49 protein-coding genes (1 of these 49 running past the window's edge) are annotated in these 57,671 nt (G+C 70.8%); 22 read left to right on the plus strand and 27 right to left on the minus strand.

Annotated elements, in window-relative coordinates; translation table 11 throughout:
• The first annotated feature begins 161 nt into the window (after positions 1-161).
• Positions 162-692 carry an SRPBCC family protein gene (locus AC067Z_RS15160; RefSeq protein ID WP_478789955.1) on the plus strand — a complete coding sequence of 177 codons (531 nt, stop codon included), beginning with the start codon at positions 162-164 and terminating at the stop codon, positions 690-692.
• A gap of 243 nt (positions 693-935) precedes the next feature.
• Positions 936-1,286, plus strand: coding sequence for a hypothetical protein (locus tag AC067Z_RS15165; RefSeq protein ID WP_478789956.1), 351 nt, complete (start codon positions 936-938; stop codon positions 1,284-1,286).
• 1,582 nt (positions 1,287-2,868) lie between these two features.
• Here AC067Z_RS15165 and AC067Z_RS15170 read toward each other — a convergent pair.
• The gene (locus AC067Z_RS15170; RefSeq protein WP_478789957.1) at positions 2,869-3,273 is read right to left on the minus strand and encodes an FKBP-type peptidyl-prolyl cis-trans isomerase; all 405 of its coding nucleotides are present in this window, start codon (positions 3,271-3,273) and stop codon (positions 2,869-2,871) included.
• 237 nt (positions 3,274-3,510) lie between these two features.
• Positions 3,511-4,860 carry a M64 family metallopeptidase gene (locus AC067Z_RS15175; protein ID WP_478789958.1) on the minus strand — a complete coding sequence of 450 codons (1,350 nt, stop codon included), beginning with the start codon at positions 4,858-4,860 and terminating at the stop codon, positions 3,511-3,513.
• Between the two features lie 137 nt (positions 4,861-4,997).
• Between AC067Z_RS15175 and AC067Z_RS15180 the strand changes: the two genes are divergently transcribed.
• A complete protein-coding gene (locus AC067Z_RS15180) occupies positions 4,998-6,338 on the plus strand; it encodes a helix-turn-helix domain-containing protein (RefSeq protein ID WP_478789959.1) in 1,341 nt (446 codons plus the stop codon).
• A 563-nt stretch (positions 6,339-6,901) separates the two neighbouring features.
• Here AC067Z_RS15180 and exaC read toward each other — a convergent pair.
• The 9 genes from exaC to AC067Z_RS15225 all read right to left on the minus strand — a co-directional run bounded on the left by exaC (position 6,902) and on the right by AC067Z_RS15225 (position 20,924).
• Complete coding sequence (exaC, locus tag AC067Z_RS15185; RefSeq protein ID WP_478789960.1) at positions 6,902-8,425, minus strand: acetaldehyde dehydrogenase ExaC; 1,524 nt, start codon at positions 8,423-8,425, stop codon at positions 6,902-6,904.
• 199 nt (positions 8,426-8,624) lie between these two features.
• Positions 8,625-9,758, minus strand: a complete 1,134-nt coding sequence (locus AC067Z_RS15190; RefSeq protein WP_478789961.1) for an RNA-guided endonuclease InsQ/TnpB family protein — start codon at positions 9,756-9,758, stop codon at positions 8,625-8,627.
• Between the two features lie 91 nt (positions 9,759-9,849).
• Positions 9,850-11,412 carry a GMC family oxidoreductase gene (locus AC067Z_RS15195; protein ID WP_478789962.1) on the minus strand — a complete coding sequence of 521 codons (1,563 nt, stop codon included), beginning with the start codon at positions 11,410-11,412 and terminating at the stop codon, positions 9,850-9,852.
• A gap of 46 nt (positions 11,413-11,458) precedes the next feature.
• Positions 11,459-13,006, minus strand: a complete 1,548-nt coding sequence (locus tag AC067Z_RS15200; protein WP_478789963.1) for an APC family permease — start codon at positions 13,004-13,006, stop codon at positions 11,459-11,461.
• A complete protein-coding gene (locus AC067Z_RS15205) occupies positions 13,003-14,472 on the minus strand; it encodes an aldehyde dehydrogenase family protein (protein WP_478789964.1) in 1,470 nt (489 codons plus the stop codon). The genes AC067Z_RS15200 and AC067Z_RS15205 overlap by 4 nt, the downstream gene beginning before the upstream one ends.
• Before the next feature lie 127 nt (positions 14,473-14,599).
• The gene (locus tag AC067Z_RS15210) at positions 14,600-15,853 is read right to left on the minus strand and encodes a GAF domain-containing protein (protein WP_478789965.1); all 1,254 of its coding nucleotides are present in this window, start codon (positions 15,851-15,853) and stop codon (positions 14,600-14,602) included.
• Between the two features lie 57 nt (positions 15,854-15,910).
• Positions 15,911-16,492: an N-acetylmuramoyl-L-alanine amidase gene (locus tag AC067Z_RS15215; protein WP_478789966.1), complete on the minus strand. Its 582-nt coding sequence runs from the start codon at positions 16,490-16,492 to the stop codon at positions 15,911-15,913.
• Positions 16,493-16,734: 242 nt separating this feature from the next.
• The gene (locus tag AC067Z_RS15220; RefSeq protein ID WP_478789967.1) at positions 16,735-18,033 is read right to left on the minus strand and encodes an SWIM zinc finger family protein; all 1,299 of its coding nucleotides are present in this window, start codon (positions 18,031-18,033) and stop codon (positions 16,735-16,737) included.
• Entirely contained in the window at positions 18,030-20,924 is a 2,895-nt protein-coding gene (locus AC067Z_RS15225; RefSeq protein WP_478789968.1) for a DEAD/DEAH box helicase, read from the minus strand. The genes AC067Z_RS15220 and AC067Z_RS15225 overlap by 4 nt, the downstream gene beginning before the upstream one ends.
• A 295-nt stretch (positions 20,925-21,219) precedes the next feature.
• Between AC067Z_RS15225 and AC067Z_RS15230 the strand changes: the two genes are divergently transcribed.
• Both AC067Z_RS15230 and AC067Z_RS15235 read left to right on the plus strand, forming a co-directional pair.
• Positions 21,220-22,344, plus strand: coding sequence for a fatty acid desaturase family protein (locus AC067Z_RS15230; protein ID WP_478789969.1), 1,125 nt, complete (start codon positions 21,220-21,222; stop codon positions 22,342-22,344).
• Positions 22,345-22,413: 69 nt separating this feature from the next.
• Complete coding sequence (locus AC067Z_RS15235) at positions 22,414-22,596, plus strand: hypothetical protein (protein WP_478789970.1); 183 nt, start codon at positions 22,414-22,416, stop codon at positions 22,594-22,596.
• A gap of 71 nt (positions 22,597-22,667) precedes the next feature.
• Here the strand turns inward: AC067Z_RS15235 and AC067Z_RS15240 are convergent, their stop codons facing one another.
• The 3 genes from AC067Z_RS15240 to AC067Z_RS15250 all read right to left on the minus strand — a co-directional run bounded on the left by AC067Z_RS15240 (position 22,668) and on the right by AC067Z_RS15250 (position 24,693).
• Complete coding sequence (locus tag AC067Z_RS15240) at positions 22,668-23,528, minus strand: hypothetical protein (RefSeq protein WP_478789971.1); 861 nt, start codon at positions 23,526-23,528, stop codon at positions 22,668-22,670.
• An 85-nt stretch (positions 23,529-23,613) separates the two neighbouring features.
• Positions 23,614-23,934, minus strand: a complete 321-nt coding sequence (locus AC067Z_RS15245) for a hypothetical protein (RefSeq protein WP_478789972.1) — start codon at positions 23,932-23,934, stop codon at positions 23,614-23,616.
• Between the two features lie 150 nt (positions 23,935-24,084).
• A complete protein-coding gene (locus tag AC067Z_RS15250; protein WP_478789973.1) occupies positions 24,085-24,693 on the minus strand; it encodes a class I SAM-dependent methyltransferase in 609 nt (202 codons plus the stop codon).
• A 159-nt stretch (positions 24,694-24,852) separates the two neighbouring features.
• Between AC067Z_RS15250 and AC067Z_RS15255 the strand changes: the two genes are divergently transcribed.
• From AC067Z_RS15255 to AC067Z_RS15270, 4 genes are read left to right on the plus strand one after another with little or no spacing between them, the layout of a single operon-like run.
• Positions 24,853-25,695 carry an MHYT domain-containing protein gene (locus AC067Z_RS15255; RefSeq protein ID WP_478789974.1) on the plus strand — a complete coding sequence of 281 codons (843 nt, stop codon included), beginning with the start codon at positions 24,853-24,855 and terminating at the stop codon, positions 25,693-25,695.
• Positions 25,696-25,745: 50 nt separating this feature from the next.
• Positions 25,746-28,433: a sensor histidine kinase gene (locus tag AC067Z_RS15260; protein WP_478789975.1), complete on the plus strand. Its 2,688-nt coding sequence runs from the start codon at positions 25,746-25,748 to the stop codon at positions 28,431-28,433.
• Positions 28,430-28,852 carry a roadblock/LC7 domain-containing protein gene (locus AC067Z_RS15265; RefSeq protein ID WP_478789976.1) on the plus strand — a complete coding sequence of 141 codons (423 nt, stop codon included), beginning with the start codon at positions 28,430-28,432 and terminating at the stop codon, positions 28,850-28,852. Before AC067Z_RS15260 ends, AC067Z_RS15265 begins: the two co-directional genes overlap by 4 nt.
• Positions 28,849-29,253, plus strand: coding sequence for a DUF742 domain-containing protein (locus AC067Z_RS15270; RefSeq protein WP_478789977.1), 405 nt, complete (start codon positions 28,849-28,851; stop codon positions 29,251-29,253). Before AC067Z_RS15265 ends, AC067Z_RS15270 begins: the two co-directional genes overlap by 4 nt.
• Before the next feature lie 46 nt (positions 29,254-29,299).
• Here the strand turns inward: AC067Z_RS15270 and AC067Z_RS15275 are convergent, their stop codons facing one another.
• Positions 29,300-29,893: a GNAT family N-acetyltransferase gene (locus AC067Z_RS15275; RefSeq protein ID WP_478789978.1), complete on the minus strand. Its 594-nt coding sequence runs from the start codon at positions 29,891-29,893 to the stop codon at positions 29,300-29,302.
• Between the two features lie 130 nt (positions 29,894-30,023).
• Between AC067Z_RS15275 and AC067Z_RS15280 the strand changes: the two genes are divergently transcribed.
• The 6 genes from AC067Z_RS15280 to AC067Z_RS15305 all read left to right on the plus strand — a co-directional run bounded on the left by AC067Z_RS15280 (position 30,024) and on the right by AC067Z_RS15305 (position 35,562).
• A complete protein-coding gene (locus tag AC067Z_RS15280) occupies positions 30,024-30,629 on the plus strand; it encodes a GTP-binding protein (protein WP_478789979.1) in 606 nt (201 codons plus the stop codon).
• Between the two features lie 118 nt (positions 30,630-30,747).
• Positions 30,748-31,152 carry a roadblock/LC7 domain-containing protein gene (locus AC067Z_RS15285; protein ID WP_478789980.1) on the plus strand — a complete coding sequence of 135 codons (405 nt, stop codon included), beginning with the start codon at positions 30,748-30,750 and terminating at the stop codon, positions 31,150-31,152.
• Positions 31,153-31,250: 98 nt separating this feature from the next.
• Complete coding sequence (locus AC067Z_RS15290; RefSeq protein ID WP_478789981.1) at positions 31,251-32,234, plus strand: DUF6397 family protein; 984 nt, start codon at positions 31,251-31,253, stop codon at positions 32,232-32,234.
• A gap of 113 nt (positions 32,235-32,347) precedes the next feature.
• Positions 32,348-33,376, plus strand: coding sequence for an L-threonine 3-dehydrogenase (gene tdh, locus AC067Z_RS15295; RefSeq protein WP_478789982.1), 1,029 nt, complete (start codon positions 32,348-32,350; stop codon positions 33,374-33,376).
• A 40-nt stretch (positions 33,377-33,416) separates the two neighbouring features.
• Complete coding sequence (locus AC067Z_RS15300) at positions 33,417-34,610, plus strand: glycine C-acetyltransferase (protein WP_478789983.1); 1,194 nt, start codon at positions 33,417-33,419, stop codon at positions 34,608-34,610.
• A gap of 37 nt (positions 34,611-34,647) precedes the next feature.
• Positions 34,648-35,562, plus strand: coding sequence for a LysR family transcriptional regulator (locus tag AC067Z_RS15305; RefSeq protein ID WP_478789984.1), 915 nt, complete (start codon positions 34,648-34,650; stop codon positions 35,560-35,562).
• Between the two features lie 9 nt (positions 35,563-35,571).
• On the opposite strand, the gene AC067Z_RS15310 is transcribed toward AC067Z_RS15305, so the two are convergent.
• Positions 35,572-36,060, minus strand: coding sequence for an SRPBCC family protein (locus AC067Z_RS15310; protein WP_478789985.1), 489 nt, complete (start codon positions 36,058-36,060; stop codon positions 35,572-35,574).
• The gene (locus tag AC067Z_RS15315; protein ID WP_478789986.1) at positions 35,963-37,045 is read right to left on the minus strand and encodes a DMT family transporter; all 1,083 of its coding nucleotides are present in this window, start codon (positions 37,043-37,045) and stop codon (positions 35,963-35,965) included. The genes AC067Z_RS15310 and AC067Z_RS15315 overlap by 98 nt, the downstream gene beginning before the upstream one ends.
• Before the next feature lie 104 nt (positions 37,046-37,149).
• On the opposite strand from AC067Z_RS15315, the gene AC067Z_RS15320 reads away from it, so the two are divergent.
• Positions 37,150-38,043 carry a LysR family transcriptional regulator gene (locus AC067Z_RS15320; RefSeq protein WP_478789987.1) on the plus strand — a complete coding sequence of 298 codons (894 nt, stop codon included), beginning with the start codon at positions 37,150-37,152 and terminating at the stop codon, positions 38,041-38,043.
• Positions 38,044-38,085: 42 nt separating this feature from the next.
• Here AC067Z_RS15320 and AC067Z_RS15325 read toward each other — a convergent pair whose 3' ends face one another.
• Positions 38,086-40,281: an RICIN domain-containing protein gene (locus AC067Z_RS15325; RefSeq protein WP_478790180.1), complete on the minus strand. Its 2,196-nt coding sequence runs from the start codon at positions 40,279-40,281 to the stop codon at positions 38,086-38,088.
• Between the two features lie 105 nt (positions 40,282-40,386).
• Entirely contained in the window at positions 40,387-41,658 is a 1,272-nt protein-coding gene (locus AC067Z_RS15330) for a ricin-type beta-trefoil lectin domain protein (RefSeq protein ID WP_478789988.1), read from the minus strand.
• Positions 41,659-41,965: 307 nt separating this feature from the next.
• Between AC067Z_RS15330 and AC067Z_RS15335 the strand changes: the two genes are divergently transcribed.
• Together AC067Z_RS15335 and AC067Z_RS15340 are read left to right on the plus strand one after the other, a co-directional pair.
• A complete protein-coding gene (locus AC067Z_RS15335) occupies positions 41,966-43,192 on the plus strand; it encodes an MFS transporter (RefSeq protein WP_478789989.1) in 1,227 nt (408 codons plus the stop codon).
• A 48-nt stretch (positions 43,193-43,240) separates the two neighbouring features.
• Positions 43,241-43,681, plus strand: coding sequence for a GlcG/HbpS family heme-binding protein (locus AC067Z_RS15340; RefSeq protein ID WP_478789990.1), 441 nt, complete (start codon positions 43,241-43,243; stop codon positions 43,679-43,681).
• 94 nt (positions 43,682-43,775) lie between these two features.
• Here the strand turns inward: AC067Z_RS15340 and secD are convergent, their stop codons facing one another.
• Both secD and AC067Z_RS15350 read right to left on the minus strand, forming a co-directional pair.
• Entirely contained in the window at positions 43,776-46,112 is a 2,337-nt protein-coding gene (secD, locus tag AC067Z_RS15345; RefSeq protein ID WP_478789991.1) for a protein translocase subunit SecD, read from the minus strand.
• Positions 46,113-46,361: 249 nt separating this feature from the next.
• A complete protein-coding gene (locus AC067Z_RS15350) occupies positions 46,362-46,772 on the minus strand; it encodes a hypothetical protein (RefSeq protein ID WP_478789992.1) in 411 nt (136 codons plus the stop codon).
• A gap of 333 nt (positions 46,773-47,105) precedes the next feature.
• On the opposite strand from AC067Z_RS15350, the gene AC067Z_RS15355 reads away from it, so the two are divergent.
• The 3 genes from AC067Z_RS15355 to AC067Z_RS15365 are packed head-to-tail and all read left to right on the plus strand — an operon-like array spanning position 47,106 to position 49,541.
• The gene (locus AC067Z_RS15355; RefSeq protein WP_478790181.1) at positions 47,106-47,873 is read left to right on the plus strand and encodes an ABC transporter substrate-binding protein; all 768 of its coding nucleotides are present in this window, start codon (positions 47,106-47,108) and stop codon (positions 47,871-47,873) included.
• A complete protein-coding gene (locus AC067Z_RS15360) occupies positions 47,840-48,670 on the plus strand; it encodes an amino acid ABC transporter permease (RefSeq protein WP_478789993.1) in 831 nt (276 codons plus the stop codon). The genes AC067Z_RS15355 and AC067Z_RS15360 overlap by 34 nt, the downstream gene beginning before the upstream one ends.
• Before the next feature lie 43 nt (positions 48,671-48,713).
• Positions 48,714-49,541, plus strand: coding sequence for an amino acid ABC transporter ATP-binding protein (locus AC067Z_RS15365; RefSeq protein ID WP_478789994.1), 828 nt, complete (start codon positions 48,714-48,716; stop codon positions 49,539-49,541).
• A gap of 139 nt (positions 49,542-49,680) precedes the next feature.
• Here AC067Z_RS15365 and AC067Z_RS15370 read toward each other — a convergent pair whose 3' ends face one another.
• From AC067Z_RS15370 to AC067Z_RS15380, 3 genes are all read right to left on the minus strand, one after another.
• The gene (locus AC067Z_RS15370; RefSeq protein WP_478789995.1) at positions 49,681-50,331 is read right to left on the minus strand and encodes a DUF4360 domain-containing protein; all 651 of its coding nucleotides are present in this window, start codon (positions 50,329-50,331) and stop codon (positions 49,681-49,683) included.
• 303 nt (positions 50,332-50,634) lie between these two features.
• On the minus strand, positions 50,635-51,588 hold the full coding sequence (locus AC067Z_RS15375) for a hypothetical protein (RefSeq protein WP_478789996.1): 954 nt from the start codon (positions 51,586-51,588) through the stop codon (positions 50,635-50,637).
• Positions 51,585-52,607 carry an SPFH domain-containing protein gene (locus AC067Z_RS15380; protein ID WP_478789997.1) on the minus strand — a complete coding sequence of 341 codons (1,023 nt, stop codon included), beginning with the start codon at positions 52,605-52,607 and terminating at the stop codon, positions 51,585-51,587. Before AC067Z_RS15380 ends, AC067Z_RS15375 begins: the two co-directional genes overlap by 4 nt.
• 107 nt (positions 52,608-52,714) lie before the next feature.
• Between AC067Z_RS15380 and AC067Z_RS15385 the strand changes: the two genes are divergently transcribed.
• A complete protein-coding gene (locus AC067Z_RS15385) occupies positions 52,715-53,443 on the plus strand; it encodes a class I SAM-dependent methyltransferase (RefSeq protein WP_478789998.1) in 729 nt (242 codons plus the stop codon).
• A 60-nt stretch (positions 53,444-53,503) separates the two neighbouring features.
• Here the strand turns inward: AC067Z_RS15385 and AC067Z_RS15390 are convergent, their stop codons facing one another.
• The 3 genes from AC067Z_RS15390 to AC067Z_RS15400 form a co-directional block, all read right to left on the minus strand.
• Positions 53,504-54,226, minus strand: a complete 723-nt coding sequence (locus AC067Z_RS15390) for a carbonic anhydrase (RefSeq protein ID WP_478790182.1) — start codon at positions 54,224-54,226, stop codon at positions 53,504-53,506.
• Between the two features lie 221 nt (positions 54,227-54,447).
• A complete protein-coding gene (locus tag AC067Z_RS15395; protein WP_478789999.1) occupies positions 54,448-56,337 on the minus strand; it encodes a transglycosylase domain-containing protein in 1,890 nt (629 codons plus the stop codon).
• A 92-nt stretch (positions 56,338-56,429) separates the two neighbouring features.
• On the minus strand, positions 56,430-57,671 hold the 3' portion of the coding sequence (locus AC067Z_RS15400) for a sensor histidine kinase (RefSeq protein ID WP_478790000.1). 42 nt of this gene lie beyond the right edge of the window; 1,242 of the gene's 1,284 nt are visible here — the last part of the coding sequence; its start codon lies beyond the right edge, outside the window; the stop codon is at positions 56,430-56,432.

Below are 57,671 nucleotides of genomic sequence, written 5' to 3' on the forward strand. Positions count from 1 at the left end.
ACAAGAACCAATCAGTCCAACAGCCCCTTCAGCACCACACCACGGCACATCAGAAAACAAGCGATAGATGGGCATTAGAGATGAAAACGACCTCTTAGAGCCTGTTGGCAAAGTGGATCAAGGTCGTGGGTGATCAAGGAATCCGACATTGAAGGGGCGACGTGCGATTTACCGATGGTCCGAGCGTGCGCTGTGATGTTCATGTCGAGGCAGCTGTGCCGCGGGTCTGGGACCTGGTGACCGACATTCGTCTGCCCGCCCGGCTCAGCCCGGAGCTGCAGCGTGTCGAATGGCTCGATGGCGCGGACCGGCCCCTGGTAGGCGCGTGCTTCGAGGGCTACAACCATCACCAGCAGATCGGCGAGTGGCGGACCGTATCCCATGTGGTCGAATTGGACGAGCAACAAGTGTTCGCCTGGGCCGTCACGGATGCGGATGGTCGGTATGGAGAACCGACGCTGGATCCGGCTAGATCCATGGCGTCCTGGCGCTACGAACTCGAGGCCGAGGGCGGGGGCACCCGGCTGCGGCAGTCGGCACTCATCGGGCCGGGCCGCAGCGGAGTCACACTGGCCCTCGAGCGCTGGCCGGACCGGGAGGAGGAGATCATTGCCTTCCGGCTGAAGGAGCTGCGCGCCGGGATGGAAGCCACCCTTCGCGGCATCAAGGCGCTGGCCGAGGAAGGCGCCTAGGATCCCCATTCGGCAACAGCGGCTCCGGCACCGGCCATTGATCGCTCGTCAGGTCTCTGTGCGCCATGAGCCAAGATCATCACACGCTCGAGATCCACTTTCGACACACACCCAGTCGTGGCCTTACTGGTGGGGGTCCCGGGCCGTAGTTGGTAGGGGAAGGCGCGGACTACTGGATGCGTGACGGACTCGATCTCGGGGCCTGCTGGCTCCGGCCGAACTGTCACCTGCAACGATTCGCCTGTGAGCTATGACCTTGCTGTGTGGGACGGTGAACGTCCACTCGACAACCATCAAGCGGGCTTGGTCTACGACGAGCTCTATGCGCGCTACCTCGAGGCGGATGATGTCGTCGTGCCACCGGCGCCACGCATCGTGGGCTACGTCGAAGCGCTCGTCGAGAGATACCCGGACGACGTCGACGGCAGTGTCGTATGGGCGTCGCCGCCGGTCATCAACGAAGCCTCGGGGCCGATCGTGTACCTGCTCATGTCCTACAGCAAGGCTGAGGAAGTCTCTGAGTACGCCGCTTCGCTGGCTCGTGAGCACGGACTCGTCTGTTTTGATCCGCAGGGGGAATGCCTGCGGCCGTGACCTGTCTGCCCTTTCAGCAGGCGTACCTTCCGGTACCCGTGCCAGATCCGTGGATCGCCCCCCAGGAGGCACGCGGCGCACGGGGGCACGACAGATAGCAGGGAGCCGGCGACACGCGAGCGGCCCATCCAGAATGACTCCAGAGCGCACGCACTTGGACGCATCCCGCGAAGACTGGCTCGGCACGGCCTGTCGAATGCGCATCGAAGACCGCTTCCCTGCCGCGCTCGCTGAGTCGTACGCGCAGGTCACCAAGCCGTTAGCCGAGCGTGCCAGCGCCTTCCAAACGCCTGCCCCGGTGGACGGACGCGTTCGGGTGGGCGGCTCCATGAACAAGCCCATCCGAGCCTCATTGGACGAGACATGGTGGTGTGCGTCGCTCCGCCCCCTCCCCGTGCCTCGGAGGCAGTGGCTCGTATCGTGAGCGAGTGCGCAACGAGAGACATGATGAGCCGCTGTCGGGGGAGGAGTTGGAGCTCTTGCTCCAGTACCTCCATCGGTTCGCGAGGCGTGAACCCCGATCTGATCGCCCTGGAGGTGGGTGATCCCGAGTACCCGGCCCAACTGACGTTCAGGAGGATCCGGAGCCAGGGGTCGACCCGTCTGCCTACCGGCGGCCGTAGCGGAGTCGGTCGAAGGAACTGGCATCTACGGCTGACATCAACGACAGTGGGCAGCGGCAGACCTGAGCGGCCCAACACGACTTCGCCGTCTCCAATTGCGAGTGCCGCGACACGTCGCTGATCGAACTTGCAAAGCACGTGTCGACGGTGCGGCCCGTCTCAGTCCCCCGTGCCACAACCCGCGCCGGACAGGGCGGGGACTCACGAGGTACTCCGGGTGCCGGCAGGCGCCAGGGTCGGCTTCCCGCTGGTCAGGCATCCAGTCGCCGCACCTCGCTGTGCTGTACAGCAGCGAAGTACAGCAATCACGTCGACCCCGGCCGACTGTCACCGGCCGCAGGACCACCGATGAACAGCCGGACAGACCTCAGCGACCGCGCCGCCGACAGTTCGCATCGAGAGGGTCAGCCGGCCCGCGCCACAGGCGTGCCAGAACTGCGCCGCCACAGGCGAACCGGTCCAGCCATGGCCGCGGCTCTGGTGTGGACAATGGCCCTGACGATCCTCGGATCTCTGGGCTTGCTCGTGCTGTGGGAAAGCCGACACAGGGCTGACCGAAGGGATCCCGCTCAGCCGGCTGCCGACCGGTCGCGCCATCACGGCCGTACCGGCGCCCGCTCTGCACCCCCGAATGGGCTATGCGGGGTCGCGGCCGCGAGGCGGCGTCCGTGACCGTGACTCCACGCCCGCCCTCTTTGAGAAGGTTGGACCTGCGCTGTGGCCGGCAGTGCGACGAGCTGGATTCCGCCGAGGATCTCCCCCGTCCGCCGAGCGCGGCCGCTGGGTTCAGTCGTCCGGGCGGCGGCGCTGGGCCGGCCATTGAGGAAGGCGGTCGCCTCGTAGCCTTTGGGGGGCAACGAGTCGCAGCGGAACTGTTCGAACGCTGCGGAAGCGGAAGCAGTAGCGGCAGCGAGGAGCGGGAGACGACGCAGCACTTCGCAGGGGAGCGGCCAGGGTCTCTAGGCGTTGCTCCACCCGGCTGTGCTGGAAAACGAGTCAAGCAGGTCCACCACGAAAACCAGGGTCGAGCCCGCTGGGATCAACGGCGAGGGTGACTGATTGCCGTAGCCGAGACGCGGGGGAACGATGATCTCGCGCCGACCGCCGACCTTCATCCCCCTCACCCCCCGGTCCCAGCCCTTGATGACCTTGCCACTGCCCAGGGCGAACTTGAACGGCTGGCCCCGGTCCCAGGAGGCATCGAACTGCTTCCCGGACTCGAAGGTCACCCCGACATAGTGGACCCTGACCACCATGCCCGGCTTCACCTCAGCCCCGTCCCCGACGACCAGGTCCCGGATGGTCAGCTCGGTAGGAGCGTCACCCTCCGGAACGTCGACCTCGGGCTTCGTCAGTTCAGTCATTGCCGCCTCATCACTCTCCGTCGGAAGCCCTCGCACGGACCAGCCGGACGCATGGACACTCCATTCAGCAGATGGTCACGCTACCGAGAATGCCGATCCCCGGAGCACACCCCGCCACACGTGATGATCTTTCGCATAGCCGATGAACGCGACCCCGCACGCCGACCGCCACTGCGTCACATCCTCGACGACGTCCTCGAGCTGGCCACGAACCGCGACGCATGCCCGCCGGAGCCGTCAGAGCCGGACTGTCCAGCTGACCGTGGATCTCATCGTCCGGGCGATGGCGCGGTCCCGCACCGAGGGCGCACGGTCCTCGGCGGTGAGGGACAGTGTGTGCGTCCGAAGGTCGAGCAGCCGCAGGGCCAGGTCGGTCACTCGTACGTCGGTGCGGCCCGCGAGAGACTTCATCTCCCACCCGTCCAGATACCAGCGGGTCGTGAGTTGACGCCCGTCCGCCCCCGTAAGCCGGGGTACGAGGGCTTTGGCGGTGTCGCCCCTGCGGAGGGTGCGATCGGTGGCCGTGACGGGGGAGGTGATGCGCGCCTCGCGGTAGAAGCCGGCGATCATTGCCTCCACTCCGGGCAGATTGAAGGGCTTGCCGAGGGAGCGCATCAGGGAGTTCTCGGTGGGACGCTGCAGCCCGGTGACGTAGTAGCCGCCGCCCTCGTACGCGCCGACGGTGCCGCCGTCGGGAGACTGCTCACCGAGCCAGCGGTGCCACTTGGCCCCCCGGTCGGCCAGCTCGTCGGCGGTGAAGGTGGTGATGTTGGAGTCGGCGGGCTCGGGGCCCATGTACCGCTCGTAGCCGGGGTAGTCGGGGTAGAAGTACTCGTCGGCGAGCTTGCCCAGGGAGTGGCCGGTCTCGTGGATCGCGACCTGGCCTGACTTCTCGTTGCCCGCCGAGGCCGTTGATATGCCCTCGTAGCCGAGGGTCTTGCTGGGCTCGTTGTAGCCCGCGCCGCCGTACTTGGTGCTGTTGGCGAGGACGAGCACCAGGTCGGCCTCGGGGGCCTTCGCCACGTATCCGTCGACCTTGTCCTGGTCGACGCAGAGCAGCCGCTCGATGCCGTCGCACCAGAAGTACGAGCCGAGGGCCGTGTCCCGGAGGGTGCCGGGAGAGGGGTCGCCGGAGACGCCGGACTGGTTCGAGACGGCGTCGACGGTCCAGACGTTGAAGAGGTTGCGGTAGGTGGTGTACGGCTCGACGGCCGTCAGCTCGGCCCATTTCTGCTGGGCGTCGGCGTGGAAGCGGGGCAGTTCGGCGACGGTATAGCCGTCTCCGACGACGACGATGTCGAGCCGGTCGGCGGTGGGGCCGTTGTCGACCATCTTGGCCACCTCGCCGTCGGCGACCGCCTCGGTCGCCGTCAGGCGGGAGGCCGGCTGGTTCCGGCCCTCCGGCGGCACATGCGTGTGGCCGGATCCGGCGAGCGTCGCGTGTTCCGGCCCGGGTATCTCGACCTCGACTCCGGCCGTGGGGGGTGCCGTCGGGTCCGCGGCGGCGCTGCCGGGTGCGGCGGCGAGTACGGCCGCGAGGGCGACGGCCACTCCGGCCGCCACGGCTCCGCGTCGTGCTGAACGCATGAAATCAGCCCCTTGTCAGGCGAGTTAAGCGCGTCAGTAAATGTGTTGAACGAGTCGCTTAACCTAGGGGGAAGGCGAGGGGTGCGCAATGCCTACCGCTTCTGGATACTGAGGAGTTCACGAACCAGGGGGTCCGCATGGACGATCCGGCCACGATCGGCCACCGAGTACAGCGGCTGCGCACTCAACGCGGGCTGACGCAGCGACAGTTGGCCGAGCCTTCGTACACCCCCGCGTACGTCTCGACGCTGGAGTCGGGCAAGGTCAGGCCCTCGGAGACCGCACTGCGCTTCCTTGCGGAGCGGCTCGGTACGTCGTACGAGGAACTGGCCACCGGCCGCCCCGCGCACCTCGCCACCGAGCTGCGGCTCGCTCTCACCGACGCCCACCAGCAGCTGGCCACCGGGACGGCGGACGAGGCCGCCGTGCGCTACCGCCGGCTCCTCGCCGACGCGGAGCACCTCGGACTCGTTCCCGAGCAGGCCGAGGCGCTGCTCGGGCTCGGCGACAGTGCCCTGGAGACCGGTGAACTGGTCGACGCGGGCCACCACTTCCAGGCCGCCGAGCGGCTCCTCGCCGAGGAGCCGCTGCCCCGCCGCGCACGCGCGATCCGGGGCCGTGCCGTCGCACACCTCCTGGCCGGGGAGCTGCGCTACGCCTGCTACCTCCTCGAATCCACCATCGACGAGCTCGGTGCGAGCGGCCTGGCCGACCCCGAGGCGCTGGTCATCCTGTACGCCGCTGTGATCGGCCCGTACATCGACATGGGTGCACACGCCCGTGCTGCGCACGCCGCCGAGCTCGCCCTGGCGCTGGCTCCGCAGGTCGACGATCCGGCGCTGGTGGCGGGCATGCACCGGCAGGTGGCTCGCACCTTCCTCGCCGAGGGGCGCACGGCCGACGCCGACGCCTCACTGGCCAAGGCGCAGGCGATCTACCAGCAGCTGAGCCTGTGTACCGATCTCGCGCACTGCCACTGGATGCGCGGCTACGTCCAGGCTCAGAACGGCGAACTGGCGGCAGCCGAACAGGAGTTGCGCGCTGCCCGGGACATGCTGAACGCCAAACGCGCGGCGCTGTTCACCGCGCAGGTGGAGGTGGAGTTGGCCGATGTCCTCCGGCGGCTCGGACGGCACGGCGAGGCGTCGGATCTGCTCTCTGCATTTCTTCAGCTGGGTGACCGGCACGGCGCGGTGCACGCAGGGGGTGCGCACAGGCTGCTCGGGCTGATCGCCGAGGAGCGGGGGGACAGCGAGACCGCCGAGGAGCACTACGTCATGGCGCTGGGGCTGCTGGAGCGCAGCGGCGCGAGCGGCGACCTCGCCGATCTGTGCCGTCTGCTGGGCGACCTTCTGCGCCGCGGCGGCCGCACCGAGGCCGCGCTGGACGCGTACCGCACGGGGCTGGGCCATCGGTCGCCCCCTGGCACGACGACGCTGGGGCCGGCTCCGACGGCACTGGCGTTCCCGCGGCACTGAACGAGCAGCCGACAGTGCACTTCCAGCATGGTCCGGATCTTGGTTTCGCGACGCCGCCAATTGCGCTGGCGGAGGACCCGGTACTGCTCGTGGCGTCCCGGCAGGAGCATGCACGCCTGCAGGACGACCTTGCGGCTGCCGCGTCAGCTCACGACCCTGCGGCACGGTCTCCCCCACGGCGAACGGGAGGGGTCGTCGGGTCTGTCGCTGTTCAGGCATCATCCAGAGAATCCCCGGTTGGGCTGACCGGGGATTCTCGGCTACCCTCCGCCGCCCAGCCGATGGTGATCTCGACTACCACCCGGTTCGGATTGAGCCGCGGGGTGCTGTCCGCCGGGCGAGGGAGCCGGTCGCCCCGGACGACGACAGCAAGAGGCTCGGCGCCTACTTCGCGGCGTCCCGCAGATGATCGCCGAAGCGTGCAGTCTGGACCGAGACTGGTCCCGGAGGGACGCTGGAACCAGCGATGCGCTACAAACGGTTGCCGCGCCCTGTCGAAACCTATCCGGACGGCGGGGGTGCATGGTGGGGCAATCTCTTCTCCGGGAATGCGACTTCGTCCGCTAGAAGAACCCGAGTTTCTTGGGGGAGTAGCTAGTCAGTATGTTCTTCGTCTGCTGGTAGTGGTCCAGCATCATCTTGTGCGTCTCGCGGCCGATCCCCGACTGCTTGTAGCCGCCGAACGCCGCATGAGCCGGGTACGCGTGGTAGCAGTTCGTCCACACGCGGCCCGCCTGGATCGCGCGGCCGGCGCGGTACGCCGTGCTGCCGTCCCTGGTCCACACGCCCGCACCCAGCCCGTACAGGGTGTCGTTCGCCGTCGTGATCGCGTCGTCGAAGTCCGAGAACGACGCGACCGCGACCACCGGGCCGAATATCTCCTCCTGGAACACCCGCATCCGGTTGTCGCCCTCGAAGATCGTGGGCTGCACGTAGTAGCCGCCCGCCAGCTCACCGCCGTGCTGGATGCGCTGACCGCCCGTCAGAATCTTGGCGCCCTCCTGCTGGCCGATGTCCAGGTACGAAAGGATCTTCTGCAGCTGGTCGTTGGAGGCCTGCGCACCGATCATCGTGTCCGTGTCCAGCGGGTGGCCCGGCACGATCGCCTCGGTGCGGGCGATCGCGGCCACCAGGAACTCGCTGTAGTGCCCGCGCTGGATCAGGGCTCGCGACGGACAGGTGCACACCTCGCCCTGGTTGAGGGCGAACATCGTGAACCCCTCCAGCGCCTTGTCGCGCAGCTCGTCGTCGGCGCTCCAGACGTCGTCGAAGAAGATGTTCGGGGACTTGCCGCCCAGTTCGAGGGTGACCGGTTTGATGTTCTCCGAGGCGTACTGCATGATCAGCCGCCCCGTCGTCGTCTCGCCCGTGAACGCGATCTTCGCGACACGCGGGCTGGACGCCAGCGGCTTCCCCGCCTCGACGCCGAAGCCGTTGACGACATTGAGCACCCCGGGCGGCAACAGGTCGGCGACCAGGTCGAGCCACACATGGATGGACGCGGGCGTCTGTTCCGCCGGCTTCAGCACGACCGCGTTGCCCGCGGCCAGCGCGGGGGCCAGCTTCCATGTCGCCATCAGGATCGGGAAGTTCCACGGAATGATCTGTGCGACCACGCCCAAGGGCTCATGGAAGTGGTACGCCACCGTGTCGTCGTCGATCTCGCTGAGCGAGCCCTCCTGAGCGCGGACCGCGCCCGCGAAGTAGCGGAAGTGGTCGATCGCCAGCGGAATGTCGGCGGCCAGCGTCTCGCGCACCGGCTTGCCGTTGTCCCAGCTCTCGGCGACCGCGAGCATCTCGAGGTTCGCCTCCATCCGGTCCGCGATCCGCAGCAGGATGCCCGCACGCTCCGCGGGAGCGGTTCGGCCCCAGGCGGGCGCCGCGGCGTGAGCGGCGTCGAGCGCCTTCTCGACGTCCTCGGCGGTGCCGCGGGCGATCTCCGTGAAGGGGCGCCCGTCGACCGGACTCGGGTTCTCGAAGTACTGTCCGCGGGCCGGCGGCACGTACGCACCGCCGATCCAGTGGTCGTAGCGCGACGCGTACGAGACGACGGCGCCGTCGGTGTCGGGGCTGGCGTAGAGGGTCATGTCTGGCCTCCCGGTGGGTGCGCCGCCCGCCGTTGGACGGCGCCGCTCCCGAGGAGGCTAGGAGCGGCTACGTTGCAACCGCGTTGCGTTGACGTCCTCCCCGGCGTGAACGCTGGGGATTCCTTTCGCCCGCGTGGTGCGGGCCTGGGTGGGTTCCTGTTTCATCGGGTTGTGCCCTCCGCTAGGCGGAGGGTCTTACCTACCCTCGGCAGGCGTTTATTCTGTCCGCCCGTCCGGCGGCCAGGACCACGTTCGCGGCGTTGATGTCGCGGTCGTGTGTGCTGTTGCACGCGGTGCAGGTCCACGTGCGGATACTCAAGGGCTTGGGCCCGTCGATGACCATGCAGGTGTGGCAGGTCTGGGAGGACGGCACAGTGCGGCCGATCTTCCCGAAATATCGGCAATGACGTGCGGCCTTGTAGTCCAGCATGTTCACGAACTGGGCCCAGCCCGCGTCGTGGATGGACTTGGCCAGGCGGGTGCGAGCCAGGCCCCGCACGTTCAGCGTCTCGACATAGACCGCTTGGTTCTCGCGGACTATGCGGGTGCTGAGCTTGTGCGCGAAGTCCCTCCGTGCGTCGGCCACACGGGCGTGTTGACGGGCCGCCTTGACACGGGCCTTGGCCCGGTTGTTCGACCCCTTCGCCTTCCGGCTCAGGGCCTGTTGCGCCTTGCGGAGCTTCTTCTCCGCGCGGCGCAGGAACCGCGGGCTGTCCACCTTCGTGCCGTCTGCGAGGACGGCGAAGTGACACAGGCCCAGGTCGACGCCGGTCTCCGCATCGACGGGCGGGAGCGGGGCCGGCTTGGTTGCCACAACGAACGACACCCAGTACCGGTCCGCTGCGTCCTTGATCACGGTCGCGCTGGTGGGCTGCGCCGGCAGACACCGGGACCACTTCACTTTGAGGTCGCCGATCTTCGCTACATACAGGCGGCCGTTCGGCCGGAGTGTGAAGCCGTTCGCGGTGAGCCGGATCGAATGCCGGTTGTCTCGCCGCGACTTGAATTGAGGCGGTGCGACCTTCGGTCCCTTCCGTTTCCCTGTCGCCGACGCGAAGAAGTTTCGGTACGCGGTGTGCAGATCCCGCAAGGACTGCACCAGCACCACTGAGGACACCTCGGCCAACCACGCCCGCTCGTGCGTGCGCTTCGCCGCGGTGATGACCTGCTTCTGCACGTCGGTGTCCTTGATGTACGGCAGACCCGCCGCATGTGCTTCCTGCCGTAGGCGCAGCCCGTCGTTCAACACCACCCGCGCACACCCGAACGCCCGTCCCAGCGACGAGCGCTGAGATGGTGTCGGATAGACACGGAAGGAATACCGGAGCTGCATCACGTCAACATATCGGCCGCCACCGACACCGCACAAAGCGAGCTGCGCCGCTCCGCCCCAGGGGCCGACTAACCCGCGCCGGAGAAAGTGGTCACTGCCCGGCCCGGATCATGTCCGAACACTTCTCACCGATCATCATCGTGGTGATGCACGGATTGACCGCGGGCAGGAACGGCATGACCGAGGCGTCCGCCACCCGTAGCCCCTGCACTCCCTTGACCCGCAGTTGGGGGTCGAGAGGGGAGGCCGAATCGCGGTCGGCACCCATCCGTACGGTGCCCGCCGGGTGGTAGACCGTGTTGTGCGTCTGGCGGATGTAGGAGAACAACTCCTCGTCGGTCGTGAGGTCCGGCCCGGGCGCCAGCTCCGCGCCCTTCCAGTCGGCGAGCGGCGCCTGTGCCGCGATCTCCCGCGCCAGCCGCAGCCCGTGGATCATCACCCGGATGTCGTGCTCGTGCGTGAAGTAGCGGGGGTCGACCTTCGGCTTGTCCCGGAAGTCGCGGCTGCGCAGCCGCACCGTGCCCTCCGAGCGGGCGCGGGTGACGTTCGGTGTGAGGCAGAAGGCGTTGTCGGTTGTGGGGTAGCCGCGCCGGTAGGTGTTCATGTCGAACGGGACCGAACCGTAGTGGAACATCAGATCCGGCCGGTTCAGCCCCGGTTCGGTGTCGGCGAAGATCCCGATCTCCCACCACTGCGTGGAGGAGGTCACCATGGGCTGTTTGGCCTCCCACATGATGACGCCCTCGGGGTGGTCCTGCAGATGGGAGCCGACACCGGGGGAGTCCACCCGTACGTCCACCCCGTTGTCGCGCAGATGGGCGGCGGGCCCGATACCCGACAGCAGCAGCAGCTTCGGCGAGTCGATCGCGCCGCAGGAGACGATCACCTCGCGCCGCGCCCGTACGGAGCCGAGATGCACGGCGTCCGGCTGCAGGTACTCCACACCCGAGCAGCGTGCGTCCTCGAACAGCAGCCGCCTGGCCTGCACCCCGGTGCGCACCTCGAGATTGGGACGCTTGCCCATCACGGGATGCAGATACGACACCGACGCGGAGGAACGGGTGCCGTCCTCACGGCAGTTGATCTGGAACCAGTTCGCGCCGCGCACCACCGTGCGGCCCGAGTTGAACGGCACCGTCGGGATGCCGCCCGCCGCACAGGCGGCCAGCAGCGCACGGCCGCACGGGTCCCGGGGCGGCACCGAGCGGATCGTGACGGGACCGGAGCGGCCGTGGTGGTCCCCGGGGCCGTCGTTGGTCTCCAGCCGCTGGTACAACGGGAAGCAGTCGGCCGCGCTCCAGCCCGAGCACCCCATCGCGCCCCACTCGTCGAGGTCCTCGGCCGGCGCCCAGAAGGCGATGCACGAGTTGTGCGACGAGCATCCGCCGAGCACCTTGGCACGGGCGTGGCGCATGAAGCTGTTGCCGTTCTCCTGCGGCTCCACCGGATAGTCCCAGTCGTAACCGGACTCCAGCAGCGCCATCCACCGGTCCAGCCGCAGGATGCTCTCGTCGCCCTCGTCGGAGGGGCCCGCCTCGAGAACGCAGACGCTGACACCGGGATCCTCCGACAGCCGAGCCGCGACGACGGCCCCGGCGGTACCGCCGCCGACCACGACAAAGTCGAATTCGGGCTCAGAGGTCTGTGCGGGCATGGTCTCTCCAGTGCGGGATGTCCCCGTGGCGGGGGAGGGGCGTGGATCAGGGGGCGTCGGCGCGGTGTTCGGCCAGCACGCCCGTACGGTGCCGCTGCACGAACCAGTAGTAGGCGAAGCCGCCGAGCCCCACGATGCCGATGAACAGGAACGCCCCCCAGCGCAGGTACCAGTGCTGGGGACCGGTCGCGTTGTAGACCGCCGCGCGCGGCCAGGCGAGGTTGAGGGACATCGCCGCCCCCCACAGAACAGCCAGGATGTTGATCGGCAGTCCGAAGCGGCCGAGCGAGAACGCTCCCTCGCGGGGGTGCCACTGCCCGCGCAGCCGCTGGATCAGCATTGGGAGGGTCACCAGCAGATACGCCAGATAGATCATGATGATGGCGATGCTGGTGATCACCGAGAAGATCTGCGGCTGGTTGATGTTGATCACCAGGATGACGACGCCCACGACACCGATCACCACGGCGGGGATCACCGGGGTCTGGAAGCGGGGACTGACGCGGGCGAGCAGCGAGCCCGCCGGCAGGTTGTTGTCGCGCGCCATCGCGAACATCAGCCGGATGCCCGCTGCCTGAACGGCCAGCACACACACCGTGATCGCGATGACCACGCACCACAGGAAGATCTCGCCGATGGTCGAGCCCAGCGTCTCCAGCACCACGTACTGCAGGCCGCCCGTGCCCAGCTCCTTCGCGTGCAGGTCCGGCACCGCCATCAGCGCGAACAGCAGAATCAACCCGCCGATGATGAAGGAGGCGACGAGCGCCCGCAGAATCGCGCGGGGCGCGTTGTGGGACGGGTTGTGGGACTCCTCGCCCAGGGACGACGCCGTGTCGAAGCCGTACATCACATACAACGAGGCGAGGGAGGCGCCGAGGAACGCCCCGAAGTAGCCGAGCGTCTGCCCGCTGCCCAGCCCGTAGGTCTCGGTCAGCACGCTGCTCGGACCGCGGGTGATGTGCGCCGCGAGGAAGATGATCAGGCCGACTGCCGCGATCAGCTCGATGAACACTCCCGCAGAGTTGATCCGGGCCATCAACTGCACGCCGAACGCGTTGACCAGGGTCGAGAAGAGGATCAGCACCGTTCCCAGCAGGACGGCGTTGGCCGCGGCGTCGTTCTTGCCGCTGCCGTCGCCGATGAACTGGAACCACTCGTCGATCTGCGGCAGCGTGATCTGGTATGCCAGCGCCACGGCCGAAAGGGTGACCATGGTGGCCGTCATCATCATCCAGCCGCCGAGCCAGCCCACATGCGGGCCGCCCATCTTCTTCGACCAGTTGTAGACCGAGCCCGCGACCGGATACCGCGCCGCCAGCTCGCAGAAGCACAAGGCCACCATGAGCTGGCCCGCGAACACCATCGGCCACGACCACCAGTACGCCGGGCCGCCGAACGCGACGCCGAAGTAGAACAGCTGGAACGTGCCGGTCAGGATCGAGATGTAGCTGATCCCTGCGGCGAACGTGTGGAAGTTGCCCAGCGTGCGCTTCAGTTCGGGCCGGTAGCCGAGCTCGGCGATCGAATCGTCGTCGTGCGCGGCGCCCTTGCCGGCGCCGGGCTGGTCCTGGCCTGTCGGCGGCGCGGTCACTCGAACCACCTCTGCGGCTTGGGGGCGAGATTCCGCCAGATGTGCTTCGCCTCCTGGTACTCGGCGAGTCCTGCCGGTCCCAGTTCACGGCCGAAACCGGACTGCTTCATGCCGCCCCATTCCGCCTGCGGTACGTAGGGGTGGAAGTCGTTGATCCACACGGTGCCTGCCCGGAGCCGGGACGCGACCCGGTGCGCACGGCCGGCGTCCTGCGACCAGACCGCACCCGCGAGTCCGTACATGGTGTCGTTGGCGACCGCGACGGCCTCGGCCTCGCTGTGGAACCGCTCGACCGTGAGCACCGGGCCGAAGGACTCGTCACGCACCACCGACATCCCGGGGGTGCAGTCGTCCAGCACGGTCGGCGGATAGTAGTAGCCGTCGGCGAGTTCCGGGTCCAACGGCCGGGCGCCGCCGCAGCGCAGAACCGCGCCCTCGGCCAGGCCCGCGGCCACATAGGCCTCCACCTTCTCCCGGTGCGCGGCCGAGATCAGCGGCCCGGTCCGCGCGTTCTCGTCGAACGGACCGCCCATCCGGATCGCCCGGGCGCGGGTCACGATCTCGTCGACGAATGCTTCGTGCAGGGAGTTCTCCACGAGCAGCCGGGCACCTGCCGAGCAGACCTGCCCGGAGTGCAGGAACACCGCCATCAACGCGTAGTCGACGGCTGCTTCGAAGTCCGCGTCGGCGAAGACGATGTTCGGGTTCTTGCCGCCGAGCTCCAGCGCGACCTTCTTCACGGTGGGCGCCGCGGCCGCCATGATCCGCCGCCCGGTGGCCAGTCCACCGGTGAACGACACCAGATCCACCCGAGGGTCCTCGGTGAGCGGCGCACCGGCCTCGGCGCCTGTCCCCAGGATCAGATTCGCGGCCCCGGGCGGCAGTCCCGCCTCGGTCAGCAGCCGCATCAGCAGGATCGCGGTGTGCGGGGTCAGTTCGCTCGGCTTCAGGACGAACGTGTTGCCCGCCCCGAGCGCCGGGGCGACCTTCCACGCGGTCTGCAGCAGCGGATAGTTCCACGGGGTGATCAGCGCGCACACCCCGACCGGTTCGTGCACCACCCGGCTGTCCGCGTCCGGGTTGCCGGTGGCGATGATCCGGTCGGTGCCGCCCGACGCGGTCAGATTGCCGAAGTAGCGGAAGCAGGCCGCGATGTCGTCCATGTCGTACTCGGACTCGACGAGCCGCTTGCCGGTGTCCAGGGACTCGGCCCGCGCGAAGGCTGCCTTGTCACGTTCCAGCAGATCGGCGACGCGCACCAGCAGCCGTCCCCGCTCCGCGGGGGGCGTGCCGGGCCAGGGGCCGCTGTCGAACGCGTCGCGGGCAGCGGCAACCGCCGCCGCCGCGTCCTGGGGGCCCGCCTCGTCGACGGTCGCGACCAGGGTGCCGTCCGCAGGGCAGCGGATCTCACGTGTACGACCGTCGGCGGCGGCGGCCCAGTTGCCTCCGATGAACAGCTCCGGCATCGCGCACCTCCGGGTCGATGGGCCGGGCACTGTTTGTGTGCTCCACCCCATGACATTAGGCAGCCGGGGCCGACCCCGCAGAACGAAGGCCGCGGGCGCGGCCCGTTCCAGGCACCCGGCCGACCCGTCATGCGCGCTGCCACGCGTCCAGCTCGGCAATCCGCGCGAGTGCTGCCGGGCGCTGCGCGGTGGGGAGCACGGACGCGAGCGCGCGCCAGGCCGGCAGGTCCTCCTCGCCCCAGGGGCTGTACACCCAGTCCGCCAGCAGCACCGGGTCGCCGCGGGCGATGAGCGCGGCTCGCAGCTGGTTCTCCAGCCGACGGCGCAGTCGGGCCACCGCGGGCGCCTGGGACACCGGCAGCATCGGACCTCCGTAGATGTCCATGGCACGCGTGAGCGCACCGCACGCCAGGTGGCGGGCCACCGTGTCGAAGTCCGCGTCGACGGGCGCGGCGAGACGGTAGGGACGCGAGCGGAGCAGGTCGGGGCCGAGCAGGTGACGCAGCCGCGACATCTCCGCCCGAAGGGTGACGGGCGTGACCGTCTCGTCCTCGTACAGCTCCATGAGCAGCACGTCCCCGCCGATGCCCTCCGGGCGGCCTGCCAGCACGACGATGATCTCGCTGTGCCGCCGGCTCAGCCGCAGCCTGCGGTCCCCGACCGCGAGCAGTGCCTCGTCGCGTCCGAGCGCGGTCAGCCGCAGGCATTCCGCCTCGGGCGGCGGGGCGAGGAGCGCGAGATGGGATTCGGCCGCACGGGCGACGGCGCCGACGAACGCCAGGCTGTGCGGGTGCGCCAGCCGGTCGCCGCCGGTGATGTCCACGGCACCGAGGACGCGGCCCGTCGCCGGGTCATGGATCGGGGCGGCGGCACACGTCCAGGGGTGCACGGGCCGGCGGAAGTGCTCGGCGGCGAACACCTGCACGGGCCGCCCCACCGCGATGGCGGTGCCGGGGGCGTTGGTCCCGGCGGTCGTCTCGGCCCAGCGGGCTCCCGGTACGAAGTTCATTCCGCTCGCCCTGCTGCGTGTCGCGGGCGGACCTTCCACCCACAGCAGGCGGCCGTGCGCGTCGCAGACGGCCACCAGATGCTCGCCGTCCCTCGCGTACGCGTCCGTCAGCTCACGGATCACCGGCATCGCGCGTGCCAGCGCATGCCCGTCGCGGTAGGCGCCGAGGTCCTCGCCGTCCAGCTCCACACCCGCCATGCCTTCCGGGCTGACGTGCGCGCGTGCCGAGCGGCGCCAGGAGTCGGCGACCAGGGGGCGGACCGGCGTCTCGACACGGCCCGCCGTCACATACGCGTCGTAGGCCCGGCGCAGCACCGCGCCGCGCTCCGCGGGATCGGCGCCGGACTCCAGGGCCACCCATGTGTCGCTCAACTCGGCCTCCCGCGCCCATCGTGGACCGGCTGACGGCCGCCGACAAGGACGCGCGCGTCAGGCGAAGTTGACCAGCCGGATGTAGCGCGTCCAGTCCCAGTGCGGACCGGGGTCGGTGTGGGTGGCGCCGGGCACCTCGTGATGACCGATGATGTGCGCCCGGTCCTTGGGGATGCCGTAGCGGTCGCAGACCCAGGCGGTGAGCGCCGCGGACCGTTCGTAGAGCGCATCGGTGAACCAGGCGGGCCGGTCCACCCAGCCCTCGTGCTCGATGCCGATACTGCGGGTGTTGTAGTCCCAGTTCCCCGCGTGCCAGGCGATGTCGCGTTCCTGTACGCATTGGGCGACATGCCCGTCCGACGAGCGCACGACATAGTGCGCCGATACCTTCGTGGCCGGATTACGGAAGATCGCCAGGGTGTCCGCGTACGTCTCCTGGGTGACATGGACGACGACGTAGCGGACCGGGTACGCGGAAGGTCTGCTGGAGGCGGTGAAGTTGGTCGCCGTTGCGGGTGACCACTCGGCGCCCGGGAAGTCGGCGGCTGCGCGGGTGGCGGCGCGGGCGGGCGCGGCGGGTACCAGGATGCCGGCGGCGGCCGTGGCGGCCGCGCCCCGGAGCACGCTTCTGCGGTCCATTGGACCTCTCCTGTAGGTGTCCTGAAGGGGGGTCGGTGACCACGAGCATCCCGTGCGGGAGGGCGCTCATGACGGACCTCCGCGACACCGGTGGGGTTGGTGTCGCGGGCTCGGCCGTCGGGGTGCAGGTGCCGTGAGCCCCAAGGCAGTGGGACGGTGAAGTCCCGCGAAAGCAAGCGCCGGACGCCAACATCCCCAAGCTGCGGGCGAGTTGGCCCAGGGCATCCGGCGCCGCCCTGCGTTCAGTACGCCGTCGGCGGCTCCCCGAGGACGCCCGCCAGGGCCGAGTCGGGGTCCGGCGCCGCGGGTCCCGCCGGTGCCCACGCGGACCGTTCCTTGCGGAACGGCCACCAGCGGCCGTCGGCGTCCACGCGCAGCTGCACCTGGGTGCCGACAACCGTCCAGCGCCCCGGGCCGGCCGCTCTCACCCGGGGGCGCTCGGGATCGCCGGACTCCTGCCACGCCGCGTCGAGCGCGGTGGTCACCCGTGCGAGCAGCGCCGCGTCGAGTGCGACGTCCTCCTCCAGGACGGCGAGTGCCGTGGCCCCGCCGAAACGCCACGCCCGCACCGCGAGGTCCAGTTCCGCCCGGGTGCGCCCGGTGCCCTCGGCGAGCCGTGCCGCGATCACCGGTCCCGGCACCGACGCGGCCATCCGGACCGCGTCCTGACCGCGGGTCGGCACCGGCTGTGGCGGCAGGTCCTCGTGACCGGGCGTCAGCGCCAGCGCCAGCAGCAGGTGCGCCCGCGCCGCCGCGTCCGCGGCCAGGAACTCCAGTGCGTCCGCGTCCACTCCCGCGGCCGGGGGCGTCTGCGTGTCCAGCGCGGGCGCCGGGCCCGGCTCCTCGGGCAGCGGAGGGGGAGCGGGCAACGGCGGCAGGATGCTCCGCGCCGCGAACGCCTCGTCGGCCCGCACCCCGGCGGGCACCGGGACGTCCTCGCCGTCCTGCGGTGACGGCGCGCCCGCCCGTGCGACGCTGCGCAACTGCAGCTCGTCCAGCAGCTGCCGCTCCCCGCGCCCCCGCATCAGCAGCAGCACGAAGGGGTCCTCGTCCAGCAGCCGCGCGACCTGGTAGCAGAGCGCCGCCGTGTGCGGGCAGTGGTCCCAGGCCTCGCACGTGCACTCGGGCTCCAGGTCCCCGATGCCGGGCAGGAGCTCCACGCCCGCGGCTGCCGCGTCCTCCACCAGATGGGGTGGCATCTCGCGGTCGAGCAGGGCGGCGATGTGCCCCGCCCTGTCGACCGCCATGTCCAGGAACCGGTCCCACTCCTCGTCGCCGAGCTCCTGCAGCAGCACGTCGCTGCGGTGGGGCGTGCCGTCCCGGTCGCGGACGACCGCGGTGATCCGGCCCGGACGCACCGACACCGCTCCCACCGCTCCGTCCCGGGCGTGCTTGCGGCCCTTCTTCAACTGCTGGCCGTCCAGGGCCGTGTCCTCGAGCGCCTTCAGCCAGGCCCGGCCCCACCACGACTGCGCGAAGCCCCGCCCGTGCGTCGGCGGCAGCGCCGCGAACGTCCGCTCCACTTCACCGGATCCGCTCATCGCCCGCCCCCTCGAAGTTCCACCAGGTCCGCCAGTTCGGCGTCCGTCAGCTCGGTCAGCCCCGCCTCGCCGGATCCCAGCACCGCGTCCGCCAGTTCCCGCTTGCGCTCCAGCATCTGCGCGATGCGATCCTCGATCGTCCCCTCGGCGATCAACCGGTGCACCTGCACCGGCCGGTCCTGGCCGATGCGGTAGGCGCGGTCGGTCGCCTGTGCCTCGACGGCGGGGTTCCACCAGCGGTCGTAGTGCACGACATGCTCGGCCCGGGTCAGGTTCAGACCCGTGCCGGCGGCCTTCAACGACAGCAGGAACACCGGCACTTCGCCGTTCTGGAACCGCCGCACCATCTCCTCGCGTGCGGTGACCGGAGTGCCTCCGTGCAGGAACTGCGTCCGGACGCCGCGCTGCTCCAGATGCTGCTCCAGGAGTCGCGCCATCTGGACGTACTGCGTGAACACGAGGACGCTCGCGTCCTCGGCGAGGATGGTGTCCAGCAACTCGTCCAGCAGCTCCAGCTTTCCCGAACGGTCCGCGATCAGCGGCTGTTCCTCCTTCAGATACTGCGCGGGGTGGTTGCAGATCTGTTTGAGCGCGGTGAGCAGCTTGACCACGAGCCCGCGCCGTTCCATGCCGTCCGCCTCGGAGATCGCGGCGAGGGTCTCGCGGACCACTGCCTCGTACAGCCCCGTCTGCTCCCGCGTCAGGGACACCGCCCGGTCCGTCTCCGTCTTCGGCGGCAGCTCGGGTGCGATGCCCGGATCCGACTTGCGCCTGCGCAGCAGGAACGGGCGCACAAGGGCGGAGAGCCGTGCGGCGGCCGCCGGGTCGCTGCCGCCCTCCACCGCCTGGGCGAAGCGGGAACGGAAGGTGCCGAGCCGCCCGAGGAGGCCCGGAGTGGTCCAGTCGAGAATCGCCCAGAGTTCGGAGAGGTTGTTCTCCACCGGTGTGCCGCTGAGCGCGACACGTGCCTTCGTGCCGATGGTGCGCAGTTGCCTGGCCGTCGCCGAGTACGGGTTCTTCACGTGCTGCGCCTCGTCGGCGACGACCATGCCCCAGCCGGTCCCGGCGAGCCGCTCGGCGTCGAGGCGCATCGTGCCGTACGTCGTGAGCACGAACTCGTCCTCGGACAGCTCCGCGAGGGAGCGGGATGCGCCGTGGAACCTGCGCACCGGGGTGCCGGGGGCGAAACGCTCGATCTCGCGCTGCCAGTTGCCCATCAGCGAGGTGGGGCACACGACCAGCGTGGGTCCGGCGGCAGCGGGGTCCGTCCGGCGGTGCAGATGGAGTGCGATGAGCGTGATGGTCTTGCCGAGGCCCATGTCGTCGGCGAGGCAGCCGCCGAGGCCCAGGGACGTCATCCGGTGGAGCCAGTTCAGTCCCCGCAGCTGGTAGTCGCGCAGCGTCGCCGCCAGTGCTTCGGGCTGGGCGATCTCCTGCGGACCGCCCTCCGGATCCGCGAGGCGTTCGCGCAGACGCTCCAGCGGGCCGGTGGCCTCGACGTCGACGCGCCGGCCGTCCACCTCGGCGGAGCCGGTGAGGACCAGGCCGAGTGCGTCGACGGGGGAGAGCCTGCGGTCCTGGCTCTCGCCGGCCCGTCGCACCTCCTCGGGGTCGATGAGCACCCATTCGTCGCGCAGCCTCACCAAGGGACGGCCCGACTCCGCGAGCCGGTCGAGCTCCGCTTTGCCGAGCTGCTGATCGCCCAGTGCGTAACGCCAGTTGAAGGCGAGCACCGCGTCGGCCGACAGGAACGACGGCAGCCCGGACGACTTGTGGCCGCCGCTCCCCGGCGACTCGTCGTCGGCCGGACCGATGACGGCGCGCGCGGTGAGTCTGCGGGCGAGCTGCCGGGGCCAGTGCACCTGGAGACCGGTGGCAGCCAGGGCCCGCGCCGCGTCGCCCAGCAGCTCCGTGACCTCCTCGTCGGCGAGTTCGATCGCGTCGGGCACGGCGGCGCTCAGCAAGGGGGAGAGCGGTGGCCAGGCCCGTGCCGCGCGCCGCAGGGCCAGCAGCGCGTCCAGCCGCGCGCGGGGGCCGAAGGCCGTGCCCACCGCACCGGAGCCGCCCCACACGTCCGCCGCGTCCGCGACGAGCGTGGGATCGCTGACGCCGTGCATTTGGACGACGGCCCGGAACGCCGGGGCAGTGCCGCCGTCCTGGACCGTGTCGAGACCGGTGACCTCGATGCGCAGCGACAGCCGTACACCCGCGTCGTGCCCGGCGGCGATGTCCGCCGCCCAGGCGCGCTGGTCGGGCAGTTGCAGCGGTTCCGCGGCGGCGAAGGCGTGCCCGCCGGCGGCAACGGGAGCCGCCGGGCCGCGCGGCAGTTCGTCGGCGACGGCATCGGTGAACTCCCGCAGCAGCGCCTGCGGTTCGGGAAGCATCAGCGTCACGGCCGACGGGTCCAGCGGGACGGCGTGGGCGGAGGGAGGCATGGACGCGGCGAGCGTACGCAGCCGGTCGAGGTCCTGGGCGGAGAGCGGGCCCATCCGCCATGAGTCCGTGTCGGTGGCGCTCAGACCGGGCAACAGCAGTCCACGTGCGGCCAGTTGAAGGGCGAACACCGCGGCGGCGCCCCAGAAGCGGGCGGCGTCGGAGGCGTTGTCGGCGGTCCGTGCCCGGGTCAGGACGGGCAGGGCGTCGGCGACGCTCAGAAGCAGGACGGGGACGGTTGCCGTCCGGAGCTCCGGTGTGACGACGGTGAGTGGTTCGGGCTCGCCCCGGGCGGAGGGGAGCACGCCGTCGTGCGGCTGCAGAAACGCGACACGCCCGGCGCGGGCCGGATCACCCGGCAGGAAGACCACGGGGCAGCGGACGAGGGTGGCGACGACGGGCAGGGAGAGGGCGGGTCCGGTGGGCGGAGACGGTATTGCCGCGGGAAGCCTGTGCACAGCGAAGACACATTCCTCAAATTTGACTACTCAGGGCCGGAGCGGCCGAGGGTACCTCAGCGGCGGCCCCTCCCGGGCGCGATGGGTGTGTGACACGGGCCACTCGATGTGAGGGCCTGTCGTGGGGTGGCGTCAGCACCACCCCTGGCGGCGGGCCTGCCCCCGAACGGCCCGGGTGGTGGCGCCATGGTCCCGGATACGCGGCGATTCATACGTTTGCTCAGGTCGGAGCGGTCGTGTGCCGCCGGCACGGACGACGCAGCAGCCCACCCGGGCCAACAGACCGGAGACCACCATGCCCCAGGCCACCGCCACCCTCGCGGCCCCTGCCGCCGACCCCTCCGCCGACCCCGACGGCGATCCGTCCGCGGGCGGTCCGGCGACACGGATCCGGCCGCGCGCGGGCAGCGAATTCGCACCACTGCTGCGGCAGGTCAGGGAACAGGGGCTGCTCGAGCACCGGACGGCCTGGTACGCCCGCGGCATCACCGTCAACATCCTTGCCCTCGCCGCAGTGATCACCGGCATGGCACTCGTCGGCCGCTCCTGGTGGGTGCTGACCCTCGCTCCGCTGCTCGCGGTCCTCTCCGCCCGCGCGGCCTTCTTCGGTCACGACGCCGGGCACGCACAGATCACCGCCGACCGCCGTGCGAGCCGGACGATCCAGCTGATCCACGCCGACCTGCTGCTCGGCATGAGTCAGGAATGGTGGAACGACAAGCACAACCGGCACCACGCCAACCCGAACCACGTGGACAAGGACCCCGATGTCGCCGCCGACATACTGGTCTTCACGCAACGGCAGGCCGAGGGGCGGGACGGTCTGTACGGGTGGCTGACCCGGCACCAGGCCTGGCTCTTCTTCCCGCTCACCACCCTCGAGGGCATCGCACTGAAGGTCTACGGATTCCGGGCCGTCTTCTCGCGCACCCGCCCCGCCCGCCTCCGGGGCCGCGCACGAACCCTGGAAGCGGCCCTGCTGACCGCCCACGTCGCCGGGTACGCCGCCCTGCTGCTGCTCACGATGCCGCCGGCACAGGCGCTGCTCTTCGCGCTGCTGCACCAGATGCTCCTCGGCCTCCACCTCGGCATGGCCTTCGCGCCCAACCACAAGGGCATGGAGATGCCCGACGAGGAACACGGCAGGGACTGGGGTCATCTGCGCCGGCAGGTCCTGACCTCGCGCAACATCCGTGGCGGGCACGTCACCGACTGGTTCCTCGGCGGTCTCAACTACCAGATCGAGCACCACCTCTTCCCGAGCATGCCGCGGCCGCATCTGCGGCTCGCCCGGCCCCTGGTGCGCGCCCACTGCCGCGCGCTGGGCATCCCCTATACCGAGACGGGACTCGTCGACTCCTACCGCCAGGCCCTGGCGCATCTGCACGAGGTCGGCGAACCGCTGCGCGAGACCGCATAGTGGAACCGTGGGACGAGCCCGCGCGTTCTCCCATCAGGAGCGGCCCAGGCCGCGAAGGAGGCGACGGAAATGTCGACACGCACGAAGATCGTGATTGGGGGAGTGGCCGTCGGCCTGCTCCTGATGCCACTGCTCGGTTTCTGGCTGTCCCTGCTGGTGATGGTCGGTGTCCCGACAGCGGCGTACTTCATGCTCGACCCGAGCCAGCGCCGCAGACTGCGCCGGGCCTCCCGCCGTGAGATCGGCCGCTGACACCGGCCGCACGGACCCCCGAGGGGCGGTGGCGGCCCGCATGCTCGACGCGGGCCGCAGCCGTGCGCCCGTCAGGCCGGGTGTACGGCCACCTGCTCCAGCGCATCGAGCAGCGACTGCAGTTGCGGACCCCGTTCCACCGGGATCACCTCGCACGGTTCGTCGTCCAGCAGGACGAACGCGATGTCGTCGGTCCGCGCGACCATCGACCAGCCCGGCCCGTCGGCACGGATGGTGCGCGCCCCGCCCGGTGCGAACGACGACCTGACCCGGCCGGCCGGGGGCGGCGTGTCGGCGTAGGCGCGAGCCTCCTTCAGCGCTCGGCGTACCCCCTCGGACAGCCGGGCGTCGTCCGCCTGCTCGGCAGCGGCGGCATCGTCGTCGCCGTCCGCGGAGCCGTCGTCCGGGGCGCGGTCGGAAAGATCCGCAGCGTCCCGCTCGGTCTCGTTCCCCGTCTGCTCCCGCCACTGCGCCCACTGCAGCGCCACCTCGTCCGCCCCGAGCCTGCGCTGGGCGGCCCCCCACGCATCCGTGTCGGGCGGGCTGAGCGGAGTCCGGTCGCCCTCCTCAGGGGCCGGGTCGTGCGGCGCCGGCAGGCCCGGCGCGGCCACCGCGAGCGCCAGGGGCCAGCCCGGCAGGGCCGCGACGACCGAGCGCTCGTCGGGGGAGAGGTCGTAGTCCATCCCGCAGTCCCACGACGCGATCGCGACCGCGACGAGAGACACGTCGTCGACCACGACCGTCCAGCGAGCGCCCCCCGAGTCCTGCCCGAGGACCAGGCCGTACCCCTCGGCGTACGGCTCGAGCGCCAGCGCCCCGCAGGCCGCCGGGTAGTCGTCTCCGAGCACACTGGGGAACTGGGCGGGCGTCATCAGCACCGCGGTCAGCACATACAGCGCGTCGTCGTCGACGGCCTCTTCCGCCCCGGCCACGGCAACCTCCCCATCCCGATCGTGTCGGCGCACCATAACCAGTGGGTAACCCGCACGTCGAGGGTTCGGCCCCGCCGGAGGGACCCTAAACCGGCCGGGACGGTTCCGCTCCGGGCAGTCCGAGGAGGCCGCGGGCGACCGTTTCCACCGGCTCGTCCCGCTCGCGGGCGAGGGCTATCACCGCGCGGCAGGCGAGCTCGTTGATCCCGAAGACGAGCGCGTCGGGAGCCACCCAGCTCGACGCCTCGTCTATCCGGTCCTCGTCGTCCTCGACGCTCGCCGTCACGTACGTCGCCGCGGCCTCGAAGACGTTGTGCTGCGGCGGACGCTCCCAGCCGGGTGGCTGCGCGGGCCGGACGGGACGCTGGGCGAAGAGCTTGCGGATCCGGGCGAACACGCGGACCACCTTCCCCGGAAGAGTGAGCGGCGCATGCCGCCGGACCTCTCAAGTCTTCCACCCCCGGGAGGAGTTCGAACGGCGGCGGGCGTATGTACGAACGGGCCGTGGACAAACGCCGTTGGCGCAGATGGTGAGTTCGGCCGTCGGCAGCGGGCTTCAGACCCCGGCCTCCTCCCGCACGGCGAGAGCGAGGAAGCGGTCGTCGCGGTCCGCGTAGGAGGTCATTCGCCATCCCGAACCGGCAAGCAGCGGCCGCAGGTTGGGCTCCGCACGCAGATCGTCGTCGGTGAGCGCGCGCCCGTGACGGGCGGCGAGCGCTGCCCGGCCGATGGGATGGAACAGGGCGAGGGCGCCGCCGGGGCGGACGACACGAGCCAGCTCGCGCAGATCGCCGGCCGGCTGCGGAAGGTGGGCGATCAGGCCGGCGGCGAACACCGCGTCCAAGGAGGCGGAACGCAGCGGCAGCCTGGCCACGTCGCCCAGCAGCAGGCGGCCGATGCCGTCCCGTCCGGCACGCCGGGCCTCGATCAGCATCTCGGGGGTGAGGTCGATGCCCAGTACTGTGCCCCGCGGGCCGACGGCGTCACGCAACGCCCCGAGCGCGCGGCCGGTGCCGCAGCCCGCGTCGAGCACCGCGTCGCCGGGGTGCAACCCGAGGTCGGCGACGGCGGCGGCATACGCCGGGCCGTCGTCGGGGAAGCGGCTGTCCCAGCCCGCGGCACGGGTTCTGAAGAACTCCTGGACGCGTGTGTGGTCGTCGGCCATGCGTACATGATCCGCCACGAACCAGGCGTGCGTCACGTGACCGTTCTGTGCACACGTTCGAGCCGTGCGCGATCGTTCAGAAACATCTCTCTGTCATATTCCATCAGCTTTCGAACTGCGCCCGGCGTGCGCTCCCCGGCGGACTAGCGTCCCTGGGCCATGGGACACCTGGACCACGCCGCATTCGGCATGCTGACCCCTGCGCTGTCGTACCTGATGGCAGTCATCGGCGCCGCCCTCGGGCTGCGCTGCACCGTGCGCGCCCTCGGCACCACCGGCCGCTCCCGGCGGAACTGGCTGCTCACCGCGGCATCCGCCATCGGCACCGGCATCTGGACGATGCACTTCGTCGCCATGCTCGGCTTCGCCGTGCGCGGCACCGACATCCGCTACAACGTGCCACTGACCATCCTGAGCCTGCTGGTCGCCATGGTCGTCGTCGGCGCGGGCGTCTTCTGCGTCGGCTACGGCAGCGACCGGGTGCGGGCCCTGCTCATCGGCGGCCTGTCCACCGGACTCGGCGTCGCGAGCATGCACTACCTGGGCATGGCCGCACTGCGCCTGCACGGCACCGTCCACTACGACCCGCTGCTCGTCGCCCTGTCGGTCGTCATCGCCGTGGTCGCCGCCACCGCCGCCCTGTGGGCGGCCCTCAACATCAAGTCGCCGATCGCGGTCGCGGTCGCCTCGCTCGTCATGGGCGCGGCGGTCAGCAGCATGCACTACACCGGAATGCTCGCCGTCGGCGTGGACGTGGCGCCTGCCGACCACGGGCTGCCCGGCGCCACCGCGATGCAGTTCATCTTCCCCCTCGCCGTCGGCCTGGGCTCCTACCTCTTCGTCACCGCGGCGTTCGTGGCCCTCACCCCGACGGCGGCCGAACGGTCCGCCTACGCCGCGGCCGGGGAGTACGACGACACCGCCGACGGCCCGGACGACACCGAACCCGCCGCGAAGAACGGCCCGCCCGCCCCCGCGCCCACCACCTCGGCGAACGCCTGACGAGCCGACGGCGCAGCCGTCAACAGACCCGTAACCGGAACGAGGAGGCCATGCGCACACCCCGCAGGACCCCCGGCGGCAAGACCCCGCCCCCACCCCCGCCGCACGGCGGCACCACTTCCCGCGGGCGACGCGCACACGCGGGGGCACCCGCGGTCGAACACACCGGCCAAGCCGCCCCGCGTTCGGAGCCCGCCCCGGGGCCGGTCCCCGCGAGCCGGCAGTCCGGCATGGGGCGCCTCGTCCCACGCCCCCGAACCGTGCGCGCGAAGATCATCTCTCTGCTGATGGTCCCCGTCCTGTCCCTGCTCGCCCTCTGGGGCTTCGCCACGGTGACGACCGCTCAGGACGTGGCGCGGTTGCGGCAGTTGCGCATCATCGACGAGCAGGTGAGCGATCCGGTGGCCGCGGCCGTCCTTGCGGTGCAGGCCGAACGGCGCGCGGCACTGCGCCAGATCGCCGCCCCTTCCCCCGAACGTGCCGCCGCCCTCGACACCGAGGTCCGGCGGACCGGCGACGCGATGCGCAGGCTCCGGTTCGACGACGGCCTGACCGTCGCCGCCGGCGGCGACGTGCCGCGCGAAGTGGCAGCACGGCTCGATGAGTTCGTCACCCTCGCCGACAAGCTGGCCCCGACCCGTACCTCCGCCGCAGCCGGCGAGGCCGACTGGAACGCCGCGTACGACACCTACAACGACGTCGTCGGTGCCGCGTTCGCCGTTGGCGGCTCCGTCGCGGGGATACAGGACAGCGGGCGGGCCTCCGACGCACGCGTGCTGCTCGAACTCGACCGGGCACAGGAGATGCTTGCGAGACAGGACGCGCTGCTGACCTCCGCCCAGGTCACCAAGTCCTTCGACGCCTCGCGGCTGAGGCTGTTCACCGGCGCCGCCGCCACCCGCACGGCGCTCGCCGACGCAGCGGCGGCGGATCTGCACGGTCCCGAACGCGCCGCCTGGCGCGAACTCACCGAGCAGAACGCCTACCGCGCGCTGCGCACGGCCGAGGACCGGGTGGCCGAAGCACCCGCCGGACGGCGTGCCGCCACGGCGGTGAACGCGGACACCTGGGAGCGGGCGCACGCCACCGTCAGCGCCGCGCTGCGCGACATCGGCGCCGATGCCCGCCGCAGTGCCGCCGACCGTGCCGACCCCGTGGCCGGCGGACTGCTGACCCCGGGCGGAGCGGCCGTGCTCCTCGGACTGGTGGCCGTTGCGGCGGCCCTGGTCATCTCCGTACGCATCGGCCGCGCCCTCGTCGTCGAACTCGTCACCCTGCGCAACAGCGCACTGGAGATCGCCCGGCGCAAACTCCCGCAGGCAATGCGGCGGCTGCGCACCGGCGAACAGATCGACATCCGGGCCGAGGCGCCCCCCGGAGCGCCGTCCGACGACGAGATCGGCCAGGTCGGCGAAGCGCTCGGCACCGTGCACCGCGCCGCACTGAGCGCCGCCGTCGAGCGCGCGGAACTCGCGGGCGGCATCTCCGGCGTGTTCGTCAACCTCGCCCGTCGCAGCCAGACCCTCGTCCACCGCCAGCTCACCCTGCTCGACGCCATGGAGCGCCGGGCCGACGACCCGGGCGAACTGGGCGACCTGTTCCGGCTCGACCATCTCACCACCCGGATGAGGCGCCACGCCGAGAGCCTCATCATCCTGTCCGGCGCAGCACCCGGCCGCGCATGGAGCACGCCCGTTCCACTGACCAGCGTCGTGCGCGCGGCCGTCTCCGAGATCGAGGACTACGCACGCGTGGAAGTCCGGCAGCTCCCCGAGACGGCCGTGCTCGGCGCCGCCGTGGCCGACATCACCCATCTGCTGGCCGAACTCGTGGAGAACGCCGCCCAGTTCTCGCCGCCCCACACCAAGGTGCGTATCAACGGCGAACCCGTCGGCAACGGCTACGCGCTGGAGGTCGAGGACCGCGGGCTCGGCATGGGCAAGGAGGCCCTGGCCGAGGCCAACCGCAAACTGGCGGAGTCGGAGGCGCTCGATCTCTTCGACAGCGACCGGCTCGGACTCTTCGTCGTCAGCCGCCTCGCCGCACGCCACGGCATCAAGGTGCAGCTGCGCACCTCCCCGTACGGAGGCAGCACCGCGGTGGTGCTGCTCCCCACGGCCTTGCTGCAGGGCCAACTGCCCGCGGGCAGTGGAGCGCGGGCGCCGCTTCCGGAGGACCGGGACGCCCGCCCGCTGCCGCGCACCGGAACGCCGGCTACCGGCCGGCCGCCGGAGCGCACCACTGCGCCCCGGTCCCAGGATCCGCGCCGGCCCGCACCCCGGCAGATCGGGGCCGAGGCGGACGAGGAACGGTCCCGCCCCCGTCCGGCGCCCCGCGCCGTCCGCTCCGCGCCGAGGCTCCAGTCCGGGATCCCGGCCGGACCGCAGCCCCAGGCGGCCGCTCCCGGCCGACCGCCCGCCGATGCCCGGCAGCAGGCTCCCGAGCCGCCCGCCGTACGCGCCCTTCGGCTGCGTGACGTTCCCCAGCCGGCAGCCGACGGCGAACTTCCCCGCCGCGTACGTCAGTCCCACCTCGTCCCGCAGTTGCGCGAGAAGCCGCCGGCCGACCGGGCGCGCCCCGGCCAGCACCAGGACGGCGCCGACGACCGCACACCCGAACTCGTCCGCGACCGGATGACCGCCTACCGCAACGGCTGGGCGAGGGGCGGCGGCGCCGCGCCCGGATCGCCCGTCCCGGGCAGTGAACCCGTACCTGGCAGTGAAGGAGACCGAGCATGACCGAGCACGAGTCAGCCGTGGCCCACTACCGATTCGGCGACCTCGACTGGCTGCTGGACGACCTCGTCCTGCGCGTGGGCGAGGTCCGGCACGCGGTCGTGCTGTCCAACGACGGACTGCCTGTGGGCGCCTCCAACGGGCTCACCCGGGAGGACGCGGAGCACCTCGCCGCTGTCGCGTCGGGCTTCCACAGTCTCGCGAAGGGCGCGGGACGCCACTTCGGCGCCGGCGGCGTTCGGCAGACGATGGTGGAGATGGACGACGGCTTCCTGTTCGTGGCCGCTGCCGGCGACGGCTCCTGCCTCGCCCTGCTCACCGCGGTCAGCGCAGACATCGGGCTGATCGCCTACGAGATGGCCCGCCTCGTCAGCCGTGTCGGCGAGCATCTGCGCACGCCGGCGCGTACCGGCGCGCAATGAACGGCTCCGCACCCGAGCCCGTCGGCAGCCAGTGGTACGACGCCGACGCGGGACCGCTGGTGCGCCCTTACGCCATGACCGGCGGGCGGACCAAACCCGGGCCCAGCAACGTGCGGTTCGACCTGATCGCGCTGGTCGTGGTGGACGACGACGCACCAGGTTCCGCCGAGGACTCCCTCCTCGGCCCCGAGCACCGCACCCTCCTGGCGCTCTGCCGCTGCGAGACACAGTCGGTCGCCGAGCTCGCGGCCGACGCCGACCTGCCCGTCGGCGTCGTGCGCGTACTCCTCGGAGATCTGCTCGAAGCCGGATATGTGAAGGTCAGCCGCCCTGTGCCGCCCGCACAGCTGCCGGACGAAAGGATCCTGCGTGAAGTCATCGAGGGCCTGCGTGCCTTGTGACGGAGGGCGCCCCGAGGACGCCGGGGCAGCGGCCGGACGGGACCGCTCAGCCCTGGGGCCCGTCGGCGCGCAGCCACTCGTCCCTGGTCACGGCGTACTCGACGTCACCGAACTCGGAGCCTTCGATCTCCTCCGGCCACTCCTCGAAGAAGGTGCGGACGTAGCGGAGTCCCGACTTCTCCATCACATGCCGCGAACGCACGTTGACCGTCATCGTGTTGGCGGTCACGCGCAGCACGCCCAGCTCCGTGAATCCGACGCGGATCAGCGCGCGCGAACCCTCCGTCGCCAGCCCGCGGCCCCAGGCGTCGCGGGACAGCCGGTAGCCCAGCTCGACCTCCTCGCAGCTGTCGTCGGCGAGCGGACGGAAGACGAACCACCCGAGGAACGTCTCCCGCGCGCCGCGCTCGTACGCGGCCCAGTGGCCCCGTCCGTCCGCCGCGCCCAGGCCCTCCAGGCACGGGTAGCGGTGCAGAAGGCGCGGCATCGCCGTGCGCAGCACCTCCTCGCGGGTCGTCCCTGCACCACCGTTGATGTAGCGCATGACCTCCGGGTCGTTGTTGACGGCGAGCACACGGTCCGTGTCGGACTCGTCGAAGGGCCGCAGCGTCATTCGGCCGGTCTCCAGGAAGGCACGCATGCCGCGATCCTGTCCCTCCGCCGTACCGCCCGCCAGCGAATATCCGTGGCCCCGCGCCGCCCGGCGCACTCGCCCGAACCGGCGGAGATCCGCCCCCAACCCGCCCGAGCACCCCTGGGAGAAGCGACCGATGGCCTCCGACAGCATTGACACCAACGCCGGGGACACCACTGCCCTCGCGCTGAAGATCCTGGTCGCGGGCGGCTTCGGCGTCGGCAAGACCACGCTCGTCGGCGCCGTGAGCGAGATCCGGCCCCTGCGCACCGAGGAACGGCTCAGCGAAGCCGGCGCGAGCGTCGACGACACCGAGGGCGTCGCCCGGAAGACCACCACGACCGTCGCCATGGACTTCGGCCGCATCACCATCCGCTCGGGGCTGTCCCTCTATCTGTTCGGCACCCCCGGCCAGGACCGGTTCTGGTTTCTGTGGGACGAGCTGTCGCAGGGGGCGCTCGGGGCCGTCGTCCTCGCCGACACCCGGCGCCTCAGCGACTGTTTTCCCGCCGTGGACTACTTCGAGCACCGCCGCATCCCGTTCGTCGTCGCGGTGAACTGCTTCCCGGGTGCGCGGTCGTTCGGCGCGCACGAGGTCGCCCGCGCGCTCGACATCGACCAGGGAACGCCCGTCGTGCTGTGCGACGCGCGCGACCGCGACTCGGGCAAGGAGGTCCTCGTCCGCCTCGTCGAGTACGCGGGCCGGATGCACACCGCCCGGATGCTGGACACCGTCGGATAGGGCCGTCAGGGCGGTGCGCTGTGGCTTGCGGCCGCACCTTGCCCTGCGACGCCGCGTGCGAAAGGCTTACGGGCGAACGCGAGGCCACGGGGAACGTACGAGTGGGGAGGGACAGGCAATGGCGTTGGACAAGGGACTCGACTGGCTGCTGGACGACCTGACCGAGCGGGTCGACCACATAAAGCACGCACTCGTGCTCTCCAACGACGGCCTGGTCACGGGAGCGAGCACCGGCCTCGCGCGCGAGGACGCGGAGCATCTGGCGGCCGTGTCCTCCGGGCTGCACTCCCTCGCACGCGGGTCCGGGCGGCACTTCAGGGCCGGACGGGCACGCCAGACGATGGTCGAGTTCGACGAGGCGCTGCTGTTCGTGACGGCGGCCGGCGAAGGCAGCTGCCTGTGCGTGCTCAGCGCTGCCGAGGCCGATGTCGGCCAGGTCGCCTACGAGATGACGCTGATGGTCAACCGGGTCGGCGAACACCTCGGGGTGGAAGCACGCCAGCCCGGCAGCACCACCATCTGACCTGCGGAAACAGGGTTATCCACAGGCTCTGCGGAGTGTCGCCGCCGCGAGCTAAGGTCGTCACCGAGAGTTGTTCACCGCTCACGGGGGAGACCATCATGACGAGGCAGTACACCGCATCGGCGGCCACGGACGCGCGCACGTTCACACTGGACGGGGCCGCACGGAAACTGGAGCTGAGGCGCGGCGAAATGGACCTCGCCGTTCGGCTGGGCCATGTGCGCGCCGCTCCGGGGGCGAGCGGCGGTCCGCCGCGGATCGCCGGCGTGGAGATCGACCGGCTGCGTGGCGCCCCGGGGTTCCCCGACGCGCTGCGGCAGCGGGTGAGGACGGTCGGCACCCGGGAGGGGGCCGAGTGCGTCGCCGTCAGCCCGCACCGCTTCACGGGCCTCGCCCGCACAGGCCACTTCACCCCGGCTCGCTTCTATCTGAACCGCTATCGCGCCGTCGTATGGCTGTATCTCGCCGATGAGCTGCGTGAGTTCGCCCGGGACCATGCGGAGTTGCTGACCGGGCGCACACCGCCGGCGGTGCGTGCCGCCCTGGACGCCGGGGAGGACCGCCGGCCGAGGAACTGGCGGGGACGGCGGCTCGGGCTCCTGCTGCGGGCCACCACCGATCCCTGGGCGAGGGCCGCTGCCATCGCCTCGGTGCTCGACCCGGTGGCGGTGGCCGACGTGGTCCCGGACCCTTACGAGCGCTCGCACCTGCGGGTACTGCAGCCCGACATGCTGTCCGGCAGACCGGAATCGCCGGCCGCCCGGGAGCTGGTCGACCGACTGCTGGTGGCGGACCACCCCGACGAGATCCTGTGGCACCGGGTGAGCCTGGCACAGGCGCTGCGCGAGGCCAGGGCACTGATGCCCGCGCCCAGACCCGCGCCGGTGAGCGGGCAGCGCCCACGGGCAGGGGCCTGGCACCGCCCGCTCCCCGCGGCCGGGGGGCCCGGGCGGGGACCGCGGAGCCCGGCCGCGCCGTCGGTGCTGCGCCGCACGCCCCGCGCGCTGCTGGACCGCCTCCGCGGCCGCGCCCCGCTGCGGCCGGCTGACACGGGTGTGAAGCAGGACTGTTGGCCCGCTTAAGAAATCCTCGATGGACGCGACGCTCCGAGCTGGGCAGATTGGAGCCCGTCCACTGGCCGGAGCCGTATTTTCGTTAATCGGTCAGTCCCGTCACCCCGCCTGGAGCCGCACCGATGAAGGCACTTGTCAAGCAGCACGCCGAGCCCGGCCTGTGGCTCATGGACGTGCCGGAGCCCGAGACCGGCCCCGGCGACGTGCTGATCAAGGTGCTGCGCACCGGGATCTGCGGCACCGACCTGCACATCAGGTCGTGGGACGGCTGGGCGCAGCAGGCCGTCACCACGCCCCGCATCCTCGGTCACGAGTTCGTCGGCAAGGTTGCGGCCGTGGGCGCGGACGTGACCGACATCGCCGTCGGTGACGTCGTCAGCGGCGAAGGCCACCTGGTCTGCGGGAAGTGCCGCAACTGCCTGGCGGGTCGCCGTCATCTGTGCCGCAGCACCGTCGGTCTCGGCGTCGGCCGTGACGGCGCGTTCGCCGAATACGTCGCCCTGCCCGCGTCCAACGTCTGGGTGCACCGGACCGAGGTCGACCTCGATGTCGCCGCGATCTTCGATCCGTTCGGCAACGCGGTGCACACCGCACTGTCCTTCCCGCTCGTCGGCGAGGACGTGCTGATCACCGGCGCGGGACCCATCGGCATCATGGCCGCGGCCGTCGCCCGCCACGCCGGAGCGCGCAATGTGGTGATCACCGACGTGAGCGAGTCCCGGCTCGAGCTGGCCCGCAAGGCCGGCGCGACCCTCGCGGTGAACGTGGCGGAGACCGACATCGCCGCGGCCCAGCGGCAGCTCGGCCTCAAGGAAGGGTTCGACATCGGCCTCGAGATGTCGGGCCGCCCCGAGGCCATGCGGGACATGGTCGACAACATGACGCACGGCGGTCGGATCGCGATGCTCGGTCTGCCCGCGCAGGAGTTCGCCGTCGACTGGTCGAAGATCGTCACCTCGATGATCACCATCAAGGGCATCTACGGCCGCGAGATGTTCGAGACCTGGTACGCCATGACCGTCCTTCTGGAAGGCGGGCTCGACCTCAGCCCGGTCATCACCGGCAGCTACGGCTACCAGGACTTCGACGCGGCGTTCGACGAGGCGGCCACCGCCCGCAGCGGCAAGATCATCCTCGACTGGACCGTCTGACTCCGCGTCTCACCGAGCAACAGCCCCAAGGAGAATCCTCATGTACGCGTCCGTCCGCGACGACCTCCGCGCCACCCTCGACGAGATCCGCGAGGCCGGTCTCCACAAGCCCGAGCGCGTGATCGGCACCCCGCAGAGCGCATCCGTCGCCGTGACGTCCGGCGGTGCACCCGGCACCGTGCTCAACTTCTGCGCCAACAACTACCTCGGCCTCGCCGACCACCCCGACGTCGTCGCCGCCGCCAAGGACGCGCTCGACCGCTGGGGCTACGGCATGGCGTCCGTCCGCTTCATCTGCGGCACCCAGGAGATCCACAAGGAGCTCGAGCAGCGCCTGTCCGCGTTCCTCGGACAGGAGGACACGATCCTCTACTCCTCCTGCTTCGACGCCAACGGCGGCGTGTTCGAGACCATCCTCGGCCCCGAGGACGCGGTCATCTCCGACGCCCTCAACCACGCGTCCATCATCGACGGCATCCGCCTCTCGAAGGCCCGCCGCCACCGCTACGCCAACCGCGACCTGGCCGACCTGGAGCAACAGCTCAAGGAGACCCAGGACGCCCGCCGCCGCCTCATCGTCACCGACGGCGTCTTCTCCATGGACGGCTATGTCGCCCCCCTCGCCGAGATCTGCGATCTCGCCGACCGCTACGACGCGATGGTCATGGTCGACGACTCGCACGCCGTCGGCTTCGTCGGCCCCGGCGGCCGCGGCACCCCCGAACTGCACGGTGTGATGGACCGCGTCGACATCATCACCGGCACCCTCGGCAAGGCCCTCGGCGGCGCCTCCGGCGGTTATGTCGCCGCCCGCACCGAGATCGTCGAGCTGCTGCGCCAGCGCTCCCGCCCCTACCTCTTCTCCAACTCCCTCGCCCCCGTGATCGCCGCTGCCTCCCTCAAGGTCCTCGACCTGCTGGAGTCCGCCGGTGACCTGCGCGAGAAGCTCGCCGCCAACACGGCACTGTTCCGCACGAAGATGACCGAGGCCGGTTTCGAGATCCTGCCCGGCGACCACGCCATCGCCCCCGTGATGATCGGCGACGCCGCCGAGGCAGGCCGAATGGCCGAGCTGCTGCTGGAGCGCGGCGTCTACGTCATCGGCTTCTCGTACCCGGTCGTCCCCATGGGCCAGGCACGTATCCGTGTCCAGCTGTCCGCCGCCCACTCCACCGAGGACGTCGAGCGGGCCGTCGCGGCCTTCATCGACGCGCGTGAGGTGCTCAAGGGCTGACGCGAAGAGGGTCGGCCCCGGCTGGCAAAATGGCTGGGTGATCGACCCTCGCCGGCTGCGCATTCTGCGGGCCGTGGCTGACCACCGTACGGTGACCGCCGCGGCCTCCGCGCTGTACCTCACCCCGTCCGCCGTCTCCCAGCAGCTCAACGCCCTGGAACAGGAGACAGGCCACACCCTGCTCATTCGCAGCGGCAAGGGCGTCACCCTGACGGCCGCCGGGGAGATCCTTCTCGCCCACACCCACACCGTGCTCGCCCAGCTCGAGCGCGCCGAGGCCGAACTCGCGGCGTATGCGGGCGGTGCTGCGGGCGAGGTGAGCGTCGCCGCGTTCGCGACCGGCATCGCCGAGGTGGTCGCCCCTGCCATAGGGCGTCTCGCCGGCGACCACCCCGGAATCCGTGTTCGCGTTCGGGACGCCGAGGGCGACGAGAGTCTGCCGCTCGTCCTCGACGGCGAGGCCGATCTTGCTGTCGCCGTCGAATACCGGGGTGCGCCCGGCGCCGACGACCGGCGGCTCGCGCGTGTGGCGTTGTACGCGGAGCCGTTCGACGCCGTCCTGCGCCGCGACCATCCGCTGGCGGTCGGCACCCGGGTGGAGCTCGCAGCATTCGCCGACAGCGACTGGATCGGCCCCTACCCCGGCAACCCGTGCCACGACATGGTGCTGCTCGCCTGCGAACTGGCCGGTTTCCAGCCCCGCGTCGTGCACTCCTCCGACGACTTCCGTGCCGTCGTCGCGCTTGCCGGGGCGGGCGCGGGCGTGGCCCTCGTCCCGCGCTCGGCGCTGCGCGGCATGGAGCTGAGGGACGCCGTCGTCCGGCCGGTGTCGGGGCCGGCGGCGACCCGTCGCGTCTTCGCGGCCGTGCGCAGGGGTGCGGAGACCCATCCGCTGATCCGCCCGGTCCTCGATGCCCTCGCCCATACGGCGGCCACCCAGTCCACCGGCTGACGTCCGCCGCTACCGCGCGGCCGGGTCGCCCTCGGTCTCCATCGCCTTCTTCAGGTTGTCCAGCGTCGTACGGATGTTGCGGCGCTGGAAGTCGGCGAAGGTGTGCCCGCGGGTCGCGGCCCTGTCGAAGGCGTTCGCCAGAGAGTCGGGCCAGGCACGCCGGTCGTCGGTCCATGTCTCCGTGACCAGCGTCCCGCCGCCGTCGGCCGGTGCGAAGCGGTACTCCCAGGTCGCGATGGAGCCGGGCAGCAGCGGCCGCCGCCGCCCGATGGCCCGTACCCGGAACGCGAACCGCTCGCCCGGATCGGCGGCGGTGACCGTGCATCGTGTTGTCCAGTGCAGCCGTCCGCGGGTGTTCCGGCCGTCGAAGACCATGCCCACGTGGGCCTGCTCGGAGCCGTCACGCACGGTTGCACCGCGGTTCTCGGGGCTCCAGCGCCCCATCAGGGTGGGGTTGCTGACCTGGGCGTAGATCGTCGATGGGCTCGCGTCGATCACGACGCTGTCCGAGACGGTGAATATCCGTGCCATCCGTGCGACTCCGATCATCGAGGCCGCCCGACGCTATCGCGTTCCCGTCGACCGCCTCGCCGCGGGGGGCCTGCGTGCGCGTCAGCGCGACGCCCACCAGCACCACGACCATCCCCGCCACCACCCGCGCGCCGATCTCCTCGTCCAGCACGATGGCGCCCAGTGCGACAGAGACGACAGGCAGCAGATAGCCGACGCTGGCGGCCGTCGTCGGTCCCTCGTCGGCGATGAGCCGGTTGGTGAGGGCGAACGTGAAGCCGGTGGCGAGGATCCCGAGAGCGACGACGGCGATCACACCGGTCATGGAGACGGAGCCCTCGCCAGGGCCCGACAACGGAACGGCCACCGCGCCGAACCCGCTCGCCGTCAGGAGTTGCGCCGCCGACAGTGCCAGTGGGCCGCCACGGTGGCCCGTGAGCTTGCGTGCCATGTAGGCGAAGGCCACCGCGTAGCTGAGTGCCGCCCCGAGAATCGCCAGGGCTCCCCAGCCGACCTGCCCGCCCCCCTGCCACGGCGCGAAGATCAGCAAGGTCCCTCCGAACCCCAGCAGCAGTCCGGCGAGCCGCACTGGGCGGATTCCTCGCTCCGAGCCGATGAGCAGGCCGATCAGCAGGGACCACAGGGGAGTTGTGGCGTTGAGGACGCCGGCCACGCCCGAGTCGACCGTCTGCTGGCCGATGCTGAACAGGGCGAACGGCAGCGCGTTGCAGAAGAACGCCGCGATCAGCAGCCGGCCCCACGTCGTCCGGTCCCGCGGCAGTCGATGCCCCGCGAAACGGCTGAGCAGGACCAGCGTGAGCGCGCCGAGCGCGCAGCGCACGAAAGTGATGACGCCCGGGGACAGGCCTCCCGAGAGCGCGAGTTCGATCCACAGGAATGCCGATCCCCACAACAGGGCGAGCACCCCCATCCGCAGTGCCGTGCCACGGCCGCCCCTGAGCATCCCGGTCATCTCCCTCGTCGGCGTTTCTCGTCCCTCGTCCGGAAGTCCACGGTGCCCTGCCCGATTCGGTATGACCAGTGAAAAGTTGTGCATCCACCGTTAACCTGTACTACATGCTCGATGTGCGACGTATGCAGGTGCTGAGGGCCGTGGTGACCAGCGGATCGGTGACGGCGGCGGCTTCCCATCTCGGCTACACCCCGTCCGCGGTGAGCCAGCAGGTGGCCGCGCTGGAGAAACAGGTGGGCCTCGATCTGCTCGAACGGGTGGGCCGAGGGGTGCGCCCCACCGCGGCCGGGCGGCTGCTGACCGAGCACGCCGCGCTCATCGGCAAGAACATCGCCGAGGCCGAGACGGCGATCGCCGACCTCAAGGCCGGCCGCACCGGGCGCCTGTCGGTCCGCTACTTCGCGACCGCCGGGGCCACGGTGGTCGCCCCCGCCCTGGCACGGTTCCGGCGGGACCACCCCGGTGTCCGGGTCGACCTGGCACTCGGGAACCCCGACGACCCGCTCGGCGACGTCCGCCGGGGCGGCGCCGACGTCGCGCTCGTGGTGCGCCAGGACGGGGAGCCCGGCGGCGACCTGCACTTCGAGCACCTGGTCGACGACCCCTACCGCGCGGTGCTTCCCAAGGGCCATGCGCTGGCGGCCAAACGGGTGCTCGACCTGGCCGATCTCGCCGACGAACCCTGGGTCGGCAACGAATGGCCGACCGGGCCATGCCTTCAACTCGTCCTCGATGCCTGCGGCGCGGCCGGCTTCAGCCCGGACTTCGTCGTGGAGAGCGAGGACTACACCACCGCCCAGGGGTTCGTGGCCGCCGGACTCGGCATCAGTCTGATGCCGGTCATGGGCATCGGGAACCGGCACCCGGGCGTGGTCGTGCGCCGGGTCCGGGGCCCCGAACCGGTCCGCGCCATCCACGCCGTCGTACGACGGTCCCACACCGCGGGACCCGCGCTGCGCGGCCTCCTCGACGCCCTGCGGGAGGCCGCACAGCCGTAGCGGGTGTCCGGCGGGTCGGAGCCGGACACCCCCTGGTCCGCACTACGGGTAGCTCACCAGGTTGGCCACATTGGTCGACGAGTTGGACGGTCCGCCCCGGTCGTTGATCACATGCCGGATGGTTCCGGTGCCTCCGAGGGAGACCGTCACCATGTTGCGGAAGCGCACGTTCGGATTGTTCGGGACCTCGAAGGCACGCTCGGCCGTCACGCTGTTGTTGACGTTGAAGAAGCAGTAGCTGCCGAGTCCGTAGGCCTCGTGGCTCGTCACCGAGTCCGCGACCTTGTACGCGGCGTAGCCCTGCGTCGAACCGTTCATCCACGCCGCCTGATTGGGCGGGTCGTAGGGCATCTCGTTCTGGTAGAAGTACGTGCGCCCGCGGTTGCCGTTCCAGATCGTCTGGTGCTTCTGGTAGTGCTCCACGAACAGGCCGTACATCGTCACGTCGTCGCCGTTGACGATCAGTCCGGTGTCCGCCGTGTTGGTGTTCCAGCCGATGCCGGAGCCGTGGTCGCCGCGCCAGATCCACATGTGGTCACCGATGACATGGTCACTGTTGACCACCAGGCTGGTCGTGGCCTTGCCCACTGCCGCGCCGCCGACGCGGAAGTACACGTCGTGCAGCGAGGTCGGGTTGGCCGCGTGGGATGCGGAGGAGCCGGAAGGGCCGATCTCCATCAGTGTCCGCGAGTTGGCCGTGCCCGCGTCGAAGAGGACACCTGCGATCTTCACGCCGTCCACGTCCGCGACCGTCATGGCCGTGATGCCGTTGTCAGGGATGAACGTGGCCAGCCCCAGGCCGAGCACGACGGTGTCGGGCCGGGTCACTTCGAGTGTCTGGTTCAGGTGATAGACACCGGGAGTGATTAGGAGGTTCTTGCCCTCCGCCAGGGCTGCGTTGATCTGTGCGGCGCTCATGCCCGGCTTGACGACGAAGAACTGGTCGATGCCGAGCGAGGTGCCCGGCGCATTGCCGCTCGCCCACGTGGTGGCCGACGAGTCGGACCGCAGGGACGGCACGAACACCTTGTAGGCGCCGGCGTTGTCCACGTAGAGGAAGGGCTTCTCGCGGACCGTCGGGGTCCGGTCGACCGTGGTGTACGGGGGGTTCGGGAAGGTGTTGCCGGGCACGCCCTGACTGCCGACGAACACCATGTTCCAGTTGGACCCCGTCCAGCTGCCCAGCTGGGAGTTGCGGGTCAGCCACTGCTGCTGGGTGCCGGAGCGCACCTGTCCGTCGATCTTGGAGTCGGCCATGAAGCCGCCGCTGGACCAGCCTCCGTCGCTCAGCTCCAGGTTGCCCCGCACATGCATGCGCCGGTAGCCGGACGCCTGTGAGACCGCCCAGCGGTCCGTGCCGCCGCTCGGGTTCACCGACAGGTTCTCCGCGCCGCGCCAGAAGTTCTGGGTGGCGTTCTGCGGCGGGAACCAGTCGGCCTCGACATGCACCGCACCGTTGATCGTGACCGAATCGGGCGACGGGCCGAGGCCGAGGACCTGGGTGTAGAAGCCGACGTTGACGTCGTTGTTGTACGTGCCGGGCTTGAACATCACCGCGTAGCGCTGCGAGCCGAACTGGTTCGTCTCCTGCTGCTGGAAGATCGAGTTCAGTCGGCTCTGGATGGTCGAGGACGGCATCGACGGATCGAAGACGGCCACGTTCGGACCGAGGTCCACATCACCGGGCGATGTGCTCACGGGCGCCACCTGGAATCGCTGGGCCGCCGATCCGTTGCAGGTGTACTGCACCAGCTGGACACTGTCGGCCGTCGACGCGGACGGTACGTCGAGGCATTTGCCGCTGTGCCGGTTGACGAAGTGGTACGCGCCGCCGCCTTCGTCCACGGCCTGCCACTGCTGATTGTTGCCGCCGCCGTACGCCCACAGATGCACGGCAGCGTTGTCGGCGGTGGACACGTCGCTCACGTCCACGACCTGACCCGCGTCGTTGCGGTTCTCGATCCGCACATGGCCGTCGCTCGTGGCGGTGAAACGCCACTGCTGGGCTGTGGAGTTGTTGCATGCGTACTGTTGCACCGCCGTGCCGTTGGCCGTGGCAGCGGAACGTGCGTCCAGGCACTTTCCGCTGCCGTTGTTGACCACGGTGGTCCAGCCGGTCGGCGGTGCAGCGGCGGTACCCGCGGCACCCGACGGCGGCGCGGCCTGCGACGACGGCAGGGCGACGACGGCGGAACAGACGGCGGCCGCCGCGGCCAGCGTCGCGGTGAGGGGCCGTATCCGGCGGGCACGCGCGAAGGCGTGCCTGCCGACAGTGGTCGTGCGCTTCGTTCTGAGCACATCTACTCCTGTGCGGGTGACGGCTGTGTGGGGGGTTGGGCGGGGTCAGGCGGTGCTCGGTGCCGTCCACTTCTGGTTGGCCGCTCCGGTGCAGGTCCACAGCTGGAGGCGGGTTCCGTTGGCCGAACTGTTGCCGGTGGCGTCGAGACACTTGTTCGCTTGAGAGTTGACGATGTCCCGTGCGGCATTGGCGTCCCAGCGCTGTGCGGCGGAGCCGTTGCACTCCCACAGCTGCACGACCGTTCCGTCGGCGGTGCCGCCGGAGGCAGCGTCGAGGCACTTGCCCAGGGCCCTGACGGTGCCGTCGCTGCCGACGTTCCACTGCTGCGCAGCGGTGCCGTTGCAGTCGTAGAGCTGTACGGGAGTCCCGTTGGCGGTGTTGGCGCCTGCGACGTCCACGCACTTGCCGCCGATTCCGGTGATCGGACCGGTGCCCGCGGGACTGTCGCCCGTGGTGACGCGCACGTAGTCGACGAGGAGTTGCTGCGGGAAGACGGTGCCGCCGTCGGGGTCGCCGGGCCAGTAGCCGCCGACCGCGAGGTTCAGGATCAGGAAGAACGGCTTGTCGAACACCCATTGGCGGCCGCCGAGATCGGCCGGGGTGCGGGTCTGGTAGACGTTTCCGTCCACGGACCAGGTCACTTTGTTCGGCGACCAGTCGACGGCGAACGTGTGGAACGCGTCGGCGAACGCCTGCCCGCCGGGCAGCGTGTAACCGGCGCCGATGCCTCCGGAGCCCGAGTAACCCGGGCCGTGGAGCGTGCCATGGACGGTCGACGGCTCGAAGCCGACGTTCTCCATGATGTCGATCTCACCGGAGGCGGGCCATCCGACCTGGCCTATGTCGTTGCCGAGCATCCAGAACGCCGGCCACATGCCCTGGCCGCGCGGCACCTTCATCCGCGTCTCGACATGCCCGTACGTGGTGGTGAACCGGCCCGCGGTGTTGAGCCGGGCCGAGGTGTACTCGCAACGCCCGTACCAGCACTGGTAGTCGGCCGGGTTCTCCCGTCGGGCGGTGACGACCAGATGACCCTGGCCGTCGAGCGCCGCGTTGCGGTTGCCCGCCGTGTAGTACTGCCGCTCGTGGTTGTTCACGTTGTCGCCGGTCTCGATCTGCCACTTGCCGGTGTCGACCGCCGATCCGGCGGGTCCGTCGAACTCGTCGGAGAACGTCACGGCGGCGGCCGCCGCCGGCGCGGCGGACGAGGTGTCGCGGGCGGGTGTGCCGCCCAGGAGGCCGGTGCCGAGCGCGGCGATCGTCGCTAAGGACACGAGGGGGGCGAGGAGGCGCCGGGGGAAGCGCGGGGAGTCCATGACTCTCCCTTCCGGGATGTGAGGGAGGAAGGGGGTCTGTCATGAATATGACAGACAGGACGCAGGGGTGTGCGAGGGCCTGCGTCGACAGGGTGGGGGATTAGTTCAGTACGTGATTTAAGAAGTGAACTAAGTCGCTGTCAAGGGCTTGGTCTGGACCGCCGTCCCGTCGGCTCCTGATGCCGCACCCGGCCTGGGCGTTCCCGATAGAACCCTTCTGCAATAGCGCGCGCTTGCAAGTAAATGCGGATGCAATTATTGTGGACGCTCGTAAGGCGCTCTCGCATTCCTTTGGAAGGGTTCTCCCATGCCTCTCGCGCTTCTGGCTCTGGCAGTCGGGGCCTTCGGTATCGGCACCACAGAGTTCGTGATCATGGGGCTGCTGCCCGACGTCGCGGCCGATTTCGGAGTCTCGATCCCCACCTCCGGGCTGCTGGTGACCGGCTATGCCCTGGGCGTGGTGGCCGGCGCCCCCCTGATGACCGCACTGGGCACCAAGGTGTCCCGCAAGCGGATGCTGATGGTGCTGATGGGCCTGTTCGTCCTCGGCAACCTCGTCTCCGCCCTCGCGCCCACCTTCGGGATGATGCTCACCGGCCGGATCGTGGCCTCCCTCGCACACGGCGCGTTCTTCGGCATCGGCGCCGTCGTCGCCGCGGAACTGGTCGCCCCGGACAAGAAGGCCGGAGCGATCGCGATGATGTTCACCGGCCTGACCGTCGCCAACGTCGTCGGTGTTCCCGGTGGCACCCTGATCGGCCAGTCCCTCGGCTGGCGCGTCACCTTCGCGCTCGTCGCCGCCCTCGGCGTCATCGGCCTGGCCGGCATCGCGAAGCTCGTTCCCGACCTGCCCACGCCCCAGGGGGTGCGGCTGCGCCACGAGCTGGCCGCGTTCAAGAACGCCCAGGTCCTGCTCGCCATGGCGATGACCGTTCTCGGCTTCGGCGGTGTGTTCGCCGCCATCACCTACATCGCCCCGATGATGACCGAGGTCGCCGGCTTCGCCGACTCCTCCGTCACCTGGCTGCTGGTCCTGTTCGGCGCCGGCATGGTCGGCGGCAACCTGCTCGGCGGACGCTACGCAGACCGGCACCTGATGCCCCTGCTCTACGTCACGCTGACCGCGCTCTCCGTCGTGCTGGCCCTGTTCACTCTCACCGCACACCACAAGGTGCTCGCCGCGATCTCCATCGTGCTCATCGGCGCACTCGGCTTCGCGACCGTCCCGCCGCTCCAGAAGCGGGTCCTCGACCAGGCCCACGGCGCACCCACCCTCGCCTCCGCCGTCAACATCGGCGCCTTCAACCTCGGCAACGCCCTCGCCGCGTGGCTCGGCGGCATGGTCATCGCCGCCGGCATGGGCCTCACCGCCCCCAACTGGGTCGGCGCCGCCCTCGCCGCCGCAGCCCTCCTCCTGGCCGTCCTCTCCGCCGCCCTCGAACGCCGCAGCCTCACGAGCAGCAGCGGCACGGGCCGCGTCGTCACCGGCTCCGTCACCGAGGCGGCCCGGCCGGCCCCCGCCGCCCACCACTGATCCACCAACCGCTCCACCACTTCACCGACAGGAACAGGAACCCCCCTCATGAGCACCACTGTCACTGACGTCGCCCCGCTCACCACCCAGGACGCGGAGACCCTTCTCGACGCGGCCCGCACCGCCGCCGACGCGGCCCAGGTCACCGTGGCCGTCAGCGTCCTCGACGCCGGCGGAAACCTGCTGGCCTTCCGGCGTGACGACCGGGCCGTCCTGATCGCGGGGGAGACCAGCACCCGCAAGGCGTACACCGCCCTCCAGCTCGACAGCGCGACCGCCGATCTCGTCGACGCCGTCCAGCCCGGCGGACCGTTCCACACCCTGCCCACCGCCCTCGACCGTCCCCTGCTGTTCATCGCCGGCGGCGTCCCCGTCCACCGCGACGGCCGGCTGATCGGCGCGATAGGCATCGGCGGCGGCGCCCCGGAGCAGGACCACGCCTTCGCCACGGCGGCTGTGGACGCTCTCGCGGCCGACACCCTCGGCTGACCCGCGGGCCCTCGCTGGGTGGAGGGCGGGCGCGTGACATCGGTGGGCGGGCAGCCGCACGGCTGCCCGCCCACCGACGTCAGCTACGCAGTGGTCAGACCACCGCGCCACTGCGGTCGCGTTGCCGCGCCGCACGCCCGCTCCGGGAGGAACCGCGGGACGAGCCGCCGTTCCCCGGCCGGTCCGGACAGCGGTTCTGCAGGATCACGGTCACCGGCATGGCGGTGAACACCGTCGACGCCATGCCCACCACCACACCCGCCAGCAGCGCCACGGAGAAGTCGGCGAGCGAGTCGCCGCCGAGGAACGCAAGCGCCAGCAGCACGAACAGCGCGCCCATACCCGTGTTCACCGTGCGCGGCAGAGTCTGCGCCACCGCCCGGTCCGCAAGGTCCGCCCACTGCAGCGACGTTCCGGTACGACGCAGTTCACGCAGCCGGTCCAGGACCACGACCGTGTCGTTGACCGAGTAGCCGACCACCGTCAGCAGCGCCGCCAGGAAGACGCTGTCGACGGGTTTTCCCAGCCACGCGAACAACCCCACCACCAGCGCCACGTCCTGAACCATCGCCACGACAGCGGCCCCCGCGAACGTCCAGCGGAACCGCACCGTGAGGTACAGCAGCTGAGCAGCGACCGCGACACCGAGTGCGATCAGCGCATGCGTGCGCAGCTCGCCGCCGAGACTGGGGCCGATCAGATCGTCCCGCTCGACCGTGACCTCACCGCCCACGGCGGTCAGGGCCTCGCGGATCCGCTGCTGCTGGTCGTCCCCGGTCTCCTTGGTGCGTACGGAGACACTCCTGTCGTCCGTCGTCTGCACCACGGCCTGCGGGAAACCCGCCTCCACGACGGCCTCGCGCGCGGCATCGGCGTCGACCTGCCGTTCGGCCGCGTACTGCACTGTCCGCCCGCCGGTGAACTCGACGCCGAACTCCAGCCCGCGCACACCGATCCCGCCGATCGCGAGCAGCAGCAGACCCGCGCAGATACCGAGCCAGCGCCGCCGGTGGCGCATCAACCGCGGTGTGCGCCGGGCAAGCCGCGCGCGCAGCCGCCCGGTGGTGGCCATCCCGGTGAGTGCGGGACGGGCCCGCACGAACGACCTCCGCACCGCCCACTGTGCGAGCAGCCGCGTGATGAGCATCGCCGACACCATCGAAGCCAGCACACCGATGGCGAGGGTCACCCCGAACCCCTTGACGGGCCCGGTCGCGAACACGAACAGCAGCCCCGCGGCGAGCAGTGTCGTCACATTCGAGTCGGCCACCGCGCTCCACGCCTTGGCGAACCCGGTCCGCAGCGGCGCGCACAGGTCGCGGGGCCCCTTGTGCCTGCGGCCGCCAGGGCGCAAATACTCCTCCCTGGCGCGTTCGAAGACGAGCACATTGGCGTCGACCGCGATGCCGATGGCGAGGACGAAACCGGCCAGCCCCGGCAGCGTCAGCGTCGCACCGAGCGCCACGACCGCCGCATAGGAGATGAGTCCGTACAGCGCGAGCGCGACGGTGGCGAGCACCCCCAGCAGCCGGTAGACGACGATGATGAACAAGCCGGTGCAGACCAGTCCGATCACGGCGGCCAGTGCGCTGGCACGGATCGCCTCCGCGCCGAGCGTCGGCCCCACGGTGCTCTGCTCGATCGCCGTCACCGGCACCGGCAGAGCGCCACCCTTCACCAGAGCAGCCAGGTCACGGGCCTCGGCGGCCTCGAAGCCCCCGGTGATCTGCGCCGAACCGCCGGTGATACCCGCCTTGCAGGGCACGCCGTCCTGCATGCCGGGAGCGGAGACGATCCGGTCGTCGAGCACGATCGCCACCCGGCGGGTGGGATCGCCCGGCGCGGCGCACGCCGCCTCGCCGGTGATGCGGGCCCATGTCTTCCCGGCGTCACCGCGGAACGAGAGGTCGACCGTCCAGCCGTGCGCGGTCCGGGTGTCGAGCACCGCTTCCGCGTCCTGAACCCCGTCGCCGGTCAGTGCGGTCGGCCCCAGTCGCAGAAAGCCGCCGGGAGCGTCGGGATCGGCAAGGACGCGGGACCCGTTCGCCGACGGTCGGCCGGCGGGACCTTCGGCGGGCCCGGTCACGGGATGGAACGTGAGCTGCGCGGTGCGGCCGATGACTTCGGCGGCCTTGCGCGGGTCCTGAACCCCGGGCAGTTCGACGACGATGCGTCGCTCCCCGGAGCGGGCGAGGGAGGGTTCGGCGACGCCGAGTCCGTCGACGCGGCGTCGCAGCACCTCCAGCGCCCGGTCGGTGGCGGCCGCGTCGGCGCGGACGGTGGGGGAGTCCTGGGTTTCCAGGACGATACGGGTCCCGCCGCGGAGATCGAGTCCGAGGCGGGCGGGTGTGGTCAGGGAGACATAGAGCGAGACGGCGACGACGGCGAGCGCGATGAGCGCACGCCAGAGCGTGGCGCGGCGAGACGACATGAGGACTCCACGGGCGGTTCCGCGCGTGCAGGGAGTCCGCGGGCCCCGAGGACCTGGTCGCGGACGCCGTACCGTGCGGACGGGCGGACGTCGGGCCCGGTCGTGGTCGTGTCCGCCACGTCACCCCGCCCTACGGGCGGACGGTGACACTGTGCGAACAGAACCTGGCAGGCCCTGGGGAAAGGGCGCCGTGCGTCGGCCGGGCCGCGGGCATGCCGCGGGCCCGGCGGTCGCGGGCGCAGGGAAACGTCAGCTGTGCCGGATGGAAGGGGGTCCGCGGGTGTGCCGCGGGTCGTACGCGTCGCGAGGCGGCGCCCGCTCCTGGCGTGGCCCCGCCGTCATGGCCGCGCGCAGCGGGAGCGGCTGTTCGACGGCGCCGGCGGCGGTGAGCGCGGGCGGCGCGGGCATGCGGAGGGTGTGCTCGGCCGCGGCGGTCTGTTGCACCGCCTTGTCGGGCCCCTGCTGCATGTCCCGGACGAACTGGGCGGGGGCCGGGTCGTGGACGACCACGGCCCCGGGTGCGGCGGCCCATGGCGCCGCGTACGGCGCGGGGGCGGCCTGCGCGCCCGGAGCCGTTCCGAGGAGGACGACGAGCAGCGACCAGACGCCGAGGAGCACGGACGGAAGGGACGCGAGAGACCGGCGCGTGCGCAGCCGCATCCCAGCCCCCTTCACCGGTCGTCACCATGCGTTCCGCTTGTCCGCCCGTGCGGCGGCGGCCCGTTGCGGCTCAGCGTAGGCGACGGGCGCGGAACGCGGACGGCCGGTGGCGGATTCCGCTGGTGTGTCCAGCCACCGGACGGGGCAGGAACGCGTCGTGGACAGCTGCGTCGTGGTTCGGCCCAAGTGGCTTACGATCACGGCGGGCGGCCGCCAAAACGGTGGCTGCCAGCCCCCACACCCTTGGAGGTCACCGTGCTCGGGAAGGCCAGCGGCCGTCGCACCCACCGAAGCTTCCGCTTCCGCACCACCGCCGGTGCCGTGGCAGCCGGCATGTTCCTCGTCGTCGGCTGTTCCTCGTCCGACGACGGACCCGGTGAGGCAGCGGGCGGTGTCCCGGTGGTGGAGAAGGGCAAGTTGACGACCTGCACCCACCTGCCCTACCCGCCTTTCCAGTTCGAGCAGGACGGCAAGATCGTCGGTTTCGACGTCGCGCTGGTCGATCTGGTGGCGAAGAACCTCAAGGTCGAGCAGAAGGTCCTCGACACACCGTTCGAGAACTTCAAGACCGGTGCGTTCCTGAACTCCGGCGAGTGCGACCTCGCCGCGGCCGGGATGACGATCACCGACGAGCGCAAGAAGAACGTGGACTTCTCCGTCCCCTACTTCGACGCCACCCAGGCACTGCTCGCCACCAAGGAGAGTGGCGTGAAGTCGCTCGCCGACGTCAAGGCCAAGAAGAAGAAGCTCGGCGCGCAGGCCGAGACCACCGGCGAGAGCTACGCGAAGAGCCAGGGCTTCGACCCGGTCGCCTTCGAGAGCTCCGACGCCGTCCTGAACGGACTGCGCACGGGCCAGGTGGACGCCGTCGTCATCGACTACCCGGTGGTCCAGGGCTGGCTCAAGGACAAGGCGAACGCGGCCGCGTTCGTCCTCGGCGAGAACATCGACACCGGTGAGCAGTACGGGTTCTCGGTGAAGAAGGGCAACGACAAGCTCCGCGCCGCGATCGACAAGGCGATCAACGACGCCCACGCCGACGGCACCTACGACAAGCTGTACGAGCAGTGGATCGGCCCGCTGCCCAAGGGCCAGTCGTGACCTCACGTCTCACCCGGCGCCAGCGGCGCCGGGTCTCGCAGGGCATTCAGTACGCACTCTTCGTGGCGGTCCTCGTCGTCATCGGCTTCCTCGCCGACTGGGGCCGCCTGCAGAACCAGTTCGCGCAGAAGGACCTCGCGAAGGAACTGTTCCCGGACATCATCACCATCGCGCTGCGCAACACGGTGATCTACACGATGTCCGGATTCGCTTTCGGTCTCGTCCTCGGTCTGATCATCGCGCTGATGCGGCTGTCGTCGGTCGCGCCCTACCGCTATGTCGCGAGCCTCTACATCGAGATCTTCCGCGGACTGCCGGCGCTGCTGATCTTCATCTTCGTGGGTGTCGCGGTGCCGCTCGCGTTCCCGGGGACGGAGATCCCCGGCGGCACGTACGGAAAGGTCGCCCTCGGCCTCGGTCTCGTGGCCGCTGCCTATATGGCCGAGACCATCCGGGCCGGCATCCAGGCGGTTCCCAAGGGGCAGATGGAGGCCGCGCGTTCGCTCGGCTTCTCGCACGCCCGCGCCATGGTCTCGGTGGTCATTCCGCAGGCGTTCCGCATCGTGATCCCGCCGCTGACCAATGAGCTGGTGCTGCTCTTCAAGGACTCGTCACTCGTGCTGTTCCTCGGTGTGACTCTGGACGAGCGCGAGCTGACCAAGTTCGGCCGGGATCTGGCGAGCCAGACCGCCAACTCCACACCGATCCTGGTCGCCGGCCTGTGCTATCTGCTGGTGACCGTGCCGCTGAGCTTCGTGGTGCGCCGCCTCGAAGCGCGCGGCGAGAAGGCAAGGTGAGGACGGGATGCCAGAGAAATCGACGGCGGTGAGGAGCGGGAGCGTGGCCGGTACGGACCGTCCGGAGATCGAGATCAAGGGCCTCACCAAGTCCTTCGGGGACAACGAGGTGTTGCGCGGCATCGACCTGGAGATCGCCAGGGGCGAGGTGGTCTGCGTCATCGGCCCGTCCGGCTCGGGCAAGTCGACGCTGCTGCGCTGTGTGAACCTGCTGGAGGAGCCGACCTCGGGCCAGGTGTTCGTCCGCGGTACGGAGGTCACCGACCTCGACGTCGACATCGACGCCGTACGCCGCCGGATCGGCATGGTCTTCCAGCAGTTCAATCTCTTCCCGCACGTGAACGTGACGGAGAACCTCACGCTGCCCCAGCGGCGCGTCCTGCGGCGGGACAAGAAGCAGTCGGCGGAGGTGGCCCGCAGGAACCTGGCGCGGGTCGGGCTCGCGGAGAAGGCCGATGCCTTCCCCGCGCAGCTGTCCGGCGGCCAGCAGCAGCGGGTGGCGATCGCCCGTGCGCTCGTCATGGACCCCGAGGTCATGCTCTTCGACGAGCCGACCTCGGCGCTCGACCCGGAACTGGTGGGCGACGTTCTCGCGGTGATGCGGCAGCTGGCCGCGGAAGGCATGACCATGATGGTCGTCACCCATGAGATGAGCTTCGCCCGTGAGGTCGCCGACCGCGTCGTGTTCATGGACGGGGGCGTGATCGTCGAACAGGGCCCGGCCGAGCAGGTCGTCGGCGATCCGCAGCACGAGCGGACCCGTAACTTCCTGATGCGGCTGCTGGACCCGGCCGCGGCCGAGCAGCCTGGCACCGACGCGCCGTCGCCCGAGCCGGGCGGGTCCTCGCCGGATCTGCGCAAGGAGAGCTGACGCCCCGGCCGGGGGAGGGGTGCCCGGCCGGAGCCAGGGCCTCTCTTCCGGATCCTGCCGGGCTCGTCCGAAAGCGCCGGGCTCGTCCGAAAGAGAGGCCCTGGGCCCTTCCCCGAGTCGAGGAGAAGGGCCCGGCCGGTCACTTCTTCGGGCACTCCTTCCACGCCAGGTGGTAGATCGTGCTGATGTCACCGTCGGTCGAGTCCATCGTCATGTAGCTCGTGGCTTTCGGGTCCGATGTGCCGGCGTTGACGCGGAGTTCGGTGTTGATGTTGAAGTTCCGCTGCACTCCGCAGGGTGCCCACACGAGCTGTGCCCAGTCGGTCTCGTCCGTGGCCTGCCAGTTGTCCTCGTGCGGACCACGGAAGGTGTGCGTTCTGGAGGCCGTGCTCGGTGAGCCCTGGAAGTAGTACGAGGCCTTCTCCGTGCTGCTGGCGCCGGGCTGGAGCGAGGCGTAGCCGCGGTAGTCGGCGCTTGCGACCGCGTAGGTGAAGCCGCCGGGCACGTGCACGATGAGATTGAGCTGACAGTTCTTGCGGGCTGCCGTGGGCGAGGAGTTGCCGCCCACCTGCGCCAGGTATTCGCTGTACGTCACGGTGAAGGCGGTGTTGTCCTCGGAGACGGCCACGGCCGCCGTTCCCAGGGGGCACCCGGAGCCGTTGACCGTCGCGACCTCGATGACGATCTTGTCGGGCGGCGGGTCGGTGATGGCGGACGGGCTGTGGTGCGCGGGCAGGGCGGTGGTGAGCAGAGCGGCGATCGCTCCGCCCACCAGCAGGCCGGCGTTCATGGGTCTCCAATCCATAGCGTTCAGTGCCGGGCGGAACGGGCAGCTGTGATGCCCGCCGCGAGGTGGGGGGTGCGGCCGCTCAGGGGACGGCCGTCACAGACCAAGTGCGTTGGATTGAGCAGCGGAACAGATGCGGATCTACGGTGACGCGCGCATGGCGAAGTTGAAACGTCATGCACATGACATGCGCACGCCGTGCTCACGTCGTGAAGACCGGGAGTGGTCGAATGGTAGAAACCACTGGCTGCGACTACTAGAGCGATCTCCGGCCATTCGGCGGGTCGGCGGCGGTCCGGAAGTGGCTCAGATCAGCAGTCGCAGTGCGGTGTCGGCGACCCCCACGCGGACCGACTGGCCCCAGGTCACCTCCAGGGTGTCGGACTCCATCCCGTCGCCGAAGACGACCAGCCGGTCCGACTCCACCGTGATACGCAGCCGTTCCGCGCCGCTCAGCGCCCCCGCCACCCGCGCGGTCCCGGTGGCGGGGGACGGCCACGCCTCCCGGACGAACCAGAGCAGGCGCCGGTCCGTCGGCGAAGGCAGCGCGAGCGCGCTGCCCCGCTCCTGCCACAGCGACCGCAGCCAGCCGGTGGCGCCGGTGCCCGTGCCGACCAGCACACCCGAGGAGGCCTGCGCCTCGGCGCCGGCGCCGGCCCCGGCGCGGACACCGGACGTCCCGGTGTCCGTCGCGTGGGCGCCGGCCGGTTCGGCCTCGGGGCCGAGCCGGTACCGGGCGGTCTGGTGCCCCGGCCTGCCGACGTAGATCTCGTTGAGCGCCAGCAGCCGCTGCGTGTCGTCCGTGACCGCCTCCACCATGGTCAGCTCGTCGGCGCCGCTGCCCGGCCGGGCGGCCGAGCGCAGCAGCCGCGCCGCGTCGGCGGCCCGGTGCCGCACCAGGACGCCGGGGTTGCGGCCCGGGTCGCTGTCGACGCCGATCACCGGCTGGCCGTCGAGGTACTTCGCGGTATTGGCGACAAGACCGTCCTGGCCCACCACGACCACCACGTCCTCTGGCGCGAACAGGAAACGGTCGAGGTCCGCGCGCTCGACCGAGGCCCGGCGCCACTGCAGCGGCACCGCGGCGGCCACGTTCGCGAGTGCCCGCTGCGTGCGGTGGTGCCGCTCGGCCATCTCGCGGATGCTCCGCCCGCGGGAGGCGAGGAAGAAGTCGGCCTGCCCGTGCGTGCCGTGCCGGGCGACCAACTCCTCGTACTCGCTGGTGCGGTGGACCAGGACCGCTCGCGGTGCAAGGCTCACGGCCGCGCCGCCGTGCCGCCGTCGCCCGCCGCGCCCAGTCTGGCGAGCAGACCCGTGAGGACGTCGGGGGAGAGGGTGAGGCTGTCGATGCGGGGGACGTTCTCGGCGAGCCGGGTGACGGCCAGGGCGTGCAGCACTGCCGGGTCCACATCGGCGTGCACCCGCAGCCACGCCGCCTGGGCCTCGGCCCGTGCCGCGCCGACCTGTTGCGCCGCCTGGGCCTCGGCCCCGGCGAGCCGCACCGTACGAGATGCCTCCGCGTTCGCCCGCACGGCATCGGCGGCGGCGCTCTCCTCGGCCTGGCGGCGTGCGTTGGTGCCGTTCTGTTCGACGAGCCGCTCCTCGCGGCGGGCAAGTTCGATCTTGCTGGCGAGCTCGTTCTCGGCGATGGCGCGCTCACGCTCGACGGCAACGGCCCGGCGCTCGTAGGTCGCCCGGTCCGCCTCCTGCTGGATCTGCTCACGGGCGGGCGTGCGCAGCGCCCGCTCGACCTCGGGCTCGGGGCGGATCGCGATCACCCTGACCGCGACGACCTCGATGCCCGTTGCCGGGAGCCGGGGTTCGGCAGCCAGCCCCTGCCCGATGCGCTCGCGCACCGAGGCGACGCCGTCGGCCAGTGCGGCTGCCAGCGGGGTGCGCGCCAGCACGTCCAGCGCATGCTGCTGCGAGGTCTCGGTCAGCAGCGTCGCGATCTGCTCCAGCGGAGCCCCGCGCCACGCGCCGGTGTCGGGGTCGACGGAGAAGTCGAGGCGGGCAGCTGCCGTGGCCGGGTCGTGGATCCGGTAGGTCACGGTGGCCTGCACGCCGACGTCCTGGAAGTCGGACGTGCGGGCGTGGAAGGACATGGTCAGTTCCCGGTCGTCGACCGGGACTTCGGACAGTGCGGCGGTCAGTGCGCGGAACCAGAAGCTCAGCCCCGTTCCGTCGTGGGTGAGTTGTCCACGTCGGTGGTGGCGGATGTGTGCCGTGGGCGCGGCGCGCAGATGACGCCATCCGAAGCGTGCGGTGATATCGGCCATGTCGGGCCCCCCTCTTTTCGTCTCTCTGACGATATAAGCTCCACTGCTTATCGTCAATCCGACGAAAGGGGGTTCTGGTGGACCGGATACGCCGTAGGCTGGCCGGGATGTTCACCGCACAGGGACCCACCTTCAAAGAACTCACCGTTCAGGCACTCTCCTCGACCGAGCGGGGCTACGATCTGCTCGCGCCGAAGTTCGACCTGACCCCCTTCCGGACCCCGGACCGGATCCTCGATGCCGTGGCGCGCGCCCTGCGTCCGCTCGGCCCCTTCCGTGCGGGGCTCGACATCTGCTGCGGCACCGGCGCGGGTGTCGGCATGCTGCGCGAGCTGTGCACGGACCGTGTCACCGGAGTGGACTTCAGCGCGGGAATGCTCGACACCGCGAGGGCCACGTCGCCCGCCGCCGAAGCGGGCGTGCCCGAGGTGTCCTGGGTGCGCGCCGACGCGCGGTCCCTGCCGTTCGCCGCGGAGTTCGACCTGGCCGTCAGTTTCGGCGCCTTCGGTCACTTCCTGCCCGAGGAACGGCCCCGGTTGTTCGCTCAGGCCCGCGCCGCGCTCCGCCCCGGCGGATGCTTCGCCTTCCCGGTACTCGCGCCGCCCGGGCCCAGGTCGTGGCTCTACTGGGCCCTGCTGGGCTTCGACGTCACCATGCGCGTGCGCAACGCCCTGTGGCGGCCGGAGTTCATCATGTACTACCGCACCTTCCCGCTCTCCGGAGTGCGTGCCGACCTCGAACAGGCCGGATTCTCGGTCGAGTTGATGCCGCTCGACGATCTCGGGCGGCTTCCCTCGGGCGCTCCGCGCGCCTGTCTCGTCGTGGCCCGCCGCTGACGCCTCCGGCCCGGCGGTACGCCCGTCGTGCGGCACGCCGCCGGTCCGGGTCGTGAGCCGTCAGGCGATGCCGTGCACCAGCTGGGACGTCAACTCGTAGCGCGCGCCGACGATCGCGAGCTTCCCGGCGGTGATCCTGGCCGCGAGATCGGGCTCGCGTGCCAACCGGCGGGTGATCATGGCGACATTGCGGTCGATGGTGGAGTCGATCCGGGCATCGCCCTGCTGGCTGTGGTCGATCGCCGGACGTATCCGGTCCGCTATGTACTGGATGTGCGCCGGCAGCTCCTCGCCCGTCTCCTCCGCCTGCACGGCCGCGGTCACCGCCCCGCACGACTGGTGGCCCAGCACCATCACCAACGGTATGTCCAGCTCCAGGACGCCGTACGCGACACTGCCGAGCACGGCCTCGTCCAGCACCTCGCCGGCCGCGCGCACGGTCATCAGATCGCCCAGCCCCTGGTCGAAGACCAGCTCGGGAGGGACCCGCGAGTCTATGCAGCCGAGTATCACCGCGAACGGGTGCTGCCCGGTGATCAGCGCCTCGCGCACGGCAGCGGTCTCGTGCGGGTGCTCCTGACGGAACGTCCGCCATCGGCGGTTGCCCGCGGTGAGTTCGCGCAGCGCCCCCGACGGTGTGCCCGGCCGAGTGCGGGACGGTGCGGCGACCGGCGACGCGAGCGCGGGCACAGCGCCCAGGGCGAGCCCTCCGGTGGCCAGGGCTCCGACGGCGCCAGCCGCGCGCAGCAGGGTTCGCCGGCGCTCGCCGACGGGCTTGTCCATCTGAGAGGTGAGTGTCACGAGGTGACCGTAGAGCGCAGTGTCGCCCAGTACTTCGTTGCGTGAAGTTCTTTGCGTCCGTTTGAACAAACCTTGATCCAGGGGCAGTTGGGTCCGTGTACCTGAACCGGCCGGCGCAGACACACACCGTCCCGCCCTGCCGTGATCACCTGCCCACAACGGTCCTGTACTGCTGCGATTCCCTCAATTGTCGCGGACAGCCCCTACGGGAGCGTGTCCGGCAGGGGGGAGGGCCCGTCGTCGGCGGATCCCGCCGTGTACATCGACCAGATCCTCGCCGCGCCGCCGTCACCGGCGCCGTCCAGCGTCACCTGTTTCTGCGACGTGGCGTCCTCACCGAACAGCGCGAGTGACGTGACCAGTTCGGAAGACCCGCCCACGAACCAGTCGGCCTTCCTGTCGTCCGACGGACCGCCGACGCTCACGGTCCGCCCCTGCAGGGCGCTCGGCGCGGGGCGGACGACGGAGAAGCGGCCGTTGCCGAGCGGTGCTGTCGCTCCGTACGACGCGGTGACCATGCCCGCGGTCTCGGGGCTTACCGCCTGCCCGCCGACGGAGGGCGGCAGTTTTGTCGTCTCACCCGCCCGTTCCACCGCCTTCACGATCGACGGCGTGACCTTCTTTCCGTCGTTGGAGAGCGTGGCGTAGACGCCCGCGATCTCCAACGGGCTGACACCCATCAGCCCGAGCGTCGTCGCGCCGGGCGCGGTGAAGCCGCTCGCCTGAGGATTCATGCCCAGATCGGTCGCCGTCCGGCGGATCTGCGCCGGTTCCACGAAGCTCCTGTTCTCCCACTTGGCCTCCGCGGAGGCCGCGAGCGCGACGGGCGCGAACGTCGGTCCGGCCTGGTAGTCGGCGCGGAGCGAATTGTTGAGGTAGTGCTTCAGATAGTCCCGGCCCCCGTAGAGAGCCACGATGCGCCCGTTCCTCGGGTCCACCGACACCGCCCCGGCCTGGCGGTCGGCCCCGGACGCCGAGCCGTCGGCACCCGGGACGCCGTCCAGTCCGGCGGCGACGGCGTTCTCCAGAACACGCTGCCGGGCCGGGTCGATGTTCAGGGTGATCCGCCAGCCACCGCCCGCAAGATCCTGCTCGCTGATGCCCGAGGCCAGCAGCTCCCGCCGCGCAGTGTCGACCAGGTAGCCGTTCTGGCCCGCGAGCCCCTGCGACGGCTTCGGCGCCAGCGGGACCGGGAAGCGCATGCTCTGCCGGCGGGCCGGGTCCAGCCAGCCCTCCTCGACCATGTTGTCCAGGACGTAGTTCCAGCGCTCCACCGCGAGCCGCCTGCCGTCGGGCGTGGCCACGGCCCAGTCGTACTGGCTCGGGGCCTGCAACAGCGCCGCCAGATAGGCCCCTTGCTCGACGGTGAGGTCCTCCGCCTCCTTGCCGTAGTAGGCGCGCGATGCGGCCTCCACCCCGTACGCCAGCCGCCCGTAGTAACTGGTGTTGAGATACCCGGCCAGGATGTCGTCCTTGGAGGTCTGCCTGTCCACCTTCAGGGAGATGACCAGCTCCTTCACCTTGCGCGTGACGGTCTGGTCCTGACTCAGGTAGTAGTTCTTCACATACTGCTGGGTGATCGTCGAACCGCCCTGCTTGCCGCGTCCTGCCAGAGTGTTGAGGATGCCGCGTGCGGTTCCGCTCAGCGAAACGCCGGAGTCGCTGTAGAAGTCCCGGTTCTCGGCGGCGACGAACGCACGCTGCACGTCCTTGGGGACCCGGTCGAGGGGTACGGGCTCGCGGTTGATGTCGCCCGTCCGCGTGAGCCGTGTGCCGTCGCTGTAGAGGTACACGTTGCTCTGCGCCTTCGCGAGATCGTTGGCCCCGGGGACGTCGATGGCGATGTACAGCACCGTGAACCCGCCGACGACCAGAGCACCGAAGGTCACCACACCGGCGAGCAGCCGACGCCAGGTGAACAGCCGGCGCAGCCCCGTGCGCCCCGGCCGCACCGCCCTGCGGCGGAACACGCCTCGCCGCTTGCCCGGAGCAGTTCTCGTCCCGTCCGACGCCGCGGCAGACTGCCCGACGTCACCGCCGAGGCCCAGGAATTGCTGCTCCACGGTTCGGTACGGGTTCCGCCTGATACGCATGGGCGTCATCCTCGATGCCCAAGATCTTCGTCGAGCGGAAGGCCCGCATCCGCCGGGCCTCGACTCTGCGTCGCCCGTGCATCGCGCCCGTATCAGTCGTGTATCGGTGCCGGGCGGTCGGGCAGCCGCAGCGTGGCGATCGCCCCGCCGGCGGGGCAGTTGGCGAACGACAGCACCGCGCCGATCACCTGGGCCTGGCCCTGGGCGATCGTCAGACCGAGGCCGTGGCCGGTGCCCCGTTCCCTCGCACCTGTGCGGAACCGCTGCGGTCCGTCCGTGAGCAGGGACTGCGGGAAACCGTCGCCCCGGTCGCGTACGCAGACGGTCACCGACGAGTCCCGCGGATGCCGTGCCACGGTGACGGTGACCGGTGCACGCCCGTGGCGGTGCGCGTTGACGACGAGATTGGCGACGATGCGCTCCAGCCGGCGTGGATCCGTCCACACGGCGGTGTCATCGTCGTCCGCCGCGTCCTCGGCCTCCGCACGGGCCCCTGCGTCCTCGACGGCGGTCGCCGCTGCCAGGCCGGTACGGGCCACCGCCTGCGCGACCGCCGGGCCGACAGGGCAGCGGGACGCGTCCGCCCGCTCGGCGCCCGCGTCCAGCCGGGATATCTCCAGCAGGTCCTCCACCAGCGAGCTCAGTACGCGCACCCGGTCGCGCACGTACCCGGCCGCTTCGCTCTCCGGCAGGAGCTCGGCCGCGGTCACCAACCCCATGAGCGGCGTGCGCAGTTCATGCGCCACGTCGGCGGTGAAGCGCTGCTCGCCGCGCAGCCGCTGCTGGAGCGCCGCGGCCATCGTGTCCACGGCCGCCGAGATCTCGGCGATCTCGTCCTGCGGGCGCGACGCCGCGGAGATCCTGGCGTCGAGGTCGCCGTCGGCGATGCGGCGAGCCGTTCCCGCAGCCGTACGGAGCCGGCGGCTCATCCGCCCCGCGCTGAGCACGCCCAGCGGCAGCACCATCGCGGTGGTGACCACACCCGCCACGACGATGTTCGTGTCCAGCGCACCGAGATCCCGCATGGTCACACTCAGGTCGACGCGCACGGACAGGACCTGGGTGCCCGCCGGCCGGGCCGCCCACATCGCCGGACCTCGCTCTCCCGCGGTGAACTCGGTGCCTTGATGCCCCCGCGCCACCAGCGTCCCCAGGGAGCGCGGCAGGCCCGGCGCGTCCAGCTCCGCGCCCGAACCCTGCACGGATCCGGTGCGGGCGTAGATGACGGCGGCCCGGTCGAGCGTGGTGCGTGCCGCGTCCCGCGCCTGTGACAACTCCCGGTCGCGCGACGCCTGGTGCACCAGCACGCCGACGGCGGTCGCCACGGCACAGAT

The organism is Streptomyces sp. NPDC043812 (genome assembly GCF_056436245.1).

Coding starts and splice junctions, on each gene's coding strand:
- AC067Z_RS15340 (WP_478789990.1), top strand. CDS start 43,241: ATGAGCACCACTGTCACTGACGTCGCCCCGCTCACCACCCAGGACGCG.
- AC067Z_RS15315 (WP_478789986.1), bottom strand. CDS start 37,045: ATGACCGGGATGCTCAGGGGCGGCCGTGGCACGGCACTGCGGATGGGG.
- secD (WP_478789991.1), bottom strand. CDS start 46,112: ATGTCGTCTCGCCGCGCCACGCTCTGGCGTGCGCTCATCGCGCTCGCC.
- AC067Z_RS15300 (WP_478789983.1), top strand. CDS start 33,417: ATGTACGCGTCCGTCCGCGACGACCTCCGCGCCACCCTCGACGAGATC.
- AC067Z_RS15235 (WP_478789970.1), top strand. CDS start 22,414: ATGTCGACACGCACGAAGATCGTGATTGGGGGAGTGGCCGTCGGCCTG.
- AC067Z_RS15290 (WP_478789981.1), top strand. CDS start 31,251: ATGACGAGGCAGTACACCGCATCGGCGGCCACGGACGCGCGCACGTTC.
- AC067Z_RS15335 (WP_478789989.1), top strand. CDS start 41,966: ATGCCTCTCGCGCTTCTGGCTCTGGCAGTCGGGGCCTTCGGTATCGGC.
- AC067Z_RS15275 (WP_478789978.1), bottom strand. CDS start 29,893: ATGCGTGCCTTCCTGGAGACCGGCCGAATGACGCTGCGGCCCTTCGAC.
- AC067Z_RS15255 (WP_478789974.1), top strand. CDS start 24,853: ATGGGACACCTGGACCACGCCGCATTCGGCATGCTGACCCCTGCGCTG.
- AC067Z_RS15220 (WP_478789967.1), bottom strand. CDS start 18,033: ATGAGCGGATCCGGTGAAGTGGAGCGGACGTTCGCGGCGCTGCCGCCG.
- AC067Z_RS15320 (WP_478789987.1), top strand. CDS start 37,150: ATGCTCGATGTGCGACGTATGCAGGTGCTGAGGGCCGTGGTGACCAGC.
- AC067Z_RS15285 (WP_478789980.1), top strand. CDS start 30,748: ATGGCGTTGGACAAGGGACTCGACTGGCTGCTGGACGACCTGACCGAG.
- AC067Z_RS15260 (WP_478789975.1), top strand. CDS start 25,746: ATGCGCACACCCCGCAGGACCCCCGGCGGCAAGACCCCGCCCCCACCC.
- AC067Z_RS15265 (WP_478789976.1), top strand. CDS start 28,430: ATGACCGAGCACGAGTCAGCCGTGGCCCACTACCGATTCGGCGACCTC.
- AC067Z_RS15280 (WP_478789979.1), top strand. CDS start 30,024: ATGGCCTCCGACAGCATTGACACCAACGCCGGGGACACCACTGCCCTC.
- AC067Z_RS15195 (WP_478789962.1), bottom strand. CDS start 11,412: ATGCCCGCACAGACCTCTGAGCCCGAATTCGACTTTGTCGTGGTCGGC.
- tdh (WP_478789982.1), top strand. CDS start 32,348: ATGAAGGCACTTGTCAAGCAGCACGCCGAGCCCGGCCTGTGGCTCATG.
- AC067Z_RS15270 (WP_478789977.1), top strand. CDS start 28,849: ATGAACGGCTCCGCACCCGAGCCCGTCGGCAGCCAGTGGTACGACGCC.
- AC067Z_RS15190 (WP_478789961.1), bottom strand. CDS start 9,758: ATGCAGCTCCGGTATTCCTTCCGTGTCTATCCGACACCATCTCAGCGC.
- AC067Z_RS15380 (WP_478789997.1), bottom strand. CDS start 52,607: ATGGCCGATATCACCGCACGCTTCGGATGGCGTCATCTGCGCGCCGCG.
- AC067Z_RS15205 (WP_478789964.1), bottom strand. CDS start 14,472: ATGCCGGAGCTGTTCATCGGAGGCAACTGGGCCGCCGCCGCCGACGGT.
- AC067Z_RS15330 (WP_478789988.1), bottom strand. CDS start 41,658: ATGGACTCCCCGCGCTTCCCCCGGCGCCTCCTCGCCCCCCTCGTGTCC.
- AC067Z_RS15180 (WP_478789959.1), top strand. CDS start 4,998: ATGGACGATCCGGCCACGATCGGCCACCGAGTACAGCGGCTGCGCACT.
- AC067Z_RS15170 (WP_478789957.1), bottom strand. CDS start 3,273: ATGACTGAACTGACGAAGCCCGAGGTCGACGTTCCGGAGGGTGACGCT.
- exaC (WP_478789960.1), bottom strand. CDS start 8,425: ATGACCCTCTACGCCAGCCCCGACACCGACGGCGCCGTCGTCTCGTAC.
- AC067Z_RS15230 (WP_478789969.1), top strand. CDS start 21,220: ATGCCCCAGGCCACCGCCACCCTCGCGGCCCCTGCCGCCGACCCCTCC.
- AC067Z_RS15350 (WP_478789992.1), bottom strand. CDS start 46,772: ATGCGGCTGCGCACGCGCCGGTCTCTCGCGTCCCTTCCGTCCGTGCTC.
- AC067Z_RS15250 (WP_478789973.1), bottom strand. CDS start 24,693: ATGGCCGACGACCACACACGCGTCCAGGAGTTCTTCAGAACCCGTGCC.
- AC067Z_RS15175 (WP_478789958.1), bottom strand. CDS start 4,860: ATGCGTTCAGCACGACGCGGAGCCGTGGCGGCCGGAGTGGCCGTCGCC.
- AC067Z_RS15395 (WP_478789999.1), bottom strand. CDS start 56,337: ATGCGTATCAGGCGGAACCCGTACCGAACCGTGGAGCAGCAATTCCTG.
- AC067Z_RS15370 (WP_478789995.1), bottom strand. CDS start 50,331: ATGAACGCCGGCCTGCTGGTGGGCGGAGCGATCGCCGCTCTGCTCACC.
- AC067Z_RS15385 (WP_478789998.1), top strand. CDS start 52,715: ATGTTCACCGCACAGGGACCCACCTTCAAAGAACTCACCGTTCAGGCA.
- AC067Z_RS15215 (WP_478789966.1), bottom strand. CDS start 16,492: ATGGACCGCAGAAGCGTGCTCCGGGGCGCGGCCGCCACGGCCGCCGCC.
- AC067Z_RS15355 (WP_478790181.1), top strand. CDS start 47,106: ATGTTCCTCGTCGTCGGCTGTTCCTCGTCCGACGACGGACCCGGTGAG.
- AC067Z_RS15390 (WP_478790182.1), bottom strand. CDS start 54,226: ATGGACAAGCCCGTCGGCGAGCGCCGGCGAACCCTGCTGCGCGCGGCT.